The 57486-nt window shown below is 72.6% G+C and carries 47 protein-coding genes (1 of these 47 only partly in view); 17 read left to right on the forward strand and 30 right to left on the reverse strand.

Annotated features, from left to right (window positions below):
- Nucleotides 1-91 precede the first annotated feature (91 nt).
- From ACZ68P_RS22380 to ACZ68P_RS22395, 4 genes are all read right to left on the reverse strand, one after another.
- Complete coding sequence (locus ACZ68P_RS22380) at nt 92-955, reverse strand: AfsR/SARP family transcriptional regulator (RefSeq protein WP_471008815.1); 864 nt, start codon at nt 953-955, stop codon at nt 92-94.
- A 329-nt stretch (nt 956-1284) separates the two neighbouring features.
- On the reverse strand, nt 1285-1935 hold the full coding sequence (locus tag ACZ68P_RS22385) for a ScbR family autoregulator-binding transcription factor (RefSeq protein ID WP_471008817.1): 651 nt from the start codon (nt 1933-1935) through the stop codon (nt 1285-1287).
- A gap of 182 nt (nt 1936-2117) precedes the next feature.
- A complete protein-coding gene (locus ACZ68P_RS22390; protein WP_471008820.1) occupies nt 2118-2888 on the reverse strand; it encodes a glucose 1-dehydrogenase in 771 nt (256 codons plus the stop codon).
- A 117-nt stretch (nt 2889-3005) separates the two neighbouring features.
- Nucleotides 3006-3701, reverse strand: a complete 696-nt coding sequence (locus ACZ68P_RS22395; protein ID WP_471008822.1) for an HAD family phosphatase — start codon at nt 3699-3701, stop codon at nt 3006-3008.
- A gap of 395 nt (nt 3702-4096) precedes the next feature.
- Between ACZ68P_RS22395 and ACZ68P_RS22400 the strand changes: the two genes are divergently transcribed.
- Nucleotides 4097-5050: a ScbA/BarX family gamma-butyrolactone biosynthesis protein gene (locus ACZ68P_RS22400; RefSeq protein ID WP_471008825.1), complete on the forward strand. Its 954-nt coding sequence runs from the start codon at nt 4097-4099 to the stop codon at nt 5048-5050.
- 18 nt (nt 5051-5068) lie between these two features.
- Here ACZ68P_RS22400 and ACZ68P_RS22405 read toward each other — a convergent pair whose 3' ends face one another.
- Both ACZ68P_RS22405 and ACZ68P_RS22410 read right to left on the reverse strand, forming a co-directional pair.
- The gene (locus ACZ68P_RS22405) at nt 5069-5536 is read right to left on the reverse strand and encodes an anthrone oxygenase family protein (RefSeq protein WP_471008827.1); all 468 of its coding nucleotides are present in this window, start codon (nt 5534-5536) and stop codon (nt 5069-5071) included.
- Between the two features lie 47 nt (nt 5537-5583).
- Nucleotides 5584-7161 (reverse strand): vWA domain-containing protein, encoded by a 1578-nt coding sequence (locus tag ACZ68P_RS22410; RefSeq protein ID WP_471008829.1) that lies wholly within the window; start codon nt 7159-7161, stop codon nt 5584-5586.
- 217 nt (nt 7162-7378) lie between these two features.
- Here ACZ68P_RS22410 and ACZ68P_RS22415 point away from each other — a divergent pair, with 217 nt between their 5' ends.
- Entirely contained in the window at nt 7379-8089 is a 711-nt protein-coding gene (locus tag ACZ68P_RS22415) for a helix-turn-helix transcriptional regulator (RefSeq protein WP_471008831.1), read from the forward strand.
- Between the two features lie 96 nt (nt 8090-8185).
- On the opposite strand, the gene ACZ68P_RS22420 is transcribed toward ACZ68P_RS22415, so the two are convergent.
- Together ACZ68P_RS22420 and ACZ68P_RS22425 are read right to left on the reverse strand one after the other, a co-directional pair.
- Nucleotides 8186-9052, reverse strand: a complete 867-nt coding sequence (locus ACZ68P_RS22420) for an ABC transporter permease (RefSeq protein WP_471008834.1) — start codon at nt 9050-9052, stop codon at nt 8186-8188.
- Nucleotides 9049-11817 carry an alpha/beta fold hydrolase gene (locus tag ACZ68P_RS22425; protein ID WP_471008836.1) on the reverse strand — a complete coding sequence of 923 codons (2769 nt, stop codon included), beginning with the start codon at nt 11815-11817 and terminating at the stop codon, nt 9049-9051. Before ACZ68P_RS22425 ends, ACZ68P_RS22420 begins: the two co-directional genes overlap by 4 nt.
- A 136-nt stretch (nt 11818-11953) precedes the next feature.
- Here ACZ68P_RS22425 and ACZ68P_RS22430 point away from each other — a divergent pair, with 136 nt between their 5' ends.
- Both ACZ68P_RS22430 and ACZ68P_RS22435 read left to right on the forward strand, forming a co-directional pair.
- Nucleotides 11954-12379: a GNAT family N-acetyltransferase gene (locus tag ACZ68P_RS22430; protein ID WP_471008837.1), complete on the forward strand. Its 426-nt coding sequence runs from the start codon at nt 11954-11956 to the stop codon at nt 12377-12379.
- Between the two features lie 126 nt (nt 12380-12505).
- The gene (locus tag ACZ68P_RS22435) at nt 12506-13693 is read left to right on the forward strand and encodes a S8 family peptidase (protein ID WP_471008839.1); all 1188 of its coding nucleotides are present in this window, start codon (nt 12506-12508) and stop codon (nt 13691-13693) included.
- 107 nt (nt 13694-13800) lie between these two features.
- On the opposite strand, the gene ACZ68P_RS22440 is transcribed toward ACZ68P_RS22435, so the two are convergent.
- The 5 genes from ACZ68P_RS22440 to iolC form a co-directional block, all read right to left on the reverse strand.
- Nucleotides 13801-14421 (reverse strand): DUF4291 domain-containing protein, encoded by a 621-nt coding sequence (locus ACZ68P_RS22440; RefSeq protein WP_471008841.1) that lies wholly within the window; start codon nt 14419-14421, stop codon nt 13801-13803.
- 77 nt (nt 14422-14498) lie between these two features.
- On the reverse strand, nt 14499-16001 hold the full coding sequence (gene mmsA / locus ACZ68P_RS22445) for a CoA-acylating methylmalonate-semialdehyde dehydrogenase (protein ID WP_471008844.1): 1503 nt from the start codon (nt 15999-16001) through the stop codon (nt 14499-14501).
- A gap of 22 nt (nt 16002-16023) precedes the next feature.
- The gene (gene iolD, locus ACZ68P_RS22450; protein ID WP_471008846.1) at nt 16024-17955 is read right to left on the reverse strand and encodes a 3D-(3,5/4)-trihydroxycyclohexane-1,2-dione acylhydrolase (decyclizing); all 1932 of its coding nucleotides are present in this window, start codon (nt 17953-17955) and stop codon (nt 16024-16026) included.
- Entirely contained in the window at nt 17901-18716 is an 816-nt protein-coding gene (gene iolB, locus ACZ68P_RS22455; protein ID WP_471008848.1) for a 5-deoxy-glucuronate isomerase, read from the reverse strand. The genes iolD and iolB overlap by 55 nt, the downstream gene beginning before the upstream one ends.
- Nucleotides 18717-18867: 151 nt before the next feature.
- Nucleotides 18868-19845, reverse strand: coding sequence for a 5-dehydro-2-deoxygluconokinase (iolC, locus tag ACZ68P_RS22460; protein ID WP_471008850.1), 978 nt, complete (start codon nt 19843-19845; stop codon nt 18868-18870).
- A 126-nt stretch (nt 19846-19971) separates the two neighbouring features.
- On the opposite strand from iolC, the gene ACZ68P_RS22465 reads away from it, so the two are divergent.
- Nucleotides 19972-20880, forward strand: a complete 909-nt coding sequence (locus ACZ68P_RS22465; RefSeq protein WP_471008851.1) for a sugar phosphate isomerase/epimerase family protein — start codon at nt 19972-19974, stop codon at nt 20878-20880.
- A 257-nt stretch (nt 20881-21137) separates the two neighbouring features.
- Nucleotides 21138-21335 (forward strand): helix-turn-helix transcriptional regulator, encoded by a 198-nt coding sequence (locus ACZ68P_RS22470; protein WP_471008853.1) that lies wholly within the window; start codon nt 21138-21140, stop codon nt 21333-21335.
- Between the two features lie 111 nt (nt 21336-21446).
- On the opposite strand, the gene ACZ68P_RS22475 is transcribed toward ACZ68P_RS22470, so the two are convergent.
- On the reverse strand, nt 21447-23723 hold the full coding sequence (locus ACZ68P_RS22475) for an MMPL family transporter (RefSeq protein ID WP_471008854.1): 2277 nt from the start codon (nt 23721-23723) through the stop codon (nt 21447-21449).
- Between the two features lie 164 nt (nt 23724-23887).
- Here ACZ68P_RS22475 and ACZ68P_RS22480 point away from each other — a divergent pair, with 164 nt between their 5' ends.
- From ACZ68P_RS22480 to ACZ68P_RS22490, 3 genes are all read left to right on the forward strand, one after another.
- On the forward strand, nt 23888-24580 hold the full coding sequence (locus ACZ68P_RS22480) for a TetR/AcrR family transcriptional regulator (protein ID WP_471008856.1): 693 nt from the start codon (nt 23888-23890) through the stop codon (nt 24578-24580).
- A 121-nt stretch (nt 24581-24701) separates the two neighbouring features.
- Nucleotides 24702-25013, forward strand: coding sequence for a heavy-metal-associated domain-containing protein (locus tag ACZ68P_RS22485; protein WP_471008857.1), 312 nt, complete (start codon nt 24702-24704; stop codon nt 25011-25013).
- Nucleotides 25014-25278: 265 nt separating this feature from the next.
- Nucleotides 25279-27555, forward strand: coding sequence for a heavy metal translocating P-type ATPase (locus ACZ68P_RS22490; RefSeq protein WP_471008859.1), 2277 nt, complete (start codon nt 25279-25281; stop codon nt 27553-27555).
- Nucleotides 27556-27978: 423 nt separating this feature from the next.
- Here ACZ68P_RS22490 and ACZ68P_RS22495 read toward each other — a convergent pair whose 3' ends face one another.
- Together ACZ68P_RS22495 and recD2 are read right to left on the reverse strand one after the other, a co-directional pair.
- Nucleotides 27979-29268: a citrate synthase gene (locus ACZ68P_RS22495; protein WP_471008861.1), complete on the reverse strand. Its 1290-nt coding sequence runs from the start codon at nt 29266-29268 to the stop codon at nt 27979-27981.
- Nucleotides 29269-29485: 217 nt separating this feature from the next.
- Complete coding sequence (recD2, locus tag ACZ68P_RS22500; RefSeq protein ID WP_471008863.1) at nt 29486-31741, reverse strand: SF1B family DNA helicase RecD2; 2256 nt, start codon at nt 31739-31741, stop codon at nt 29486-29488.
- 109 nt (nt 31742-31850) lie between these two features.
- On the opposite strand from recD2, the gene ACZ68P_RS22505 reads away from it, so the two are divergent.
- From ACZ68P_RS22505 to ACZ68P_RS22515, 3 genes are read left to right on the forward strand one after another with little or no spacing between them, the layout of a single operon-like run.
- A complete protein-coding gene (locus ACZ68P_RS22505; protein ID WP_471008865.1) occupies nt 31851-32591 on the forward strand; it encodes a hypothetical protein in 741 nt (246 codons plus the stop codon).
- A gap of 51 nt (nt 32592-32642) precedes the next feature.
- Nucleotides 32643-33101 carry a DUF4279 domain-containing protein gene (locus ACZ68P_RS22510; protein WP_471008868.1) on the forward strand — a complete coding sequence of 153 codons (459 nt, stop codon included), beginning with the start codon at nt 32643-32645 and terminating at the stop codon, nt 33099-33101.
- Nucleotides 33098-33520, forward strand: coding sequence for a hypothetical protein (locus tag ACZ68P_RS22515; RefSeq protein ID WP_471008870.1), 423 nt, complete (start codon nt 33098-33100; stop codon nt 33518-33520). Before ACZ68P_RS22510 ends, ACZ68P_RS22515 begins: the two co-directional genes overlap by 4 nt.
- Nucleotides 33521-33637: 117 nt before the next feature.
- Here the strand turns inward: ACZ68P_RS22515 and ACZ68P_RS22520 are convergent, their stop codons facing one another.
- Genes ACZ68P_RS22520 through ACZ68P_RS22530 form a run of 3 tightly spaced genes read right to left on the reverse strand, consistent with a single transcriptional unit; the run spans nt 33638 to nt 36779 of the window.
- A complete protein-coding gene (locus ACZ68P_RS22520; protein ID WP_471009224.1) occupies nt 33638-34411 on the reverse strand; it encodes a sugar phosphate isomerase/epimerase family protein in 774 nt (257 codons plus the stop codon).
- Between the two features lie 29 nt (nt 34412-34440).
- A complete protein-coding gene (locus tag ACZ68P_RS22525) occupies nt 34441-35631 on the reverse strand; it encodes a dihydrodipicolinate synthase family protein (protein ID WP_471008872.1) in 1191 nt (396 codons plus the stop codon).
- Nucleotides 35628-36779, reverse strand: a complete 1152-nt coding sequence (locus ACZ68P_RS22530; RefSeq protein WP_471008874.1) for a Gfo/Idh/MocA family protein — start codon at nt 36777-36779, stop codon at nt 35628-35630. The genes ACZ68P_RS22525 and ACZ68P_RS22530 overlap by 4 nt, the downstream gene beginning before the upstream one ends.
- A gap of 123 nt (nt 36780-36902) precedes the next feature.
- Here ACZ68P_RS22530 and ACZ68P_RS22535 point away from each other — a divergent pair, with 123 nt between their 5' ends.
- Nucleotides 36903-37949 carry a LacI family DNA-binding transcriptional regulator gene (locus ACZ68P_RS22535; RefSeq protein ID WP_471008876.1) on the forward strand — a complete coding sequence of 349 codons (1047 nt, stop codon included), beginning with the start codon at nt 36903-36905 and terminating at the stop codon, nt 37947-37949.
- A 141-nt stretch (nt 37950-38090) separates the two neighbouring features.
- On the opposite strand, the gene ACZ68P_RS22540 is transcribed toward ACZ68P_RS22535, so the two are convergent.
- The 3 genes from ACZ68P_RS22540 to ACZ68P_RS22550 all read right to left on the reverse strand — a co-directional run bounded on the left by ACZ68P_RS22540 (nt 38091) and on the right by ACZ68P_RS22550 (nt 40547).
- Complete coding sequence (locus ACZ68P_RS22540) at nt 38091-38660, reverse strand: AAA family ATPase (RefSeq protein WP_471008879.1); 570 nt, start codon at nt 38658-38660, stop codon at nt 38091-38093.
- 70 nt (nt 38661-38730) lie between these two features.
- Complete coding sequence (locus ACZ68P_RS22545; RefSeq protein ID WP_471008881.1) at nt 38731-39399, reverse strand: LppU/SCO3897 family protein; 669 nt, start codon at nt 39397-39399, stop codon at nt 38731-38733.
- Nucleotides 39400-39623: 224 nt separating this feature from the next.
- Nucleotides 39624-40547, reverse strand: coding sequence for an EamA family transporter (locus ACZ68P_RS22550; protein ID WP_471008883.1), 924 nt, complete (start codon nt 40545-40547; stop codon nt 39624-39626).
- A 97-nt stretch (nt 40548-40644) separates the two neighbouring features.
- Here ACZ68P_RS22550 and ACZ68P_RS22555 point away from each other — a divergent pair, with 97 nt between their 5' ends.
- Nucleotides 40645-41571 carry a LysR substrate-binding domain-containing protein gene (locus ACZ68P_RS22555; protein ID WP_471008885.1) on the forward strand — a complete coding sequence of 309 codons (927 nt, stop codon included), beginning with the start codon at nt 40645-40647 and terminating at the stop codon, nt 41569-41571.
- A gap of 487 nt (nt 41572-42058) precedes the next feature.
- The gene (locus tag ACZ68P_RS22560; protein ID WP_471008887.1) at nt 42059-43897 is read left to right on the forward strand and encodes a glycoside hydrolase family 3 protein; all 1839 of its coding nucleotides are present in this window, start codon (nt 42059-42061) and stop codon (nt 43895-43897) included.
- Between the two features lie 140 nt (nt 43898-44037).
- Here ACZ68P_RS22560 and ACZ68P_RS22565 read toward each other — a convergent pair whose 3' ends face one another.
- The 7 genes from ACZ68P_RS22565 to speB all read right to left on the reverse strand — a co-directional run bounded on the left by ACZ68P_RS22565 (nt 44038) and on the right by speB (nt 53570).
- Nucleotides 44038-45540, reverse strand: coding sequence for an aminopeptidase (locus ACZ68P_RS22565; RefSeq protein WP_471008890.1), 1503 nt, complete (start codon nt 45538-45540; stop codon nt 44038-44040).
- A gap of 87 nt (nt 45541-45627) precedes the next feature.
- Entirely contained in the window at nt 45628-46035 is a 408-nt protein-coding gene (locus tag ACZ68P_RS22570; RefSeq protein WP_471008892.1) for a hypothetical protein, read from the reverse strand.
- 74 nt (nt 46036-46109) lie between these two features.
- The gene (locus ACZ68P_RS22575; protein WP_471008894.1) at nt 46110-49847 is read right to left on the reverse strand and encodes an ABC transporter ATP-binding protein; all 3738 of its coding nucleotides are present in this window, start codon (nt 49845-49847) and stop codon (nt 46110-46112) included.
- Nucleotides 49848-49971: 124 nt separating this feature from the next.
- Nucleotides 49972-50394, reverse strand: a complete 423-nt coding sequence (locus ACZ68P_RS22580; RefSeq protein WP_471008897.1) for a PIN domain-containing protein — start codon at nt 50392-50394, stop codon at nt 49972-49974.
- Nucleotides 50391-50600, reverse strand: a complete 210-nt coding sequence (locus ACZ68P_RS22585; RefSeq protein ID WP_471008898.1) for a type II toxin-antitoxin system VapB family antitoxin — start codon at nt 50598-50600, stop codon at nt 50391-50393. The genes ACZ68P_RS22580 and ACZ68P_RS22585 overlap by 4 nt, the downstream gene beginning before the upstream one ends.
- A 71-nt stretch (nt 50601-50671) precedes the next feature.
- Nucleotides 50672-52354, reverse strand: a complete 1683-nt coding sequence (locus tag ACZ68P_RS22590; RefSeq protein WP_471008901.1) for a thiamine pyrophosphate-binding protein — start codon at nt 52352-52354, stop codon at nt 50672-50674.
- 238 nt (nt 52355-52592) lie between these two features.
- Entirely contained in the window at nt 52593-53570 is a 978-nt protein-coding gene (gene speB / locus ACZ68P_RS22595; protein WP_365721788.1) for an agmatinase, read from the reverse strand.
- Between the two features lie 227 nt (nt 53571-53797).
- Here speB and ACZ68P_RS22600 point away from each other — a divergent pair, with 227 nt between their 5' ends.
- Nucleotides 53798-55438 carry a PucR family transcriptional regulator ligand-binding domain-containing protein gene (locus tag ACZ68P_RS22600; protein ID WP_471008904.1) on the forward strand — a complete coding sequence of 547 codons (1641 nt, stop codon included), beginning with the start codon at nt 53798-53800 and terminating at the stop codon, nt 55436-55438.
- Between the two features lie 282 nt (nt 55439-55720).
- Here ACZ68P_RS22600 and ACZ68P_RS22605 read toward each other — a convergent pair whose 3' ends face one another.
- Nucleotides 55721-56326: a hypothetical protein gene (locus tag ACZ68P_RS22605; RefSeq protein WP_471008905.1), complete on the reverse strand. Its 606-nt coding sequence runs from the start codon at nt 56324-56326 to the stop codon at nt 55721-55723.
- A gap of 163 nt (nt 56327-56489) precedes the next feature.
- Between ACZ68P_RS22605 and ACZ68P_RS22610 the strand changes: the two genes are divergently transcribed.
- Nucleotides 56490-57486 carry the 5' portion of a helix-turn-helix domain-containing protein gene (locus ACZ68P_RS22610; protein WP_471008908.1) on the forward strand. The gene runs 218 nt beyond the window's last position, so the window shows 997 of its 1215 coding nt (coding positions 1-997); the start codon lies at nt 56490-56492; its stop codon lies off the right edge, out of view.

The following is a 57486-nucleotide window of genomic DNA, read 5'->3' on the forward strand; positions in this document are numbered from 1 at the left end:
ACCCGTGAACGTCTCCACCCACAACGCCTCAGCCCTCAACACCCCGCCCATACAGGGGAAATACCCGAGCCAAAGCCTTCTGCAACACGCTTTAGACGAACGATCCGGCCGGTACGAGACGGGGTCGGGCGGACGTCTGGCGGCCGAAGGCGGGGCGGGCGACGTCCCGTACGGTCAGGATCGAGCGCTGGAGCCTGCGCAGCCGCGCGGAGGGCTCCATGCCGGTCTCCTTCTTCAGGCCGTTGCGGAGCCGCTGGTAGACCTCCAGCGCCTCGTCCTGCCGGCCGCAGCGCAGCAGCGCGACCATGAACTGGCCGTGCAGCGGCTCGTTGGTGCGGTACTGGGCGACGAGTTCGGCGAGGTCGGAGATCATCTCGAAGTGCCGGCCGAGCCGGAGCTGCGCCTCGACCCACTGGTCGAGCGCGCTCAGCCGGGAGGCCTCCAGACGCTCGATCTCCGTGCGCAGGTGGGGGCCGGCCGCGACCCCTGCGTACGGTTCCCCGCGCCAGAGGGCGAGGGCGTCGCCGAGGCGGCGCGCGGCGCGCTGGAGGTCGCCCGCCTCCATGGCGCGGTAGCCGGCGCCCGCCGCCCGTTCGAACTGCCAGGCGTCGTTGGAGCCGCCGCCGGTGTCGAGGCGGTAGCCGCCGGGCAGCGAGACGAGCACGGCCTCGGCGGTCCGCCGTTCCAGCCAGGCGGTGCCGGTTTCCGGTGGCTCGTTGCTGCGCAGCGCGGTCGTGATGAGTGCCCGCAGATCGAGGATATGGGACTGGAGTTCGACACGTGCGCCGCGTGGTGCGCCGGACGGCCAGAGTTCCTCCATCAGCACGGTCACGGGCACGACCTGGTCGGCCTTGGCCGCCAGTAGTGCGAGCAGCTGCCTCGGTGCGGCAGCCGTCGGAGTGATCGACACCCCGTTCTCGCGTACTGACAGTCCCCCCAGGATCCGGACGTCCACTTTGCCCCCTCAGTGTCTGTGCGCGGCTAGGCCCTGCACGATTAGAAAAGAGACCGGGAGGCATGTCAATAAGAAACCGTGGGGTACGGAAACTCGGGCTCGATATTCCGTCAAGTATGCCCGGATTTGTCGGCATGTGACGCCATCGAGAATCCGTGATCCAGCCGAAGAAACGTACCCGCGCGTCCAAGATCTGGACTCACGGGTACGCTTTCCGTGGTTGATTCGTGACGACGTGAAGATGACGAGTTCGTGTCATCCTCAGAAAACCAGCGCGTAGGTATGGTTTGTTGGCACGCATATGCCACACCTCCGCACGGTGGGTGACGCTAGCCCGCGGCCGCCTCGGCCGCCCGCAGCGCGCGGGCGCCCCGGCCGGGCTCCATGTCGAGCATCGCCAGGACGGCGGGCACGGCGATGCTGGGCAGCACGTGGCGGTAGAGCGCCGAGGCCCACCGGTCCATTTCGGACCGGTTGCTCCCCAGCGCCTGGGTCATCAGGTTCAGGCCCGCGTAGGAGCCCACGACGAGCGGGGCCACCTCCTCCGGGTCGGCGTGCGGCAGCAGTTCGCCGCGCTGCTTGGCCTCCTCGAGCACCCGCAGGTTCAGATCGGTCCACTCCCGGTAGGGGCCGCTGCGGTTGAGCTCGTGGCCGCCCTGGTCGAGCGTGAGGCGCACGCTGCCGCGCAACAGACCGTCATGGGTGAGCCGGTGGGCGAACACCATGCCGATGTCGACGAACTCCTGCAGCTTGGACACCTGCGGCATGGGCATCGGAGCCGCCGACACCTGGGCGTCGATGACGGCGTGCGCGAGGTCTTCCTTGGAGTCGAAGTGGAAGTACAGCGCACCCTTGGTGACCTGGGCGAGCTGGAGGATGTCGGAGAGCTTCGCGGCCTCGTAACCACGCTCGTCGAAGACGGTGGCGGCCGCTTCCAAGATCGCCTGGCGCGTCCGAATCGCGCGATCCTGCTTCGCCATCGGGGTTCACGTCCCTCTCATAGCCCGGAGCCCCTCGGGGCGCTCGCGCTCGCTCCGTGCCTGCACGCACTTCACAGTTGAAAACAGCAAGTATGGACGGATACGTGCAGGGGGCACAAGCCGTCCCGGGCGGACCGTCCGGCCGCGGGCGGAACCCGTCGGAGCACGGGTCGTCATCACGGTCACACCATCGTGAAGCCGCCGTCCACCGGCATGGTGACACCGGTGACGAACGACGCTCGGTCACTGCAGAGCCAGGCCGCCGCCTCGGCGATCTCCTCGGGCCCGGCGGTGCGTGCCTGGGGCGTGGCGGCGTGCAGGGCCACCTCGATTCCGGGCACGGCGTCGAACCACGCGCTCACCACTTCGGTCCGCGTGGTCCCGGGAGCCACCGCGTTGACCCGGATGCCCTGGGCCGCGTACTCGGCCGCGGCCGCCTTGGTCAGCCCGACGACGGCGTGCTTGGCGGCGACGTAGGGGGCGGCGACCGGAGTCGCGAGCAGACCGCCCACGCTGCTGTTGTTGACGATCGCGCCGCCGCCGGTGGGCAGCATGGCCGCTATCTCGTCCCGCAGGCAGTTCCAGGTCCCGCGCACGTTGACGTCCATGATGCTGTCGTAGAGGTCGTCGTCCATCTCGTGCAGGGGCTCGCGCGGGGTGCCCCAGCCGGCGTTGTTGAAGGCCAGGTCGAGCCGCCCGTAGGTCCGCACGGCGTGGGCCACGGCGGCCCGGGTGTCCTCGCGGCGGGTGATGTCCGCGACCACGTACTCGGCCTCGGCGCCCTCGTCGCGCAGCGCGGCCACCAGGGTCTTGAGTCTGTCCTCCCGGCGGGCGGCGAGCACGACCCGGGCGCCCTCCCGGGCGAAGACCCGGGCGGCGGCCGCTCCGATTCCGCTGCTCGCTCCGGTGATCAGGGCGACTTTGTCGGTCAACAGGCGATGGTCTGCGGTCATGGGACGGTGGTCTCCCTCGGCAGGTGGAGGGGAGGCGGCTGCCGGCGGGGCGCCGGACCCGCCGTCGGCAGCACGCCGACCCTCCAGGGGGCTTCGTGTACATACGCCACGGAGGCCTCAGCGGTTCCAGAGGCGACCGGCGGCGGCCTCGTCGTCGAGGGTCCGCAGCAAGGGCTCGTCGATCTCGTCGAGCGAGCGCACCAGGTGCCGGACGCCCGCCGCGCGCATCAGTTCTCCCTGGAAACCGTGCGCGAAGTCGCTGGGGTGGCCGACGAAGGGGACACCCAGCTCCTTGGCGGTCTCCGCGACGCGCGCGACGTCGTCGATGAACAGGGCCTGGTCGTGGCGGAGTCCGAAGACCTCCGTCGTGATCTCGTGCAGCCCGGGGCGGAAGTCGTTGGTGCAGACGTAGCCGGGGCCGTCGAAGAGGTGCGCCCACTCGCCCAGGTGCCGGTCGAAGTGGCTCTTGTCGAGTCCGCCGTAGCAGACCGTCAGGAGCCCCGCGCCGCGCAGCCGCAGCAGCAGGTCGACGGCTCCGTCGAGCAGCCGCAGCGGGTGCGCCGCCAGGTGGTCTGCGCGCTCCTCGAAGTAGGCGGTCAGCACCGTCTCGGGACTCGCGTCGAGTCCGGCGGCGGCGCCGAGGGCCTTGGCCGCGGTGAGCTGGGGCTGGGAGAAGATCTCCCGCTCCACGTCGGCGTCGTAACGCCCGCCGCGGCTGGTGACGAAGTGGTGGATGACCGGGCTGAAGGTGTCGTTCAGCAGGACACCGTCGATGTTGACGGCGGCAAGGCGTATCTGGCGCAGAGGTTCCACGGTGGTCTCCCAGGGACAGCCGATCGGCGAGCCGGTCTTACCGGGGCGAATCGCTCGGATCGTGACGCACCCACTCGAACCGGTGTCTCGGAGGCCCGAGAAACAAACCTGGCGGTACAGATTTCCGGCAGCCTGGAAGATACCCGAAGCAACCTCCTTCGTGAACCCTGGGGTCTCACGAGGCGGACACCTGCCGCTCTGACAGGCGCCGTTGACGCCTGACGTCCTCCCCGGCGCGCTTCCCGGACGCCGCGCGGATTCCATACCGGTCGTGCACCGACCTGACAGAACCGTACCGACATGGTTGCCAAACCGACCCACGAGTTCGTAACTTCCGCCTGCTGATCGCCCGAATCCTCTTAATAGGCCCCTAATCGAGGGATCTCATGCTGCAGATGCCCGCTGCGACCGACATCGTGGACCCCGAAGCCATGCCCCGGCTCACCACGACGGCTCCCCGTGAGTACGTCCACCGGGCCGCGCTCGCGGAGGTCTTCCTGGCCGCCGACTGGTCCCGTCTGGACGAGGCGCACTTCACCCTGAGCGCCCAGTGGCCGCGCGCCCACTCCTTCTTCGGCCCCCTCGGCGGAACGCACTACGACCCGATGATGGCCGCGGAAACGATCCGCCAGGTCGGTGCCCTGCTCGCCCACGCCGGCTTCGGCGTGCCGCTCGGCCACCAGTTCCTCATGTGGGAGCTCAACTACCGCGTGGTGCCCGGCATGATGGCCGTCGGCGGCGCGCCCGCCGACCTGCGCCTCGACGTGACCTGCTCGGACATCCGCCACCGCGCCGGACGCCTGACCGGGCTCGCCTACGAGGTCGTGATCAGCGAGAACGGCCGCACCCTCGCCACCGGCAACGCCCGCTACACCTGCACCAGCCCCGAGGTCTACCGCCGGCTGCGCGCCGACCGCGTCGACGCGCCGCTCGACGTGGCCGTGCCGCCCACCCCGCCCGTGGAGCCGGGCACGGTGGGCCGCCGCGACGACTTCGACGTGGTGCTCACCCCGGCCGACCGCGCCGACCGGTGGCGGCTGCGCGTCGACACCCGCCACCCGGTCCTCTTCGACCACCCGGGCGACCACATACCCGGCATGGTCCTGCTGGAGGCGGCCCGTCAGGCGGTGCACTCGCTCGCCCCCGAAGGCCAGGTCGTGATGCCGATGGCGATGGACTCGACCTTCCACCGGTACGCGGAGTTCGGCAGCCCCTGCTGGATCGAGACCGAGCCGGCCGTGGACTACCCCGGCACCAGCGAGCGTCTGCTCCGGGTCGTCGGGCGCCAGGACGACGCGGTCCTCTTCACGGCGATCACCACGGTCGCGAACCTGCCCGCGCACTCCTGACCCCGGGCAGCGCGGCGGTCAGCCGACCGCCGCGGCGGTCAGCAGCCCGAACGCCGCGGTGACCAGGACCGTACGCATCAGATGGAAGCCGTTCCACCGCTTCTCGAAGGCCGCCCGGACGGCAGCCGGCGCCTCGCCGGCGCTCTCCGAGGCGGCCAGCGCCGTGTTGAGCGGGATGTTGCCGCCGATCGTGACCAGGTGGTTGAGCACGGCGCACACCACTCCGGCGAGGACCAGCCACTTCTGGGTCTCCGTGCGCCCGTCGACGGGGACGAGGAAGGCCGCGACCGGCAGGGCCGCGACCCCCAGGAACACGACGAGGAACAGAGGCCGGGGAACGTACTCGTTGATCCGTCGCATGGCGTCCACGAACGCGGCGTCGTCGAGCCGCGCCAGGGCCGGCATGATCCCCGTACGGAAGATCAGCATGAAACCGGCGTACAGGCCGGTGGCGGCGACGGCGAGGGCGAGCAGCAGGGTGGCCATGGGCCCCATCATGGGGGTACCCACGGCCGGTCCGCAGCCCCTGTGGATCAACCGCTGTACGGATCCCCGGACTCCGGTCGCGCCCCGCCGTCGGGGCCCCTGAGCCGGTCCGCCCGCCGGATCGACTCCGTCAGCTCCCGGACCACAGCGGAGTCCCCCCGCTCGGCGATCGCGCCCGCGTAGGCCGCGAGCCGGGAGAGCGGCGGAGCGCCCGGCAGATCGCCGCCCCGCAGCGCGTCGGCGAAGTACGCCGCCACGGCCGTCAGTTGCAGGCTGTCGTGCCCCGCCGCCCAGACGGACGAGGTGAGCGCGTCCGTCGCCACCGACCCGGACCGCTCGCGCGGGGCGCGGGACGACGGGTCGAGCCAGCGGACCGTCGCCGTCGCCAGCCGGCCCGTCCGGCCGGGCCGGGTCCTGACCACGTACAGCGCCGTGACGGTGTGCCCCGCGCCCACCTCGCCGCCGTCGACCCGGTCGTCGCGGAAGTCCTCGTCGGCGACCTCCCGGTTCTCGTACCCGATCAGCCGGAAGCTCTCCACGGTCGCCGGGTCGAAGGCGACCTGCGCCTTGGCGTCCCGCGCGCGCAGCTCGACATGGGTGGGCAGCTGCTCCACGAAGACCTTGCGGGCCTGTGCGCGGGTGGAGACGTACGTCGTGTGGCCGTCGCCCTTGTCGGCGAGCTGCTCCATGAACGCGTCGCCGTAGTCGCTGCCGACCCCGACCCCGAAGAGGGTGATCCCGTACTCCCGGCGCTCCTCGTCGACCCGGTTCAGGATCGACCGCGCCTCCGTGTCGCCGGAGTTGGCGAGGGCGTCGGAGAGCAGCACCACCCGGTTGGTGGCGCCCTGGCGCCGGCCCTCGACGGCGGCGTCGTACCCGGTGCGCACACCGGCCTCGACGTTGGTGGAGGACGAGGTGGCGAGCTCGGCCACGGCGCTCTTGATCCGCTGCCGGTTCTCGCCCACCCGCGTCATGCCGAGCCGGGTCTCCGCGCGGTCGCTGAAGGTGACCAGCGCGACCGAGTCGTCGTCGCGCAGCTCGTCGGCGAGGAGACCGAGGGACTCCTTGACGAGGTCGAGCCGGCCCGGCTCGGCCATCGAGCCGGAGACGTCCACGACGAAGGTGAGGGCGGCGGGCGGGCGTTCACCCTTGCGGTCGGCCGCCCGGGTGGCGAGACCGACCCGGACGAGCGACCACCCCTCCGCGCCGGTCCGCGCGCCGTCGACCGTCACGCCGAACCCGTCGTCCTTCGGCCGCGGATAGTCGGGCCGGAAGCTGTTGACGAACTCCTCGGGCCGCACGGTCGCCGGGTCCGGCAGACGGCCTTCGGACAGGGTGCGGCGGGCGTATCCGTACGAGGCGGTGTCCACGTCCAGCGCGAAGGTGGACAGCCAGTCGGGGGCCGGCGGGCGCGACCGCTGCTCACCCTCGGCCGCCCCCGCCTCCGGAGTGGCGGGCGCGCCGGGTGCGGCCGGCGAGGGCCGTGCGTCCGGAGCGGCCGGCGCCCGCTCGCCCGCGGCCCTGTCGGCGACCGTCCCGTCCGCGCCGGACCCGCCCGCGCACCCGGTCGCCCACAGTCCGGCGGCCAGGATCCCCGCGGCGATCCGCATCCGTCGTCGCTGCATCTCATCTCCCCCTTGTGACTCGGCACTTGTGTATGGGACGTCCGAGAGGGCCGGGAGGAGCAGTCGAGGGGGTTGCGGATGGATCTCGATGCGGCAACGGCGCACGGGTGAGGATGCCTATGGCATGGAGTCGCCATCCTTTTCAACAGGGGTTGTCACCGTGTGCAGTCGCATGCGTACATGGAGTGGCACACCGATCGGGCGGGGGTGGTGAGCGGTGTCAGAGACAGCGGGCTCCTTGATGCTCGCCCGGACGGCGATGAGCCGGGCCGCGCCCGAGGCGCAGCGGCCGCCGGGGCGTCCGGTGCGCGGGACGCGCCGGATCAGCGCCGCGCTGGCCGGCCTCGCCGCCTCCGCGCGGCACGAGCTGTTGACCTTCGACGACCCGGCCGCCTCCGCGGGCCGAGCGATCCCCGAGCCGTTCCTGGAGTTGGCGGGAGCGTGCATGCGGGCCGCGGCGGAGCAGGCGCGCGAGGTCAGACGGATCGTGCCGCGCCACGCCCTCTCCCACGTGGCGGGCATGGTCGAGACGCCCGGTCAGGCCCGGCTGACGGACGCGATCCCCTTCAAGATGATCATCGTCGACCGCACGGTCGCGGCCGTCCCCCTCGATCTGGAGCTGCTCCACAACGGCCTGCTCCTGATCCGCGACCCGGTGGTCGTCCAGGCCCTCGTCCGCGCCCACCACCTCAGTTGGGACGGGGGCGAGGAGCTGGTCGGCGCGACCGCCCCCTCGCGTGAGCTGACCCCGCAGCTCCGCCCGGTCCTGGAGGCGCTCCTCTCCGGCCTCACGGACGAGGCCGCCGCCGCCCGCCTCGGCATGTCGCCGCGCACGTACAGCCGCCGGGTGGGCGAGCTGATGCACGCCCTGGGCACGACGAGCCGCTTCCGCGCGGGAGCGGAAGCGGCTCGAAGGGGGTGGCTGTGACCCGTCCACGCGAAGCCGGCCGCGGCGCCGGCCGCCCGGCCGGCTTCTCCACCGGTCTCCTCGGCGCCGCCGGCCCGTCGGGCCTGTCCGGCCCGTCTAGGACACGATGTCCTTGCGGGAGAAGCCCCGGAAGGCCAGGGCGAAGAGGATCAGCGCGTAGGTCACCGAGACCGCCGCCCCCTTCGCCATCCCCGCCCACTCCAGCTGGGGCTGCAGAGCGTCCGCCCAGGCGAACTGCCAGTGCGCCGGGAGGAAGTCGCGCCAGGATCCGAGCGCCGTCACCGCGTCCAGGACGTTGCCGACGATCGTCAGGCCGACCGCGCCGCCGACCGCTCCCAGCGGTGCGTCGGTGCGGGTGGAGAGCCAGAACGCCAGACCGGCCGTGACGAGTTGGGAGACGAAGATGAACGCGACGGCGAGCACGAGCCGGGGCAGGGTCTCCGCGGCCGGCAGCGAGCCGCCGGTGGGCAGACGCAGGGGCCCCCAGCCGTAGGCGACCGTGCCCGCGGTCAGGGCGACGAGCGGCAGCAGGACCATCGAGGCCGCGCTGAACCCCAGGGCCACCGCCAGCTTGGACCACAGCAGCCGGGCCCGGGGCACGGGCGCGGCGAGGAGGTAGCGCAGCGAGGACCAGCCGGCCTCGGAGGCCACCGTGTCCCCGCAGAAGAGCGCGACGGGAATGACGAGGAGGAAGCCCGCCGAGACGAAGAGACAGGTCGCCGCGAAGTTCGCGGCGGACGCCGTCGCCGTGTCCATCAGCGTGATGCGGCCGTTCTCGTTGCCGTCCGGGGTGCCGCCGATCGCGAAGGCGACGATCAGCACGAACGGCAGGGCGGCGAGCACCGCCCCCATGACGAGGGTGCGGCGCCGCTTCAGCTGCCGTACGGCCTCGACGCGCAGCGGCAGGGTGTGGCGCGCCCGGTAGCCGGGGGCGGTCTCCACCAGTTCCGCGGTCCCGCTCATGCGGATCCTCCTCCGATCAGGGTGAGGAACGCGTCCTCGAGGCGCCGGTGCGGTCCCACACCGGTCACGGGCACGTCGAGCCGGACGAGTTCGCCGATCAGCTCGGTGGCGGTGGCGCCGTCGAGCCGGACGAGGAGCCCGTCGTCGGCCCGTACCACGGAGTCGATCCCCGGCAGCGCGGCGATCTTGTCGACCAGCGGCGCGTCGACGGTCCCGCCGAGGCTCACGAGGAGCGTGTCACCGGCACCGATGATCTCGGCGACCGGTCCGGCCTGGACCAGCCGGCCCCGGTCCATGACCACGAGGTGGGTGCAGGACTGCTCGACCTCCGACAGGAGGTGGCTGGAGACGATGACGGTCCGGCCACCGGCCGCGTACCGGATCATCACGTCCCGCATCTCGCGGATCTGCGGCGGGTCGAGTCCGTTCGTCGGCTCGTCCAGGATCAGCAGGTCCGGCAGCCCGAGCATGGCCTGGGCGATGGCGAGCCGCTGTCGCATGCCCTGCGAGTACGTCCGGACGGAGCGGGAGAGCGCGTCGCCGAGACCGGCGATCCGCAGCGCCTCCTCGGTGTGCGCGTCCTCGGCGGGGCGGCCGGTGGCCTTCCAGTAGAGGTCCAGGTTGTCCCGGCCGGACAGGTGCGGCAGGAAGCCCGCACCCTCCACGAAGGCGCCGACCCGGGAGAGGACCGGGGCGCCGGGCCTGATGGCCTGCCCGAAGACCCGGATCTCGCCGTCGTCGGGCGTGATGAGGCCCATGAGCATGCGCAGCGTGGTGGTCTTGCCGGCGCCGTTGGGGCCGAGGAGTCCGAGGACCTGGCCCTGCTCGACCCGGAAGGAGAGGTCCCGTACGGCGTACCGGTCGGAGGACTTGGCGTACTTCTTCGTCAGTCCGGTGATCTGGAGCGGTACGGCGGCCAGTTCGGGGTCCGGGGCGGTGGCCGTGGTCCGGCGGCGGGCGCCGCCCTTGCCGAACGCCAGGGGGGAGGTGAGCAGCAGGGCCGCGGCCACGGCGAGTCCGATGAGCGGCAGGCCCCAGACCCACCAGGGCGTTCCGGCCGCCTGGGTGGCGACGGCGGACGCGGTCGGCACGGTCAGTCCGCTCTCGACCGCGACCGTGTACGTGGCGGGGGCGGCCGGGGAGGCGTAGCCGAGGTCGGTGGCGGCGAGCACGAGCCGCAGCCGGTGGCCTGCCTCCACCTCGTGGTCGATCGCGGGGAGGGTCAGCGTGACGCTCCTGCCCTGGCGGGCGTCGTCCACGCGGACGGGGGCGACGAGCTGGGCGGGCAGCACCTGCTGTCGTCCGTCGGGCCCGACGTCGTACACCTTGCCGAAGAGGACGGCGGAGCCGTCGGCGCTGCCGGAGGTGACCTTCACGCGGACGGTGGGCGATCCGGTGATCCGCAGGGCCGTGGAGCGCGGCGGTGCGTCGAAGGCGGCGAACTGGCCGGGGAAGTCGAGGGAGAGACCGACGCCGAGCGAGGACAGCTGGGACAGACCGCCGCCGAGCCCGGGGACGGCGGAGATCGCGGGCGGGTTGGCTCCCGCCGGGTTGCGGAAGGTCCGCGGCCCGTCGCCGTCGAGCGGCAGGGAGGTGGCGCCGGCCGAGAGCCCCGGATAGGCGGCGGCGGTCGCGCCGCGCAGCAGCGCCCGGCCGTCGGTGGAGTCGACCCCGCCGGTGCGGCTGACGCGGAAGGCGGGGCCGGTGTCGGCGCCCTTGTCGTCCTTCAGATGGCGGTCGAACCAGCTGGTGACCCGTGCCTCGACACGGTCGGCCTCGCGGTTGCCGCCGTCGTGGCCGCCCGCGATCCAGTCGACGGCCACGGGGGCGCCGTTGGCGGCGATCGTCTTCGCCATGGCGTCGGCGTGGGAGAGCGGGAAGAGCGAGTCGGACTGGCCCTGCACGATCAGGGCGGGCACCTTGATGCGGGCGCCGACGGCCGAGGGGCTGCGGGCTTCGAGGAGGGTGCGGGCGGCGGCGTCGGGCTTCCCTGCGACGGCGACGCGTTCGTAGAGGGCGCAGAGCTCGGGGGTGAAGCGCCCGCAGGCGGAGGGCTGCGCGGCCGCGGCGCGGGGGCCGGGCCGGGAGCCTGCCGGCTGCCCGCCCTGCCGGTCGTCCTGGTCCTGGCCCTGCCGCGAACCACCCGGCTGGAGGCCGGCCGGCTGGTTGCCCGACGAGAAGAAGATCCCCGCCCAGAGCTTCTTGAAGACCCCTTCCGGGAAGAGCGCGTCGGCCAGGTTCCAGTAGGTGATCTGCGGGGCGATCGCGTCGACCCGCTGGTCGTGTCCGGCGGCGAGGAGCGCGATCGCGCCGCCGTAGGAGGCGCCGGTGACCCCGACGCGCGGGTCGCCGTCCTTGTCGAGCCGTACCTCGGGCCGCCTCGCGAGCCAGTCGACGAGCCCCCGGACGTCCTGGACCTCGTGGTCGGGGTCGTTGAGACCGATCTGCCCGGTGGAGGCGCCGAATCCGCGCGCGGACCAGGTGAGGACGGCGTATCCGTCGCGGGCGAGCTTCTCGGCCTGGGCCCGGACGTCGTCCTTGGACCCGCCGAAGCCGTGCCCGAGCAGGACCGCCGGCCGGCGCTCCGAGGAGGGCCCGGCGGTGAAGTAGGAGGTGTCGATGCGTGCCCCGGGCACGTCGAGCATCTGGTCCGCGCGGTCCACGGGCGGGGGTTCGTCGGTGGCGACGGCCGTCCATGTGCCGGCGCCCGCGAGCAGGGCGAGGGCCGCGGTGACCGCGGCCCACCGGGGAAGTCGGAGCTTCATGCTGGTGAGCCTAGGCGGGTCCGCCGTGCGGCTCGGCTGCCCGCAGGCGGAATTCGGCGGCCTCCTCGAGTCGTACGCAGTACGGTCGCCGTACACCAGACGCGGTACGCGCGCCGTGGACCCGAGGGGGCCGTGCATGGAGATCCGGCAGGCGACGACGGTGGCCGAGCTGCTGGCGGCGGAGCACCTCTACGACGGTCCGCCCAGGCCGGAATGGGCGGAGCGCTTCCTGGCCGCGCCCGGGCACCTGATGCTGATCGCGTACACGGAGGACGGGTTCCCCGCGGGTCTGGTCTCCGGGATCGAGATGCTGCACCCCGACAAGGGGACGGAGATGTGTCTGTACGAGCTGTCGGTGGACGAGCGGTACCGGCGGCGCGGGATCGGCGGGGCGCTGACGCGGGCGCTGGTGGCGGTGGCTCGGGAGCGGGGCTGTTACGACGCCTGGGTCGGGGTCGACACGGACAACGACCCGGCGCTGGCGACGTACCGGTCGACGGGCGCGGCGGACGACGGCGTGTTCGCCATGTTGACGTGGGAGTTCGCACCGAAGGACCACTGACAGACCCTTGTGCGGCACATGACAACACGAGACCCTGTGGGACGCCTTCGCGTCACGCCCACCCGTACCCCACGTACGGGTGCGCGGCCGCGATCCCCTCCACGAAAGGTCCAGGTGCCCCACCACATGACCTCCATATCCCGCCGCGTCGGAGCGCTCGTCCCGGTCCTCGCGCTCGCGGCCGGCCTCCAGTTCCTCGCCTCCCCCACCGCCCAGGGCGCCCCCACCGCCCCTCTCGGCGATCTCCGGCTCGCCCCCGCCTCCCTGGCCGTCGAGAACAGCTGGATCGTCGTCCTCAAGGACGGCTCGACCCGCGCCGGCGACCTGGGCGTGACGCCCCGCCACGTCTACCGCTCCGTCCTCAAGGGTTTCTCGACCTCGATGTCCCAGGCGCGGGCCGCGGCCCTGGCCGCCGACCCGCGGGTGGCGTACGTCGAGCAGAACCGGACCGTCCGGCTCGCCGACACTCAGACGGGGGCCACCTGGGGCCTGGACCGGATCGACCAGCGGGACCTTCCGCTGTCGACGACGTACACCTACGACACGACCGCGTCCAACGTCACCGCGTACATCATCGACACCGGCATCCGCACCTCGCACAGCGAGTTCGGCGGCCGGGCCACGGTCGGCACCGACACGGTCGGCGGTGGCCAGAACGGGCAGGACTGCCAGGGCCACGGCACGCACGTGGCGGGCACCGTCGGCGGCGCGAAGTACGGCGTTGCCAAGGCCGCGAAGCTGGTGGCGGTACGGGTCCTGGACTGCAACGGCTCCGGCACGACCGCCGGGGTCATCGCGGGCGTGGACTGGGTGACGGCCAACGCCGTCAAGCCGGCGGTCGCGAACATGAGCCTGGGCGGCGGGGCCGCCACCTCGCTGGACGACGCGGTGAAGCGTTCCATCGCCTCGGGCGTCAGCTACGCCGTCGCGGCGGGCAACGGCAACTTCCTCGGTCTGCCGGCGAAGGCGTGCAACTACTCCCCGGCCCGCGTGCCCGAGGCGATCACGGTTGGGGCCACGGACTCCGCCGACAAGCGCGCGTCCTTCTCCAACTACGGCACGTGCGTGGACCTGTTCGCGCCCGGCGTGTCCATCACGTCGGCGTGGAAGGACAGCGACACGGCGACGAACACGATCTCGGGCACTTCCATGGCGGCCCCGCACACGGCGGGTGTCGCGGCCCTCTACCTCTCGGCCCACCCGACGGCGACGCCGGCCCAGGTCCGTGACGCGCTGGTGGCCAACGCCACGAGCGGAAAGGTCCAGGACGCGAGGACCGGCTCCCCGAACAAGCTGCTCCACTCGGTGTTCTAGGGCACCCCGGGCCAGACGGGACTCTCGGAACACGCCCTCGCCGACGCGCACCCGCGCACCGCGCACGCTCACACGGCGCTCACGGCGTTCGCTCGCACCGCGCACGCTCACACGGCGCTTCGGCTCGGCCCCTCCGCGACGAGCCGCCCGAGGAGGTCCGGACCCACCGGGTACGGCCGCTCCTCGGGCAGCTTCGTCCTGGCGTCGTCGAGCCGGCCGTCCCGCACGAGCGCGTGGATCTCGTGCGCCAGCGGCGTGACGTCCCGTACGCCCACGATCCACCGGTCCGCGTAGAGCCGGGTCGCCTCCCCCGCGAGCCCCAGCTGGAGGGAGCGGTATGGCAACGCGGTGAGGCGCAGATCCCGTTCGGGGTCCCACTGGACCCGGGCCGGGGACCGCCGCAGCTCCCGCTTCCAGGCGTCGTGGTCGGAGTGGATCTCCCGGACGTAGTGCGACAGGCAGGCGTGGCGCAGCGCCCATTCGAAGCCCTCGCGGGTGATCTCGACCGCGAGGACGGTCTGCTGCCCCTCCTTGAGCCCCCATCCGCAGCGGTACATCATCCACAGGAACGACGGCTTGATCCACGTCATCCGGTCCCGCTTCCACGCGGCGGGGAAACGCCCGTCACGGGCGGCAGGGAGCCCGATGGAGGGGTCGTACGCCTGATGGACGGTCACCGTGGAGTCGGTGTACCGGGCGCGGATCTGGTACTTCGGCGGCACGGACATGGCCCCCAGAATGCCTCGGGGGCACATCCGGGGGCCACTCCTTAACGGGGTGCGCGGTTCGTACGAGGGTGCGCGGTTCAGTGGTTGCGCGGGAAGCCCAGGTCCACGCCCGCCGGGGCCTCGGACGGGTCCGGCCAGCGGGTGGTGACGACCTTGCCGCGGGTGTAGAAGTGCACGCCGTCGTTGCCGTAGATGTGGTGGTCACCGAAGAGCGAGTCCTTCCAGCCACCGAAGGAGTGGTAGCCCACCGGCACCGGGATCGGCACGTTCACGCCGACCATGCCCGCCTGGATCTCCATCTGGAAGCGGCGGGCGGCGCCGCCGTCACGGGTGAAGATCGCCGTGCCGTTGCCGAACGGCGAGGCGTTGATGAGCGCGACACCGTCCTCGTACGTCTCGGTGCGCAGCACGCACAGCACCGGGCCGAAGATCTCGTCCTGGTACGCCTTCGCCGTCGTGGGCACCTTGTCCAGGAGCGAGAGGCCGATCCAGTGGCCGTCCTCGTACCCCTCGACCGTGTGGCCCGTGCCGTCCAGGACGACCTCGCAGCCCTCGGCCGCCGCGCCGTGGACGTAGGAGGCGACCTTGTCGCGGTGGACGGCCGTGATGAGCGGGCCCATCTCGGAGGTCGGGTCGCCGCCGGGGCCGATCTTGATCTTCTCGGCGCGCTCGCGGATCTTCTCGACCAGTTCGTCCGCGATGGCGCCGACCGCGACGACCGCGGAGATCGCCATGCAGCGCTCGCCGGCGGAGCCGTAGGCCGCCGAGACAGCCGCGTCCGCCGCCGCGTCGAGGTCCGCGTCCGGCAGCACCAGCATGTGGTTCTTCGCGCCGCCGAGCGCCTGGACGCGCTTGCCGTTGGCCGAGGCGGTGGTGTGGATGTGGCGGGCGATCGGCGTCGAGCCGACGAAGGAGACCGCCGACACGTCGGGGTGCTCCAGGAGCCGGTCCACCGCGACCTTGTCGCCGTGCACGACGTTGAAGACACCCTCCGGCAGCCCCGCCTCGGCGAGCAGCTCGGCGATCTTCAGGGACGGGGAGGGGTCCTTCTCGCTCGGCTTGAGGATGAAGGTGTTGCCGCACGCGATGGCGATCGGGAACATCCACATCGGCACCATGGCCGGGAAGTTGAACGGGGTGATGCCGGCGACCACGCCGACCGGCTGCCGGATCGAGGCCACGTCCACCCGGTTCGACACCTGGGTGGACAGCTCGCCCTTCAGCTGGGTGGTGATGCCGCAGGCCAGGTCGACGATCTCCAGGCCGCGGGCGACCTCGCCGAGCGCGTCGGAGTGCACCTTGCCGTGCTCGGCGACGATCAGCTCGGCGATCGCGTCACGGTTGGCGTCGAGCAGCGCCCGGAACCGGAACAGGATCGTGGTGCGCTGCGCCAGGGAGGCGGTGCCCCAGCTCTCGAACGCGGTCTTCGCGGCGGCGACGGCCGCGTCGACCTCCTCGACGGAGGCCAGGGCCACCTGTGTGGTCACGGCACCGGTGGCCGGGTCGGTGACCGGGCCCCAGTTGCCCGACGTGCCCTCGACGGTCTTGCCACCGATCCAGTGGTTGACGGTCTTCGTCATGACGGAATGCTCCTTCTGGCTGTTACAGGTGGCGGCGGCGGGCGGTGACGTGCCGGTCGTACTCCTCCCGTGCCCGGACCGCCGACGAGCGGGTCGCGGTCTCGGCCACGGGGACATCCCACCACGCCTGGGCGGGAGGCGGGCCCGACACTGTGTCGGGCGTTTCGGTCTCCGTGTAGACACATGTGGGAACGGTCGACGCCCGGGCGTCGGCGAGGGCTTCTCGCAGGTCACGTACGGTGCGGGCGCGCAGCACCCGCATGCCGAGGGAGGCCGCGTTGGCGGCGAGGTCGACGGGGAGCGGCGCGCCGGTGAAGCTTCCGTCGGGGGCCCGGTGGCGGTAGGCGGTGCCGTATCCCTCGCCGCCGACCGCTGTGGAGAGCCCGCCGATGGAGGCGTAGCCGTGGTTCTGCAGGATGACCACCGTGATGGGCAGCCCTTCCTGCACCGCGGTGACGATTTCGGTGGGGTTCATCAGATACGTCCCGTCGCCGACGAGGGCCCAGACGGGCCGCCTCGGCGCGGCGAGCGCGACGCCGATCGCGGCGGGGATCTCGTAGCCCATGCAGGAATAGCCGTATTCGACGTGGTACTGGTCCGAGGAACGGGCCCGCCACAGCTTGTGCAGATCGCCGGGGAGCGAGCCGGCCGCATTGATCAGGATGTCGTCCTCGGTGACCAGAGTGTCGAGGACGCCGAGGACCTGGGCCTGGGTGGGGCGGGCGTCCTCGTCCGGCACGGCGTAGGCGGCGTCGACGCGCCGCTCCCAGGCGGCCTTGGCGGCGGCCCACGAGGTGTCGGCGCCGGGACGCGCGCCGGGACCGGGAACGTCGGGGGCGTGGCGGCCGAGTGCCCCGGTGAGGGCGGTGAGACCCTCGCGGGCGTCGGCGACGAGCGGCAGCGCGCCGAGTTTGTGGGCGTCGAACCCGGCGATGTTGAGGTTCACGAACCGCACGCCCGGCCGGGCGAAGAGAGTGGAGGAGGCGGTGGTGAAGTCGGTATAGCGGGTGCCGACGCCGATGACGAGGTCGCCGGCCGCGGCGAGCTCGTCGGCGGTGGCGGTGCCCGTGTGGCCGATGCCGCCGACGTCGCAGGGGTGGTCGTACGCCAGGACGCCCTTGCCCGCCTGGGTCGTGGCGACGGGGATCCTGGTCTGTTCGGCGAAGGCGCGCAGCGCGTCCTCGGCGCCGCTGTGCTTCACCCCGCCGCCGGCCACGACGAGCGGGCGGGAGGCGCCCCGGATCGCCCGCGCCGCCGCGTCGAGCTCGTCCTCGTCGGGGCGTGGGCGGCGCACCCTCCAGATCCGTTCGGTGAAGAACTCCTCCGGCCAGTCGTACGCCTCCGCCTGCACGTCCTGCGGGAGCGCGAGCGTCACGGCGCCGGTCTCGACGGGGTCGGAGAGGACCCGCGCGGCGGCGAGCGCGGCCGGGATCAGCGCTTCCGGGCGGGTGATCCGGTCGAAGTACTTCGAGACCGGCCGCAGACAGTCGTTCACGGACACGTCCCCGGCGTAGGGGACTTCGAGCTGCTGGAGGACGGGGTCGGCGGGGCGGGTGGCGAAGACGTCACCGGGCAGCAGCAGGACCGGCAGGTGGTTGACGGTGGCGAGGGCGGCGCCGGTGACGAGGTTGGTGGCGCCGGGGCCGATGGAGGTGGTGACCGCGTGGGCGGAGAGCCGGTTGGACTGACGGGCGTAGCCGACGGCCGCGTGCACCATCGCCTGTTCGTTGCGCCCCTGGTGGTACGGCATGACATCGGCGTACTCCAGCAGGGCCTGGCCGACACCGGCGACGTTGCCGTGGCCGAAGATGCCCCACGTCGCGGAGACCAACCGGCGCCGCACACCGTCGCGTTCGGTGTACTGGGCGGCGAGGAAGCGCACCAGCGCCTGGGCGACGGTCAGAGCACGCACGTGTATCCCTCCGTGTGGTCGGGGTGGAAGCTGATCTTCCATTCCCGCTCGGCGCCCGGCCCCGCCATGACGTTGAGGTAGTACATGTCGTGCCCGGGCTGGGCGATCGACGGGCCGTGCCAGCCGTCCGGTACGAGGACGGCGTCACCGCCGGCGACCTCGGCGAGGAGGTCGGCGCCGCCGGGGCGGGAGGGGGAGATCCGCTGGTAGCCGAGGCCGCCGTGCCGGATCTCGTAGTAGTAGATCTCCTCCAGCTCGGACTCCGTGCCGGGGCGGTGCTCGTCGTGCTTGTGCGGCGGGTAGGAGGACCAGTTGCCGCCCGGGGTGATCACTTCGACGGCGATCAGCCGGTCGCAGGGGAAGGCCCCGGCCGCGGCGAAGTTCCGCACCTGCCGGGCCTGGGAGCCGCTGCCGCGCGCCTCGACGGGAACCTCCGGCGCGGGGCCGTAGCGAGCGGGGAGTCGTCGCTCGCACTTCGCTCCTGCCAAAGCGAAGCGGCCTCCCGCGCCGGAGGCGATCTGGGCCCGGGTGTCGCGGGGCACGTAGACGAAGTCGGAGACTCCGTCGAACACGCTCTCGCGGCCGTGCACCGAGAAGGTCTCGTCGTCGAGCCGCACCGTACAGCCGCCGGTGAGCGGAAGCACGATCCATTCACTGTCCCCAGTGTCCAGGAGATGGGTCTGTCCGGGGCGGAGTTCGAGAACGCGCAGCGAGGAATACCGCCAGTCGGCCCGTGCGGGGTCGACGTCGACGGCGTAGGGGCCGCGAGAGGCGGTCCCGGCGGGCAGATGCAGGGAGTTCATGGTCCTGTGCCTACCCCTTCCACCGGCGGACTCGCCGCCGCGCCGACGGCTTCCGCCGGGCGGGGCGGGCGGGTCGCCGGGGACAGGGGGCGGGACGGGGCGGGTTGGGCGGGTGCGCCGGCGTGGGGGGCGGCCCCCGCGGGTACGGCCGTCATGGAGTGCGCTCCGGGATCGAGCCGGTGCCGGCGGTGAGGGCGCGGGCGATCTCGTCGTCGTACGGCATGGCGGACGAGCAGGCGAGCCGGCCGGCGACGATCGCCCCGGCGGCGTTGGCGTAGCGGATCACGCGGTCCAGGTCCCATCCGGCCAGCAGGCCGTGGGCGAGCGCCCCGCCGAACGCGTCGCCGGCGCCGAGGCCGTTGACGACGTCGACCGGCAGCGGCTCGGCCTCGGTGCTCTCACCGTCGGCGGTCATCGCGAGGACGCCCTTGGGGCCCTGTTTGACGACCGCGACCCGGACTCCGGCGTCCAGCAGGGCGCGGGCGGCGGCATGGGGCTCGCGCTCCCCGGTGGCGACCTCGCACTCGTCGAGGTTGCCGACGGCGACCGTCGCCGTGCTCAGGGCGGCGCGGTAGAGGGCGGGCGCCTCGTCGGGGTCCTTCCAGAGCGCCGGGCGCCAGTCCAGGTCGAGGACGGTCACGTCCCGGCGGCCCCGCTCCCGCAGCGCGCCAAGGGTCGACGCCCGGCTCGGCTCGGCACTCAGGCCCGTCCCCGTCACCCAGAACGCGCGGGCGGAGCGGATCGCCGTGAGGTCCAGTTCGGACGGGTGGATCTCCAGGTCCGGCGCCTTGGGCTGCCGGTAGAAGTGGAGGGGGAAGTCGTCGGGCGGGAAGATCTCGCAGAAGGTGACCGGCGTCGGATACGCCTCGACGGAGGTCACCCACCGGTCGTCGACGCCGAACCCCCGCAGCGCGAGGTGCAGATACTCGCCGAAGGGGTCGGCACCCGTCCGGGTGATGAGCGCCGTGCGCCTCCCGAGCCGCGCCGCCGCGACCGCCACGTTCGAGGGCGAGCCGCCGAGGAACTTGCCGAACCGCTCCACACGGGCGAGCGGTACCCCGATCTGCAGCGGATACAGGTCCACGCCGATGCGCCCCATCGTGATCAGGTCGTACGGCTCCGTCCGCATGCGTCACCTCTCGCCTCGGCCCCGCACCCAGGTCTAGCCGCCTGCCCGGAGCCATGTCAACGCTATGTCCTGACATTCGGACGACCGTCTTGACGCGTCTTCGCGAACCCGGCCAAGGTGACGTTCATGACGAAGCCGTCGCCACTGTCCCGTATCCGTATCGGCTCCGCCCCGGACTCCTGGGGCGTCTGGTTCCCCGACGATCCCCGGCAGGTGCCCTGGCAGCGCTTCCTCGACGAGGTCGCCGGGGCCGGCTACGAGTGGATCGAGCTGGGGCCCTACGGCTACCTGCCCACCGATCCGGCGATCCTGGCCGACGAGACCGGCCGCCGGGGCCTGAAGGTCTCCGCCGGGACCGTCTTCACCGGGCTGCACCACGGTCCGGCGGTCTGGGAGAGGACCTGGGCGCACGTCGCCGACAACGCGGCTCTCGCCCAGGCCGTGGGAGCGGAGCACCTGGTCGTCATCCCCTCCTTCTGGCGGGACGACAAGACCGGCGAGGTCCTGGAGGACCGCACCCTGACCGCCGAGCAGTGGCGGCAGCTGACCGGCCTGACCGAACGCCTCGGCCACGAGGTCCGGGAGCGCTACGGCCTGCGGATCGTCGTCCATCCGCACGCGGACACCCATGTCGACAGCGAGGAGAACGTGGCGCGTTTCCTCGACGCCACCGACCCCGACCTGGTCTCGCTCTGTCTGGACACCGGCCACTACGCCTACTGCGGCGGCGACAGCGTCAAGCTGATCGAGACCTACGGCGAGCGGATCGGCTACCTCCACCTCAAGCAGGTCGACCCGGAGATCCTGGCGGGGGTCGTCGCGGACGGGGTCCCCTTCGGGCCGGCCGTGGCCCGGGGCGTGATGTGCGAGCCGCCCTCCGGAGTGCCCGCCCTGGAACCGGTCCTGACGGCGGCCCAGGCCCTCGACGTGGACCTCTTCGCCATCGTGGAGCAGGACATGTACCCGTGCGAACCGGACAGGCCCTACCCGATCGCGGTCCGCACCCGGCGCTTCCTGCGCTCCTGCGGGGCCTGAGGGCGTTCACGGAGCCGAGCGGAAAGCCCGTCGCCACGCCGATCGGATCGTGCGCCACTTACGTCACAGCCGTCCCCCTGTCGTCACACATATCTCCATTACGCGGGCTTTCCGTCACAGCCGCACGACAGCCGCTCTCCTCCCGTCCGAGGGGGTCGTTCAAGGGGCACAGGCTCAGTGATCGCCAGCGCCGGCCCCGCAGCTCCCCCGAACGGCACCCCCGCCGCCGCTGCGAGGCGCGCAGGGAGGTGCCACACATGACGGACAGAAGGCTCTGGTCCTACAAGGACATCGCCGCGCACATCAAGGTGCAGCCGGACACGGTCCGTTCCTACCGGAAGCACGGTCTGCTGCCGCCACCCGACCATGTGGAGTCGGGAAGGCCCTACTGGTACGCGGACACCATCCGCGCCTGGGTCGCCAACCGCCCCGGCAACCGGAGCCGCCGGGACTGACCCCCGCGGCACCTGCCCCGACCGAACGAGACGGCCCCGCCCCCCGATCCGATGCGGGGCCGTCCGCGTGTCCGGAGAAAGTCCCGGCCGGACGGGACTTTCGAAACAGGCCTACCGTCCCGCGGGTTCCATGGCCCGCTCGGGCTCGGCACGGGGAGCCGGTGCCGGTGTGCCGCCCTCGCTGATACCGAACCGGTCGTGGAAGCGGCGCAGCGGTCCCGGGGCCCACCAGGTGAGGCGTCCGGTCAGTTTCATGACCGCCGGGACCAGCAGGCTGCGCACGACCATCGCGTCCATGAGGACGGCGAGGGCGACACCGAGGCCCAGCATCTTGGTGTTGGTGACCCGGGAGGTGCCGATGGCGACCATCACGACGGCCAGGATGACGGCGGCCGCCGTGATCAGTCCGCCGGTGTGCCGCAGGCCGAACCGCACGGAGTGCTCGTGGTCGCCGGTCGCGTCGTACTCCTCCTTGATCCGGGAGAGGAGGAAGACGCCGTAGTCCATGGAGAGTCCGAAGGCGACGCAGAACATCAGCACCGGCAGGGTCGTCTCTATGTCGCCGGTGGCGGTGAATCCGAGCAGCCCGGACAGGTGCCCCTCCTGGAAGACCCAGACCACCGCTCCGAACATCGCCGTCAGGCTGAGGGCGTTGAGGACGACGGCCTGGAGGGGTATGAGCACGCTTCCGGTGAGCAGGAAGACCAGGAGCAGCGTGACCACCACGATGATCGCGAGGGCCCACGGGAGGCGGTCGGCTATGGCGTCCTTGGAGTCGACCAGGACCGCCGCCGCACCGGTCACGGAGGTGTCGAACGGCGCTTCGCGCTCCCGCAGTTCGCCGACCACCCGCTGGGCGTTCTCGCCGACGTTCTCTCCTTCGGGCAGCACGGTGAAGGCGGCGTAGGACTTCTCCCCGGTCCCGGAGGTCACCGGGCCCTCCACCCGTGCGACGCCGTCGAGTGCCCCGATCCGCTCGCGGTACTCGGCGTACTGCGCGGGGGTGGCCCGGCCCTCGGCGAGCACCGTGAGACCGCCGCCAGGGCTCCCGGGGAAACCGTCCCGCAGCCAGTCCTGGACGACGCGGGACTCGGCGGTGGCCGGCAGCTGGCGGTCGTCGGCCGTGCCGAAGCGGACGCCCAGGAAGGGGAGTCCGAGGAGGAGGAGCCCGACGGTGGTGACCACGGCGAAGACCGGGGCGCGCCGCATTACCAGCGCGGCGGTCCTGCCCCACCCCGCCCCGGGGCCGCGCCGGGCGCCGGCCTGCCCGCCCGGGTCCCCGTCCGTCGGCGCCGCGGCGCCGGCCCGCTCGGGCGCGCCGCGCCGGAACAGGCGCCGAAGGTCCAGGGCGTTGACCCGCTCGCCGAGCAGCATCAGGGCGGCGGGAAGCAGGATCAGCGCCGCCGCGGCGGCGAGCAGCACCACCGCGATCCCGGCGTAGGCGAAGGAGCGCAGGAAGTACTGCGGGAAGACGAGCATGGCGGCGAGCGAGACGGCGACGGTCAGCGCGGAGAAGAGCACGGTCCGCCCGGCGGTGCGCAGTGTGGTGCCCACGGCGGTGCGCGGGTCGGCCCCGGTGGCCAGTTCCTCGCGGAATCGGCGGACCACGAACAAGGCGTAGTCGATGGCGAGCCCGAGGCCGAGCGCCGTGGTGAGGTTCTGGGCGAAGACGGACACGTCGGTGAGTTCGGTGATCCCTCGCAGCACGGCGTTGGTGCCCAGGATGGCGACGATGCCGATCCCCAGCGGCAGCAGGGCGGCGACCGCGCTGCCGAAGACCATGACCAGCAGGACGAGCGTCACGGGCAGCGCGATCAACTCGGCGCGCAGCAGGTCCTCCTGGATGGTGGACTGCATCTCGTGGCGCACGGCCAGGGGCCCGCCCACGGACACCTCGACCGGGCCGCGCTCGCCCCGGTACTCGGGGGCGATCCGCTGGAGGATCTCGCCGGCCGCCTTCTCGTCGCCGTCGATGCGGGCGACGATCACCGCCTGGCGGCCGTCCTCGGAGCGCAGGGCCGGGGAGCCGGTCCTCCAATAGGAACCGACGCCGCTCACGCCCGGCTCGGCGTCGAGCCGTTCGTCCATCCTCCGGGCCTCCGCGGCGACGGCGGGGGCGTCGACCCCTGCCGCGCCCGCGTCGAGGAGCAGCAGCACATTCGCCTGGGACGCGGGGAACTCCCGCTCCAGGACCTCCGTGGCATACGTGGACTCGGCGTCCGGGTCCTCCCAGCCGCCGCTGCCCATCCGGTCGGCGACGCCGCTGCCCGCGAAGACCGCGAGGGCGGTGATCACCAGGGCGGCCAGGAGGGATAGGCGTGGCCGGGCCGTGACGAACCGCGTCCACCCCCCGCCTCGGACGGGTGCTGCTTTCTTGACTTCGGCCATGACGCGGTGTCCCCTTCACCGTGACCCATGCGCTCGCTTCCCGGCAGGCCGCATGGGTCGCCCTTTGCCATAGACTGGCAAACACGAGTCATCGCTCGCGTTTCCCAAGAATGCGAGCGACCACTCGTATTTGTCAAACAGGTCCACGAAAGCTGGGGACAGCCATGTCCGAGAGCCCGCAGAGAAGCGGCACGTCCGAGGAGTCCGGCGAACCCAGGCCGCGCCGCCGCCAGGCACGCGGCGAGCGCCGCATCGCGCAGCTCCTCCAGGCCGCCGCGAACGTCTTCTGCGCGAACGGCTACACGGCGACCAGCACCAACGCGATCGCCCGCGAGGCGAGCGTCTCGCCCGGCACGCTCTACCAGTACTTCCCCAACAAGGAGGCGATCGCCGTCGAGCTCGGCGACCGCCTGCTGCACCAGATGCGCGAGGCGCACGGCCAGGCGTTCACCCCGGAGAACTTCGAGCTGCCCCTGCCCGAGCTGCTCGACGCGGTCGTCGACCCGCTGATCGAGTTCAACTGCCAGAACCCGGTCTTCCTCGCCCTGATGCACGGTTCGGAGATCCCCGGCCGCATCGCCGAGGAGCACGACGCCCTGCACGCCTCGCTGCTCGCCCGGATCGGGGACCTGCTCGGCTACTACCTCCCGGACCTGCCGGCCGCGGAGGCCGCCCGGATCGCCGACATGACCTTCGCCATCTTCAAGGGCGGCCTCGCCCTGGTCCTCGCCGCCCCCGAGGGCCCCGAGCGGGACGCCGTGATCGACGAGTTGAAGCGGGTCCTGCTGCGCTATCTCGACCCGGTCATCGGCGACGCGAACCTGCCGTGCCTGCCCGCCCCCGCGCCGACCTCCTGACCAGCCCCCGCGGCACTTTGCCCGGCAGCGGAGCGCGAGGCGGAATCGATACCCCCTAGGGGTAGGTATAAGGTAGACGCGTGTACGGCCCAGTACCGCCACGCTCGCAGAGGAGAACGCCATGACCGCCGAGACGAAGACCGAACTCCCCCAGGTCACCAGCGGCTGCTGCTCGTCGACCGGCTCGTGTCACGACGGCGCCGCCGAGACGCCCACGGGCGCCGTCACCACCGTCTACGACGTCAAGGGCATGACCTGCGGCCACTGCGAAGGCGCGGTCTCCAGCGAGATCTCCGAGATCGCCGGTGTATCTTCCGTCACGGCCGTCGCCGCGACCGGCAAGGTCACCGTGGTCTCCGAGGCCCCGCTCGACGAGGCCGCCGTCCGCGCCGCCGTCGACGAGGCGGGCTACGAACTGCTCGGCCAGGCCTGACCGCCGGCCCCACCCCCGCGAAGGGGCACGCGAAGACCCCACCACCGGCCTCCGAGGGCCCCGGCGCCACCGGCCTCCCGTACGGATCCTCCGACGGCTTCCCGACGCCTTCCGTACGACGCCCCACCACCGCCGGCCCGCGACCGCACCGCCGCCGGCCCGCGACCGCACCACCGCCGGCCCGCGACCGCACCGGCCGCCCCCGCATGTCCGAGCAGGGCCGTACTGTGAGAACGGTACGGCCCTGCTCCCCTTGGAAACGCGCATGCCTCCCAGCACCGCCAGTCCGTCCACCGCCGCCCTCCGCAGCACCGAGCTGACCATCGGCGGGATGACCTGCGCCTCCTGCGCGGCCCGCGTGGAGAAGAAGCTCAACCGCATGGACGGGGTCACCGCGACCGTCAACTACACGACGGAGAAGGCACGGATCGAGCACGCGGCCGAGGTGGCCGTCGCCGATCTGATCGCGACGGTCGTGAAGACCGGCTACAGCGCCGAGGAACCCCCGCCGCCCCGGCCCGAGCCGCCATCGCTGCCGACGGCGGACCCGGAGACCGGGCCGTCCCCCCGTGCAAGCGCGACGGACCCCGACCTCTCCGCGTCACGCACGCGTCTGACCGTCTCGGCGGTCCTCGCCGCCCCGGTGATCCTGCTCGCCATGATCCCGGCCCTCCAGTTCGACAACTGGCAGTGGCTGTCGCTCACCGTCGCCGCCCCCGTCGTCGTCTGGGGCGGTCTCCCCTTCCACCGGGCCGCCTGGACCAACCTCCGCCACGGCGCCGCCACCATGGACACCCTCGTCTCGGTCGGCACGCTCGCCGCCTTCGGCTGGTCGCTCTGGGCGCTCTTCCTCGGCACCGCGGGCATGCCCGGCATGCGCCACGGCTTCGACCTCGTCGCCGGCCGCACCGACGGGGCCGCCACCATCTATCTGGAGGTCGCGGCCGGAGTCGTCACGTTCATCCTGCTCGGCCGCCATCTGGAGGCCCGCGCCAAACGGAAGGCCGGCTCCGCGCTCCGCGCGCTGATGGAGCTGGGAGCCAAGGACGTCAGCCTCCTGCGGGACGGCGCGGAGGTACGCGTCCCGGTGGCCGCGCTGCGGGTGGGCGACCGATTCGTCGTACGGCCCGGCGAGAAGATCGCCACCGACGGCACCGTCACCGACGGCGTCTCCGCCGTCGACGCCTCCCTGCTCACCGGTGAGTCCCTGCCGGTCGACGTGACGGCCGGGGACGCCGTGACGGGCGGCTGCGTCAACACCTCGGGCCGGCTGGTCGTCGAGGCCACGCGGGTCGGCGCGGACACCCAGCTGGCCCGGATGGCGAAGCTGGTGGAGGACGCGCAGAACGGCAAGGCTCAGGTCCAGCGTCTGGCCGACCGGATCTCCGCCGTCTTCGTGCCCGTGGTGCTGCTCATCGCGGTCGGCACCCTGGCCGGCTGGCTGGGGGCGACCGGTGACACCACGGCGGCCTTCACGGCGGCGGTCGCCGTCCTGATCATCGCCTGCCCCTGCGCCCTGGGCCTCGCCACCCCGACCGCCCTGATGGTCGGCACCGGCCGCGGGGCGCAGCTCGGCATCCTCATCAAGGGCCCGGAGGTCCTGGAGTCCACCCGCCGCGTCGACACCGTCGTCCTGGACAAGACCGGCACGGTCACCACCGGCCGGATGACGCTGAGCAAGGTGTACGCGTACGAGGGGGAGGACGAGACCGAGCTGCTGCGCCTCGCGGGCGCCGTCGAGCACGCCTCCGAGCATCCGGTCGCCCGGGCCGTCGCGGCAGGCGCCGCCGGCCGGCCGGCGCTGACGACGGCCGGGCTGCCGGTGCCGGAGGCGTTCGAGAACGTCCCCGGTCTCGGCGTGCGCGGCTCGGTCGACGGCCACCGGGTCCTCGTGGGCCGCGCCGCCCTCCTGGAGGCGGAGGGGATCGCGGTGCCCGGACCCACGGCTCCCGGGGTGGTGCACGTCGCCTGGGACGGCCGGGCCCGCGGGATCCTGACGGTCGCCGACGAGGTCAAGGCGACCAGCGCCGAGGCGGTGGCCCGGCTGCGCGCCCTGGGCCTCTCACCGGTCCTGCTGACCGGTGACAGCCTCGCGGTGGCCGAGACGGTGGCGGCGGAGGTCGGGATTCCGGCGGACCGGGTCCACGCCGAGGTGCTGCCGCAGGACAAGGTCGACGTGATCCGCCGCCTGCAGAGCGAGGGCCGGACGGTCGCCATGGTCGGCGACGGGGTGAACGACGCCGCCGCGCTCGCCGTGGCCGATCTGGGCCTCGCCCTGGGCACGGGCACGGACGCGGCCATCGAGGCCGCCGATCTGACGCTGGTCCGTGGCGACCTGCGGGTCGCGGCGGACGCCATCCGCCTCGCGCGGCGGACCCTGGCCACGATCAGGGGCAACCTGGTCTGGGCCTTCGGCTACAACGTGGCGGCTCTGCCCCTGGCGGCCGCGGGGCTGCTCAACCCCATGATCGCCGGCCTCGCGATGGCGTTTTCCTCCGTTTTCGTCGTCACCAACAGCCTCCGACTCCGAAGGTTCACGTGAATTCACCTACACGTGACCGCACAGGACCTTCACAAAGAGACCTAGATCACAGATATTTAGGGGTAACCATTCGGGCCGTTCGCGAGTCTAAGTGGGCGATGCCGAGAACGTCTTGGGGGACGTTCATGGGATGTCTTGGGGGACGTCCCAGGCAAGCGTTGGCCGGGGCACGTGCACCGGGGAGCTTTGAGCGGCCCTCCCGTACGTACCCCGGCAGACCGCGCAGACCCGCGTAGCTTCTGTCGAACCGGCAGACGCCCGGCCCGGATCCCGTGGGGGGAATCCGCACCGGGGATATGGAAAGCGCCCCGCGCACCGACCCGTGGGGGGATCGGTGGCGGGGCGCTTTTCCTTCGGCGGCCCGAAGGCCGGGCCGGGGGCCGGAAGCCATGGCCCCCGGCCCTCTCGGCGGTGTCCCTGAGGTCAGCGGCCCTCGACGGGGACGAAGTCGCGCAGGACCTCGCCGGTGTAGATCTGACGCGGGCGGCCGATGCGGGATCCCGGCTCCTTGATCATCTCGTGCCACTGGGCGATCCAGCCCGGAAGGCGGCCGAGCGCGAAGAGCACGGTGAACATCTCGGTCGGGAAGCCCATCGCGCGGTAGATCAGACCCGTGTAGAAGTCCACGTTGGGGTAGAGGTTGCGCGAGACGAAGTAGTCGTCGGAGAGCGCGTGCTCCTCCAGCTTGAGCGCGATGTCCAGCAGCTCGTCGGACTTGCCGAGGGCCGAGAGGACGTCGTGCGCCGCCGCCTTGATGATCTTGGCGCGCGGGTCGAAGGACTTGTACACCCGGTGGCCGAAGCCCATCAGGCGGACGCCGTCCTCCTTGTTCTTCACCTTGTTGATGAAGGAGTCGACATCGCCACCGTTGGCCTGGATGCCCTCGAGCATCTCCAGGACCGACTGGTTGGCGCCACCGTGCAGGGGGCCCCACAGGGCCGAGATGCCGGCGGAGATCGAGGCGAACATGTTCGCCTGCGAGGAGCCGACCAGCCGCACGGTGGAGGTCGAGCAGTTCTGCTCGTGGTCCGCGTGCAGGATCAGCAGCTTGTCGAGCGCGGAGACCACGACCGGGTCCAGCTCGTACTCCTGGGCCGGGACCGAGAAGGTCATGCGCAGGAAGTTCTCGACGTACCCGAGGTCGTTGCGCGGGTAGACGAAGGGGTGGCCGATCGACTTCTTGTACGCGTACGCCGCGATCGTCGGCAGCTTGGCGAGCAGCCGGATCGTGGAGAGGTGGCGCTGCTTCTCGTCGAACGGGTTGTGGCTGTCCTGGTAGAACGTGGACAGCGCCGAGACCACCGAGGACAGCATCGCCATCGGGTGCGCGTCACGCGGGAAGCCGTCGAAGAAGCGCTTGACGTCCTCGTGCAGCAGCGTGTGCTGGGTGACCTCGTTCTTGAAGGTCGCGAGCTCGTCGACCTTGGGAAGCTCACCGTTGATCAGCAGGTACGCCACCTCGAGGAAGGTGGAGCGCTCGGCCAGCTGCTCGATGGGGTAGCCGCGGTACCGCAGGATCCCCTGCTCACCGTCGAGGTAGGTGATCGCGGATTTATAGGCGGCGGTGTTGCCGTATCCGCTGTCCAGGGTCACCAGACCGGTCTGGGCTCGAAGCTTCCCGATGTCGAAGCCCTTGTCGCCGACGGTGCTCTCGACCACCGGGTAGGTGTATTCACCGTCCGCGTACCGCAGTACTACAGAGTTGTCGCTCACGTCATCCCTCACCGACGTAGTGCCTCTTCTTCGAGGTGCCCTGACTGTCTCTACCATCCCCCATTTGGCTCAGGAGAGTGCACTCGGGGTCGACCATTGGGCCGTTCGGCGGCACTCAGTGCCGCCCAACCTGCTCATCTTGCCCCCTTCGCCCCGCTTGGGGAAGTCGGGGGTGGTCTTTCACACGACCGGAGGCCCGGCGCTGGGCCCGTCGGCGTCACGCACGCGGGGCGGGCGACCCGGCGAGCCGATGGGCGAGCCCGGTGAAGCGCCTGCCTGCGGAAACGGTACGCACCGCCTGGCCGATCGCCTTGCGCGAGCCCACCAGGACCACCAGTTTCCTGGCCCTCGTGACGGCCGTGTAGAGCAGATTCCGCTGGAGCATCATCCAGGCGCTGGTGGTGACAGGGATCACCACCGCCGGATACTCGCTGCCCTGCGAACGGTGGATCGTGACGGCGTACGCGTGGACCAGCTCGTCCAGCTCGTCGAAGTCGTACGGCACCTCCTCGTCCTCGTCCGTGCGCACCGTCAGGCGCTGCTCCACGGTGTCGAGCGAGGTCACGACGCCGACCGTGCCGTTGAAGACGCCGTTGGCGCCCTTCTCGTAGTTGTTGCGGATCTGGGTGACCTTGTCCCCGACCCGGAAGACGCGGCCGCCGAAGCGCTTCTCGGGCAGGTCCGGGCGGGCCGGGGTGACGGCCTGCTGCAGCAGGCCGTTGAGCGTGCCGGCCCCGGCAGGACCGCGGTGCATGGGGGCGAGAACCTGCACGTCACGGCGGGGATCGAGACCGAACTTCGCGGGAATGCGGCGCGCCGCCACCTCGACGGCCACGCGCGCCGCGTCCTCCGTCTCGTCCTCGACGAAGAGGAAGAAGTCCGGCAGGCCGTTCGTCACGGGCGGAAGCCCGGCGTTGATCCGGTGGGCGTTGGTCACCACTCCCGACTGCTGGGCCTGCCGGAAGATCCGGGTCAGCCGGACCGCCGGCACCGGGCTGTGCGGAGCCAGCAGATCACCCAGGACCTCCCCCGCGCCGACCGACGGCAGCTGGTCCACGTCCCCCACCAGCAGCAGGTGCGCACCGGGTGCCACGGCCTTCACGAGCTTGTTGGCCAGCAGCAGATCGAGCATGGACGCCTCGTCCACCACGACCAGATCGGCGTCCAGGGGGCGGTCGCGGTCGAACGCCGCGTCGCCGCCCGGCTTGAGCTCCAGGAGCCGGTGGACGGTCGAGGCCTCGGCGCCGGTCAGTTCGGCCAGCCGCTTCGCGGCCCGGCCGGTGGGCGCCGCAAGGACCACCTTGGCCCGCTTCGCGCGGGCCAGCTCCACGATCGACCGGACGGTGAACGACTTCCCGCACCCCGGCCCGCCGGTCAGCACCGCCACCTTGCGGGTCAGCGCGAGCCGCACGGCCTCCTCCTGCTCGGGCGCCAGGGACGCCCCCGTGCGGTCGGCCAGCCACGCCAGGGCCTTGTCCCACGCCACGTCCCGGAAGGCCGGCATCCGGTCCTCGTCCGTACGCAGGAGGCGGGCGATCTGGGCGGACAACGAGATCTCGGCGCGATGGAACGGCACCAGATACACGGCGGTGACCGGCTGCCCGTCGGGGCCCGGCACCGGCTCCCGCACGACCCCCTCGGGGTCCGCCGCGAGCGCGGCGAGGCACTCGATGACCAGACCGGTGTCGACCTGGAGCAGCTTCACCGCGTCGGAGATCAACTGCTCCTCGGGCAGGAAGCAGTGCCCCTGGTCCGTGGACTGCGACAGCGCGTACTGCAGACCCGCCTTGACCCGGTCCGGGCTGTCGTGCGGGATGCCGACGGCCTGGGCGATCCTGTCGGCGGTCAGGAAGCCGATGCCCCAGACGTCGGCGGCGAGCCGGTAGGGCTGGTTGCGCACGACGGAGATCGAGGCGTCCCCGTACTTCTTGTAGATCCGCACGGCGATGGAGGTGGAGACGCCGACGCCCTGGAGGAAGACCATCACCTCCTTGATCGCCTTCTGCTCCTCCCAGGCCGCCCCGATCAGCCGCGTCCGCTTGGGACCGAGGCCGGGCACCTCGATGAGCCTCTTCGGCTCCCGCTCGATGACGTCGAGGGTGTCGGTGCCGAAGTGCTCGACGATCCGCTCGGCGATCCTCGGACCGATGCCCTTGATGAGACCGGAGCCGAGGTAGCGGCGTATGCCCTGGATGGTGGCGGGCAGGACGGTCGTGTAGTTCTCGACCGTGAACTGCTTGCCGTACTGCGGGTGCGAGCCCCAACGCCCCTCCATCCGCAGCGACTCGCCCGGCTGGGCCCCGAGCAGCGCGCCGACGACCGTGAGCAGATCCCCGCCACCGCGACCGGTGTCGACGCGGGCGACGGTGTACCCGCTCTCCTCGTTGGCGTACGTGATCCGCTCCAGCACACCGGTCACTTCACAAACACCCTGGCGGCTGCCTTGCTGCGACTCAACTCCCCTACCGGGCATGCCCCACCTGGCTTCCTGCGTCTCCGATACCAGGGAGGCTATCGCCCGCCACCGACAGAGCGGTCGACTCGTCGTTTCTCACAAACGCAGGTGTGATGGGATCCCCGGTATGACAGATTGGCCGCAACTCAGCCACGCCTACGGCTCCGCCGAAGACATACCCGCCCTGCTGGCACGCATCGCGGCCGACCCCGAGCCGGAGCTCTGGAACGACCTGTGGTCCGCACTCTGCCATCAGGGCAGCGTGTACTCGGCCAGCTTCGCGGCGCTGCCCTGGCTGGCCGACATGGCTGACGACGAAGACCGACGTCAAGCCGTGAACGCCCTCAATCTGGCAGGCGCCATCATGGCCGGCGCCGAGCAGCCGCATGGAGCCGGCGACGTCCGCGTACGGCATTCGGCGGAGATCGCGACCCTGCTGGCATCGGTGAACCGCCATCTCCGGACCGCGACCCACCGCGCCGAGTACATCGATCTCCTGGAGTCCATGCTCGGCTTCGAGGGCGTCGCGGGGTGGAGCGAGGACCTGGCCTGGGGGCTCGGTAACGAGGAGTTCGAAATCTCCTGTCCCGGTTGTGAAACCTACCTGTTCATCGTTCTGGGTGAAGGCGGGCTCTTCTGCACCAGCGAGGACTACACGCTGCCACCGGACGACAACAACGAGACGCGACCGCTTCGGCCCACGAGCCCCGCAGGTCTGGAAGGCCTCGGTCGACGTCTCCACGACATCGCGCTCACCGACGGTCGACACGACGTCGCACACATGCTGACCTTCGTCTTCGGGAGCGCGACCTGCCCGGACTGCGAAACCGACTTCTCCGTGGCCGAGCAGGTCACGACCCGGCCATGACGTCAGCCACGGCCGGGCCCGCGCCTCGACGAGCCGCGAGGACACGTCACGATGAAGACAAGTGACGACGAAAGCGGAACGGACGGAACAGTGAAGGCGGATGACCGGCAAGGTGCCACATGGGCGCTGCCCGATGTGTCTCTCGTCGTCAGGGGTCCCGAGCTCGACCCGGACGAAGTGACCAGGAGGCTCACCATCCAGCCGACAGGCACCAGGGACCCGGGCCCCAGCCGGTGGGGACCACCAGGCGATGTCGACGGGGAGTGGCGACTGCAGTGCGACGAGCGCTCCACGCGGGTGTTCTCGGAACAGCTCGACACCATCCTGACGGCAGTAGAACCGCACTCCGGCGCCGTGGGCGAACTCCTGGCACGCGGAATCTCCGTGACGCTCACCATCAGGGGATATGTGAACAACGACTCGCAGATCCCTCTCACCCCCGAGCAGATGCGCCGAGTGGCCCGCCTCGGTGTTCCGCTGATCCTCGCCCCCAGCACGAGCGAACGGTGAGCGCCATGTGGACCTCGATCACCACCTCCCTGGCCCTCACCGGCAGCGGTCTGGACCCCTCGGTCGTCGACCGCTCCCTCGGCCTCACCCGGCTCGCCGAGCAGCAGACCGGCGCGTCGGTCCATCAGGGGCCGGGCTGGGGGGCCTACACCCTCGACGAGCGCTTCTCCCCCGATCCGGACGAGCAGGTCGAGGCGCTGACCTCCCAGGTCAGGCCGCTCCTCGACGCGATCAAGGCGCTGTCCGCCGGCGGATGCCTCGCCCAGGTGTCGATCGCGGGCACGGTGCCGGCGGACGAGCGGCTGACGCTCTCGCCCCGGTCCGCCGACCGCCTCGCCGCCCTCGGGCTGCCGGTCTCCTTCACAACGCTCCTGGAGGGCAACACCGCTTCGGAGGACCCGCTGGACTGGCTCGACTGAGGCTCCACCGCCCGGGGGGACTCGGTCGAGCGGACCAAGGGGTTCAGCCGCGTGGGCCGGGGCACCCGCACATGTGCCCCGGTCCGGTCCTCGGTCCGCCTTGGGGTGTTCGCCGGGTCAGACCGCCAGGAACCTCCTCGCCGTCTCCTCCAGGACCTCCACGCCGTCCCGCGCCCACAGCGCGTCGTTGAAGAGCTCCACCTCGACCGGGCCGGTGTAGCCGGCCTCGTCCACCCGGTCCCACCAGGCCCTCAGGTCGATGGAGCCGTCGCCCAGCTGGCCCCGGCCGTTGAGGACGCCCTCGGGGAGGGGGGTCGTCCAGTCGGCGAGCTGGAAGGTGTGGATGCGGCCCGCCGCGCCCGCGCGGGCCACCGCCGCCGGGGCGCGGTCGTCCCACCAGATGTGGTACGTGTCGACGGTCACCCCGACCTGCTCCGCCGGGAAGCGCTCGGCGATCTCCAGCGCCTGGTCCAGGGTGGAGACCGCGCAGCGGTCCGACGCGAACATCGGGTGCAGGGGTTCGATGGCGAGGCGGACGCCCCGCTCCCCCGCGTACGGGGCGAGTTCGGCGATCGCGTCGCCGATCCGGGCCCGGGCGGCGGCCAGGTCGCGGCTGCCCGGGGGGAGGCCGCCCGAGACCAGGACGAGGGTGTCCGTGCCGAGGGCCGCCGCCTCGTCGATCGCGGCGCGGTTGTCGTCCAGCGAGTCGGCGGTGGTGAAGAAACCGCCCCGGCACAGGGTGGTGACGGCGAGTCCGGCGTCCCGTACGAGCTTGGCCGTGGCCTCCAGACCGTACGCGTGCACGGGCTCGCGCCACAGCCCGACGCCCGGGATGCCGAGCCGTACGCACTGGTCGACCAGCTCGGGCAGGGACAGCTGCTTCACGGTCATCTGGTTGATGCTGAAGCGGGCGAGAGGGTTCACCGCGGGACTCCGTGGACCGTGAGCAGGGACCTCATGCGGGACTCCGCGCGTTCCGGGTCGGGGAACAGGCCGAGGCCGTCCGCCAGTTCGTAGGCACGGGCGAGGTGAGGGAGGGAACGGGCCGACTGCAGGCCGCCGACCATGGTGAAGTGGTCCTGGTGGCCCGCGAGCCAGGCGAGCAGGACCACACCCGTCTTGTAGAAGCGGGTCGGGGTCTGGAAGAGGTGCCGGGAGAGTTCGACCGTCGGGTCGAGGATCTCGCGGAATCCCTTGACGTCCCCGGTGTCCAGGACCCGTACGGCCCGAGCCGCCATCGGGCCCAGCGGGTCGAAGATGCCGAGCAGGGCGTGGCTGAACCCCTCCTCGTCCCCGGCGATCAGCTCCGGGTAGTTGAAGTCGTCGCCCGTGTAGCAGCGGACGCCCTCCGGGAGGCGGCGGCGCAGGTCGATCTCGCGCTGGGCGTCGAGAAGGGAGACCTTGATGCCGTCGACCTTGTCCGGGTGGGCCGCGATGACCTCCAGGAAGGTATCGGTCGCGGTGTCGAGGTCGGCCGAGCCCCAGTAGCCGTCGAGCGCCGGGTCGAACATCGGGCCGAGCCAGTGCAGGATCACCGGCTCGGACGCCTGGCGCAGGAGGTGCGCGTACGTCTCCAGGTAGTCGTCCGGGGACGCGGCGGCGGCCGCGAGGGCGCGCGAGGCCATCAGGATGGCCTGCGACCCGGTCTCCTCGACGAGGGCGAGCTGCTCCTCGTACGCCGCGCGGACCGTCGCGAGGCCGGCCGCCGGGCCGGTGAGCTGGTCGGTGCCGACGCCGCAGGCGATGCGCCCGCCGACGGCCCTGGCCTCGGCCGCCGAGCGGCGGATCAGCTGGGCGGCGCCGGACCAGTCCAGGCCCATCCCGCGCTGGGCGGTGTCCATCGCCTCCGCCACGCCCAGACCGTGCGACCACAGGTGGCGGCGGAAGGCGAGGGTGGCGTCCCAGTCGACGGCGGCGGCCGAGTCGGGGCTGGTGTCGGCGTACGGATCGGCGACGACGTGCGCCGCGGAGAAGACGGTGCGGGAGGTCAGGGCGCCGGCTCCGGCGAGCCCGGCTCCGGCGGCCGAGTCCGGGGCCGCGGGTGCGGGCGCGGGCGCGGGGCGCGGGGTGTACTCCCGTACGCCTCCGTCCGCCTGGGGCAGGCGGATCACAGCGTGATCTCCGGGACGTCCAGGCGGCGGCCCTCGGCCGCCGAGCGCAGGCCCAGCTCCGCGAGCTGCACGCCACGGGCACCCGCCAGCAGGTCCCAGTGGTACGGCTCCCCCAGCGCCACGTGCCGCAGGAACAGCTCCCACTGCGCCTTGAAGCCGTTGTCGAACTCGGCGTTGTCCGGGACCTCCTGCCACTGGTCGCGGAAGGACTCGGTGACGGGGATGTCGGGGTTCCACACCGGCTTAGGGGTGGCCGAGCGGTGCTGGACGCGGCAGTTGCGCAGGCCGGCGACGGCCGAGCCGTGCGTGCCGTCGACCTGGAACTCGACCAGCTCGTCGCGGTTGACGCGGACCGTCCAGGAGGAGTTGATCTGGGCGACCGCGCCGCCCTCCAGCTGGAAGATGCCGTAGGCCGCGTCGTCGGCGGTCGCCTCGTACGGCTTGCCGCGCTCGTCCCAGCGCCGCGGGACGTGGGTGGCGACGTGCGCGGTGACGCTCGTGACCCGGCCGAACAGCTCGTGCAGGACGTACTCCCAGTGCGGGAACATGTCGACGACGATGCCGCCGCCGTCCTGCGCGCGGTAGTTCCAGCTCGGGCGCTGGGCCTCCTGCCAGTCGCCCTCGAAGACCCAGTAGCCGAACTCGCCGCGCACGGACAGGATCTCGCCGAAGAACCCGCCGTCGATGAGCCGCTTCAGCTTCAGCAGGCCGGGGAGGAAGATCTTGTCCTGGACGACCCCGTGCCGGACGCCCGCGTCCCGGGCGAGGCGGGCGAGTTCCAGCGCGCCTTCGACGTCCGTCGCCGTGGGCTTCTCGGTGTAGACGTGCTTGCCCGCGGCGATCGCCTTCTTGATCGCCTCGACCCGCGCCGAGGTGACCTGGGCGTCGAAGTAGAGGTCGACGGAGTCGTCGGCGAGCACGCCGTCGAGGTCGGTGGACCACTCGGTGAGGCCGTGGCGCTCGGCGAGGGCGCGCAGGGCGTGCTCGCGGCGGCCGACGAGCACGGGCTCGGGCCAGAGGGTCTCGCCGTTGCCGAGGTCGATGCCGCCCTGCTCGCGCAGGGCGAGGATCGAGCGGACGAGGTGCTGGCGATAGCCCATCCGGCCGGTGACGCCGTTCATGGCGATCCGGACTGTCCTGCGTGTCACGAAGATTCCCCTCCACACCAGAATGGATCAGCGCGATAGAAAGCGCTTTCTACTGGAGATGACGCTAGCCTGCCGACATCACGCCGGACAAGGGGTCGGCCCACGTCACCTCGGAGGTACGCGATGACCGTCACGCTCGCGGATGTTGCCGCGCGGGCCCAGGTGTCCCCCGCGACCGTCTCCCGCGTCCTGAACGGCAACTACCCGGTCGCCGCGTCGACCCGGGAGCGGGTGCTGCGGGCGGTGGACGAGCTGGACTACGTCCTGAACGGGCCGGCGAGCTCCCTCGCCGCCGCCACCTCCGACCTCGTCGGCATCCTCGTCAACGACATCGCCGACCCCTTCTTCGGGATCATGGCGGGCGCGGCGCAGAGCGCGATCGGGGAGGGCGCGTCGGGGCGGGGCGGCGGCGAGAAGCTGGCCGTCGTCTGCAACACGGGCGGCTCCCCGGAGCGCGAACTGACCTATCTCACGCTGCTGCAGCGGCAGCGGGCCGCGGCCGTCATCCTGACCGGCGGCTCGCTGGAGGTGCCCGAGCACATGGCGGCGGTGGCGGCGAAGCTGGCCAAGCTGGCGGACGCGGGGACCCGGGTCGTGCTGTGCGGGCGGCCCCCGGTGGCGGGGGACGCGAGCGTGGCGGCGCTGACCTTCGACAACCGCGCGGGGGCGCGGCGGCTGGCCGAGCACCTGCTCGCGCTCGGCCACCGGCGGATCGGTTACGTCGCGGGGCCGGCGGACCGGACGACGACCCGGGACCGGCTGGAGGGGCACCGGGAGGCGATGGCCGCGGCGGAGGTGGCGGAGGGGCCCACGGTCCACGGTTCGTACGACCGGCGTTCCGGGTATGACGCGACCCTGGAGCTGCTGCGCCGGGATCCGACGCTCACGGCGGTCGTCGCGGCGAACGACACGGTGGCGCTGGGCGCGTGCGCGGCGCTGCGGGACCGGGGGTCGAGCATCCCGGGCGACGTGTCGGTGGCGGGCTTCGACGACCTGCCCTTCTCGCTCGACGCGGTGCCCGCGCTGACGACCGTACGGCTGCCGCTGCACGAGGCGGGCGCCCGGGCGGGGCGCCTGGCCATGGGGACGGAGTCGACCCCTCCGGGCGGCATCGCGAGAATCGCGGCGGAGCTGATGGTCCGCGACTCGACGGCCCCGCCGCGCACCTGACGGGCCGCCGGTGGTCGCTCGAGGTCCGGTGAGGCCGCCGCGTTCGTGGGCCGCGACTCCCTTCTGCCGGTGCGCCCCCTCCCGGGCCCGTCCGGGCCGCGGCCGAGGCCGCCGGTCGCCCGGCCGACGACCTCGGTGCGGCTACGCCGAGTACGTCGCGAACGTCGCCGGGAGCGTGTCCAGGACCGCGTCGACCGTCTGGTCCGCCGAGAGGGCGGCGGTGTCGATCCACGTGCCCTCGGCCGACAGTTCGGTCCGCATCGCCTCGTCCAGGAAGGCCCAGTCCGTCGTCAGGCGCTTGTCCCGGGCGTTGTTGCGCTGCCGGGCGACCTCGGGGCCCGGAGCGAGGAAGACGACGTGCAGCGGGCCCGCTCCCACGGTGGCGCGGTAGAAGTCGAGGTGGGTGCGGCGCACGACGACGTCGTCGATGACCGGGACGAAGCCGGCCGTCCTGAAGCTGTCCGCCAGCAGGCAGGCGTTGCGGGCGCGGAGGAAGATCTGACGGTCCGCCTCGGGGTCGTGTTCGGGGGTGGGCCATTGGCCGCCCTTCACGATGAGCGTCTGGAGCTCGTCGACCTCGATGTGGGCGGATCGCGCGAAGCGCGCCGCCAGGGCGGCGGCGACCGTCGACTTGCCGCTGCCGGGGATGCCGCTCAGGAGGACGGTTCCGGGCGCGGGTTCGCGGTCGACCGGCACGAGATCGAGGGACATGCGGAGGGCCTTCGGGTCGATGCGGGTGGAGGGGCGGCGCGGACGTGGTCCGGCGTCGGGCGGAACCCGCCTAGACGGGGGTGACGCAGGAGCCCGGCTTCGGGGAGTCGATCACGTACTCCGCGTGCAGCAGGTAGTCGCTGGGGCCGCAGGACGCCTTGTCCACCACCCGGTACTCCGCCAGCGGGGACCCGCAGCCCACCTTCTCCAGCTGCTGTTCGGGCCACTCGGCTTCGTTGCGTACGCAATCGCCCACCGACAGCGCGACGGGTTCTCCGCCGCCCGAGAGCAGGCCCACGACCACCAGCGTCGGGATCGCCAGGGCGACCAGCGCGATCGGAGTGAGGATCAGCATCGCGGGGCCGCGGCGCAGGACGCGCCTGCCCGGGTCGAGGGGCTGCCGGACGGCGCCGTACGGCTCGGGCAGCCTGAGCAGGGCGGCTCGGGCGCCGAGGACGTTCGCCAGGACCACGAACGGCGTGACGAAGAGGGAGAAGAGGCCCCACCAACCGGTGATCAGGGTGTCGGAGGTCATCTGCCGGTAGCGGGCGAGCCCGCACGTACGGCAGAAGACGCCGCGCCGCGTGACCGTGCGCATGATGACGACCATGCCCTGGTGGGCGCGGACGGTCACGGCGGCGGCGGGCTGCGCCCCGCAGACCTCGCAGCCGGTCGTCGGCGGCCCGGTCGGCCCCGACTGGCCGGGGAATCCGTACGGTTGCGGCGGCGGCCCCTGCACAGGGCCGTATCCGCCCGGTTGGGGCTGCGGCTGTCCGTATGCGCCCGGCTGCCACTGCCCCTGCGGCTGCCCGTACCCGCCCGGCTGCGGCTGCCCGTACCCGCCCGGCTGCGGCTGTCCCTGCGGCGCATGAGGCGACGGATGCGCCGGCGGAGGCGGACCCTGCTGGGGGAACTGCTGCGCGGGCTGCTGCGGTTGCTGTTGCGCATGCGGATACGGAGACGTCATGGCGCCGGTTCCCCCTTGCTCGTCGGAACCAGCACCCTAGCGGTCGTCTCGCCATGCTCACGTCCGGGCCGCCGCCCGTACGAGGTCAGCGCCACTCCCCCGACCAGCAGCGCCGCCGCGCACCAGCGCAGCGCGCTGACGCTCTCGCCCAGGATCAGGGCCGCCGAGGACATGCCGAAGACCGGCACGAGGAGCGAGAAGGGGGCCACGGACGAGGCGGGGTAGCGGCGCAGGAGCAGGCCCCAGGCGCCGAAGCCGAAGATCGTGGTCACCCAGGCGACGTAGACGATGGCGCCGACGCCGGTCCAGTCCAGCGCCGCGAGCGCGTCGAGGTCCCGCCGGGGCCCTTCGAGTACGAGGGAGAGGGCGAGGAGCGGCAGGACGGGGACGGTACTCACCCACACCATGAAGTTGAGGGCGTCGGGCGGGGACGCCTTGCGGGTCAGGACGTTGGAGACGCCCCAGCAGGCCGCCGCCGCGACACAGAGCGCGAAACCGGCGAGCGGACCCGAGGCACCCTCGTCGACCGCCGCGACCCCGATGCCCGCCAGCGCGACCGCCATGCCGACGAGCTTGAGCGGGCCCGGCCGTTCGCCGAGCGCGACGAAGGCGAACAGGGCCGTGAAGACCGCCTGGACCTGGAGGACCAGGGAGGAGAGCCCGGCGGGGGCGCCGAGGTCCATCCCGGTGAAGAGCAGGCCGAACTTGGCGACGCCCAGCACGAGACCGACGGCCACGATCCACTTCCAGGCCACCGTGGGGCGGCCGACGAGGAAGACCGCGGGCAGGGCGGCGGCGACGAAGCGGAGGGCGGAGAAGAGCAGGGGCGGGAAATGGTCGAGGCCGATCTCGATGACGACGAAGTTGACTCCCCAGACCGCGGCGACGAGAGCGGCGAGGGCGATGTGTGCGGGGCGCATGGAACCGAGCATCACCGCCCGCGACCGTGTAGCACCAGCACGGATTCCTGCATGATGAGATGAAGCGTTGCTTCATCTTCCCGAGAAGGGGTTTCCCGTGCTGGATCTCGGACGCCTGCGCGCCCTCCACGCCGTCGCCGTCCACGGGACGGTCGCGGCCGCCGCCGCCGCGCTCGGCTACACCCCCTCCGCCGTCTCCCAGCAGATCGCCAAGCTGGAGCGGGAGACCCGCACCACGCTGCTCGAACGCCAGGGCCGCGGGGTCCGCCTCACCGACGAGGCGCACCGGCTCGCCTCGACCGCGGAGCGGCTGCTGTCGATCGTCGAGGAGGCGGAGGTACGTCTGGAGGAGCGGCGCGGGCTGCCGACCGGGCGGCTCGCGATCGGCTGCTTCGCGAGCGCGGCTCGCGGCCTCATGCCCCGGGTGCTCGCCGATCTGGCCCGTCGGCACCCGTCCCTGGACGCCCGGCTGACCGAGGTCGACCCGCACCTCTCCATCGAGCTGGTGGCGCGGGGCGTGCTCGACCTCGCCGTGGCGCACGACTGGGACATCGCTCCGATGCCGACCCCTCCGGGGGTGGAGCAGGCCGTGATCGGCGACGACCTGTGCGACATCCTCGTACCCCGCGACCATCCGCTGGCGTCGCGGGCGTCGGTGCGGCGGGAGGAGCTGTCGGAGGAGCGGTGGATCTCGCAGCCGCCGGGGACGGTGTGCCACGACTGGCTGACGCGGACGCTGCGGGCGACCGGGTACGAGCCGCGCATCGTCCACCAGGCGGAGGAGAACCACACCCAGGTCGCCCTCGTCGCGGCCGGTCTCGGGATCGCGCTCGTGCCGCGCCTGGGCCGTGGGGCGTTGCCGCCGGAGGTGACCCCGGTGCGGCTCGACCCGGTGCCGACCCGGTGGCTGCGGGCGCTGTGGCGGGCGGGCGTGGCCCGCCGCCCGGCGATCACGGAGACCGTCCGCACCCTCCAGGAGCTGTGGCCCACGGTGTCGGCACCCGGCGCCGCCGAAGCCGGCTGACCGACCGCCCGGCTGAGCGACCGCCCGGCTGAGCGACCGCCCGGCTGAAGACTCCCGGCGCCAGGCGGAACCGCCACGTCACGCCCCCGCCCGGCGCCGCCGAAGCCGGCTGACCGACCGCCCGGCTGAGCGACCGCCCGGCTGAAGACTCCCGGCGCCAGGCGGAACCGCCACGCCACGCCCCCGCCCGGCGCCGCCGAAGCCGGCTGACCGACCGCCCGGCTGAGCGACCGCCCGGCTGAAGACTCCCGGCGCCAGGCGGAACCGCCACGCCACGCCCCCGCCCGGCGCCGCCGAAGCCGGCTGACCGGCATGCCACCCGCGCCCGGACCGGCGCCACCGCCCGCCTCGCCGTCGGCTGACGTGCGCTCAGCAGGGCCCGGCCACCACGCGGATCCTGCGTAGATGCTTGACCTGGCAGTTACTTTCGGGCTATCCGTGACTCCTTGGAAGTTTCCTTCAACTTGCACGGCCGGAAGGAGCATCAGTGCACCACCGCGCCACCTCCAGACGCACCCTCCTCACCGTCACCGCCGCCGCCGCGGCCGCCGCCGTCACCGGAGTGACCGGACCGCCCGCCCACGCCGGGACGGACGACCGCGACCGGGACCGGGACCACGACCGCGGTCTTCGACGGCTCATCTCCCGCATGTCGCTGGAGGAGAAGGTCGGCCAGCTCTTCGTCATGCGGGTGTACGGCCACTCCGCCACCGCCCCCGACCAGGCCGACATCGACGCCAACCTCCAGGAGATCGGCGTCCGCACCGCCGCCGAGCTGGTGGAGAAGTACCACGTCGGCGGCGTCATCTACTTCACGTGGGCCCACAACACCCGGGACCCGCACCAGATCGCCGAGCTCTCCAACGGCATCCAGAAGGCCGGTCTCGCCCAGCCGACGCCCCTTCCGCTGCTCATCTCCACCGACCAGGAGCACGGCATCGTCTGCCGGGTCGGCCGGCCCGCCACCCTGGTCCCGGGGGCGATGGCACTCGGCGCCGGAGGCTCCCGCTCCGATGCCCGCGAGGCCGCCCGGATCGCGGGCGCCGAGCTGGCCGCCGTCGGCATCCGGCAGAACTACGCGCCGGTGGCGGACGTCAACGTCAACCCGGCCAACCCGGTCATCGGCGTGCGCTCCTTCGGATCGGACCCGCAGGCCGTCGCCGGGCTCGTCGCCGCCCAGGTCAAGGGCTACCAGGGGGCCGGGGTGGCGGCCACCTCGAAGCACTTCCCCGGCCACGGCGACACCGCCGTGGACAGCCACTACGGCCTGCCGACCATCACGCACACCCGGGAGCAGTGGGCCGAGCTGGACGCCCCGCCGTTCCGCTCGGCGATCGCCGCCGGGATCGACTCGATCATGACCGCGCACATCGTGGTGCCCGCGCTCGACCCGAGCGAGGACCCGGCGACCCTCTCCCGCCCCATCCTGACCGGCATCCTGCGCGAGCAGCTCGGTTACGACGGGGTGGTGGTGACGGACTCGCTCGGCATGGAGGGTGTCCGGACGAAGTACGGCGACGCGCGCGTGCCCGTCCTCGCGCTGAAGGCCGGAGTCGACCAGCTGCTCAACCCGCCGAAGCTGGACATCGCGTGGAACGCCGTCCTCCAGGCCGTCAAGGACGGCGAGCTGACCGAGGCCCGGCTCGATGAATCGATCCTGCGGATTCTGCGCCTCAAGGCGAAGCTGGGCCTGTTCCGGCAGCCGTACGTCGACCGCGCCGGCGTGGACCGCACGGTCGGCACCCCCGCCCATCTTGCGCGCGCGGACCGGATCGCCGAGGAGACCACCACCCTGCTCCTCAACGAGGGCGCCTTCCTGCCGATCAGCCGGCGCGGCCACGGAAACGTCCTGGTCGTCGGCGCCGACCCGGCCTCGCCGTCCGGGACGACGGGGCCCCCGACCTCGACCCTGGCCCGGGCCTTCACCGAGCTGGGCTTCACGGCGACGGCGCTGTCCACCGGGATCACCCCGACCGCGGCGAAGATCGAGGAGGCGGTGGCCGCGGCCGCGGGCAAGGACGTTGTCGTCGTCGGCACGTACAACGTGACGGGGACCAGCCCGCAACGGACGCTCGTCGCCCGGCTGGTGGCGACCGGTGTGCCGGTCGTGACGGTCGCGATCCGCAATCCGTACGACATCGCCCAGCTGACGGGGCAGCGGGCGACCGTCGCCGCCTACTCCTGGACCGACGTCGAACTGCGGGCCGCGGTGCGGGTCATCGCGGGCGCGGCGCGCCCGAGGGGCCGGCTGCCCGTCCCCGTACAGCGGGCGGACGATCCGGCGCGGGAGCTGTACCCGGTCGGCCACGGCCTGACGTACCGCTGAGGCAGGACCGCGCCCGACAGCGCCCGACAGCACACGCAGGCGCAGGCGCAGGCCGGCGCCGCACGGCGCGGGAACGGCGCGGGAACGGCGACGGGCCGCGCCCGGGGTCCTGGAACCCCGGGCGCGGCCCGTCGTCCGCGTCACGGACGCAGACCGTGCTCCCGGTTCAGCTCCTCGTCGGCCGGCTTGTCGAGCCGCGCGTCGAAGCGGGCCAGCGGCCGCGCGGCCTGCGCCGAGGGGGCGTCGACCCCGGCCCAGGTGAGGATGCGGGCCGTGGCCTTGGCCCGCTCGTCCTCCACGAGCCCGTCGATGTTCGCCCCGTGGTTCGCGCCGGGGGCGGTGAGGACGTAGCTGTCCCGGGCGCCCTTGCCGAGGCGGAACCGCTCGGAGCCCCAGGGGTCGTTGCCGCCGTACACGAACATCATGTGCTGGGCGTTCTTGCGCACCCAGTCGTCGACGTCCCGCATGACCCACGGCTTGAAGGTCGTCGGGATCTCACGCGGCACGAAGTTCCGGGCGGGCTGGTACCCGTAGCGCGAGAGGCCCTTGAGGTGCGGCTGCCGGATGGAGGGCGAGCCGAGTTCCGTCGCCGCCTGGTAGTAGTACGGGGTGTACGGCTCCAGGCCCTGGTCGGTGTAGAAGGACCAGCCGGAGTAGGCGTCGATCGTCTCGTAGATCTCGTCGTCGCTCGCCGTGCGCGCGTCCGGGACGGACCCGCAGACGTCCTCGCCGTAGTACTGCCAGAAGCCCCAGACGAAGTCGAGGACGACGGCCTCGTACGCCCGGTCCAGCGAGCCGACGGTGGTGAAGGTGGCACCCTCGGACTCGGCCCAGGCCCGGTACTTCGCCTGGAGCGGGGCGCGGCGGACGAGTGCCTCGCGCTGGACGGCGTTGAGGCGGTCGCGGCACTCCTTCGTGCCGACGGTCTCGAAGAACCGGTCGTACGCCGAGTCCTCCTTGTCGACCACGTCGTTGGGGGCCACGTAGGCGACGACGCCGTCCATGTCGCGCGGGTAGAAGCGCTCGTAGTAGGTGGCCGTCATGCCGCCCTTCGAGGCGCCGGTGGAGAGCCACTTCCGGTCGTAGATCCGCTTCAGGGCGGTGAAGATGCGGTGCTGGTCGCTCGCGGCCTGCCAGATGTCCAGCTTGGACCAGTCGGCGGGCTGCGGGCGGGACGGCGTGAAGTACCGGTACTCCATGGAGACCTGGTTGCCGTCGATGATGCGGGTGGGCTCGCGCCGGCTCGGGGTGGTGCTCAGGCCGTAGCCGCTGGTGTGGAAGACGGTGGGGCGGCTCGTGTCCTTGTGGAGGAGGGAGAGCCGCTGCTTGAACGTGCCCGCCCAGGGCCGTCGGTGGTCGACCGGCTGGGTGTACTCCAGGACGAAGTAGCGGTAGCCGGCGTACGGCTTCTCCTCGATCAGGCTCATCCCGGGGATGGCCAGGACGCGGTACTTGATGTCCGCGCCGTACGATTCGTCGGCGCTGTGCAGACGGCCCGCGCCGTCCGCGGTGGCGGACGTACGGCCGGCGGTCGTCCCGCCGGTGGTGCCGATGGCCGGCTCCGCGGCGGTAGCCGCGCCGGTCGCACCGACGGTGCCTATGAGCACCGTGAGCGACAGCAGCCATCCGAGCGACTTACGCATTCACCCTCCCCTTGGTTCACAACGGTGTCGCGAACCTAGCGGGGGCAACAGACGTACCGCCAGACCCTCTTGACCCTTTCCTCTGTATCAGCACAGGATCCAGCCGGTGGATCCGCTCCGGCCGGCGACGGTCCCCGAGGCGCGGACGCAGCGGTTGAGGGCGTGGACGGTGACGGGGCCCGCCTGGCGGGTGAAGCGGCCGCTGCTGACGGCCGCGCGGCCGCCCCTGGGCTGGAGCGAGACCGACATCGCGCGGCGCGGGCCGGGGCTCTTGGCGACGGTGAGGGCGCACACGTACTGACGGCTCTTGTAGAGGCGCAGCTCGCCGGTGGCGAAGGGGATCGTCTTGGTGGGGCGCCCGCCGCAGAGGGAGAGGGCGGCGGCGGACGCGGTGCCGGGGCCCGCCAGGGCGAGCGCGCCGGCGGTGAGCAGCGTCGCCAGGAGATACGCGAGCAGCCTCGTACGGTGTGCTCTGCCTGTCGCCCCACGGAACATGCGCTTCCCCTCCCGCCTCGGTGCCGTACATGCGTACGACGCAGAGGAGGCCTCCGCGGTTGCCTTCCGCGCGCTCAGACCCTCTCGGGCTCCTCCTCGCCGATGAAGGTCCGCCACAGCGCCGCGTACCGGCCGCCCAAGGCCAGCAGCTCGTCGTGGGTGCCGTCCTCCGCGACCCGGCCGCCGTCCATGACGATCACGCGGTCCGCGCGGGCGGCGGTGGTGAGGCGGTGGGCGACGACCAGGGTCGTGCGGCGGCCCGCGAGGCGGTCGGTGGCCTGGTTGACCTGGGCCTCGGTCGCCAGGTCGAGCGCGGCCGTCGCCTCGTCGAGGAGCAGGACGTCCGGGTCGACGAGCTCCGCGCGGGCCAGTGCGATCAGCTGGCGCTGGCCCGCGGAGAGGTTGCGTCCGCGCTCGGCGACCTCGTGGAGGTAGCCGCCGTCCAGGGTCGCGATCATGTCGTGGGCGCCGACCGCGCGGGCGGCCGCCTCGACCTCGGCGTCGGTCGCGTCGGGGCGGCCGTACGCGATGGCGTCGCGGACGGTCCCCGGGAAGAGGTACGCCTCCTGCGGCACGACGCCGAGCCGGTGGCGGTAGGCGGTGAGGTCCAGGTCCCGCAGGTCGGTGCCGTCGGCCGTGACCCGGCCGCCCGTCGGGTCGTAGAACCGCGCGACCAGCTTGACCAGCGTCGACTTGCCCGCGCCCGTCTCGCCGACGAAGGCGACCGTCTGACCGGCCGGGATGCGCAGGTCGATCCCGGTGAGGGCGGCCTCTTCCTTGCCGTAGGCGAAGGAGACGTCCTCGAAGGCGATCTCTCCGCGCAGCGACGGCACGTCCCGGGGACGGTCGGCGGCGGCGGTCGACGTCGGCTCCTGGAGGAGTTCCTGCATCCGCTTCAGCGAGACGGCGGCCTGCTGGTAGCCGTCGAAGACCTGCGACAGCTGCTGTACGGGGGCGAAGAAGAGGTCGATGTAGAGGAGGTACGCGACGAGCGCGCCGGTGGTAAGGGAGCCGGCCTCGATGCGGTTCGCGCCGACGATCATGACGGCCGCGGCGGCGACGGAGGACAGCAGGGTGACGAAGGGGAAGTAGATCGAGATCAGCCACTGTCCGCGGACGCGGGCCTCGCGGTAGGAGTCGCTGCGCTCCGCGAACCGGGCCGCTCCCGCGCCCTCGCGCCGGAACGCCTGGACGATCCGCAGCCCGGAGACCGACTCCTGGAGGTCGGCGTTGACGACGCTGATCCGGTCACGGGCCAGTTCGTAGGCCTTCACGCTGGAGCGGCGGAAGAAGTACGTGCCGACGGCGAGGACGGGCAGCGTCGCGAAGACGACGAGGGCGAGCTGGAGGTCGAGGAAGAGCAGCGCGACCATGATGCCGAAGAAGGTCACCACGGAGACGAAGGCGGTGACCAGGCCCGTCTGGAGGAACGTGGACAGGGCGTCCACGTCCGTCGTCATCCGGGTCATGATCCGGCCGGTCAGCTCGCGCTCGTAGTAGTCGAGGCCGAGCCGCTGGAGCTGGGCGAAGATCTTCAGGCGCAGGGCGTAGAGCACCCGCTCGCCGGTGCGGCCGGTCATCCGGATCTCGGCGGTCTGCGCGATCCACTGCACGAGCACCGTGAGCAGGGCGAGCGCCGAGGCGGCCCAGACGGCGCCCAGGGCGAGCCGGTTGACGCCGTCGTCGATGCCGTGGCGGATCAGGACGGGCAGGAGCAGGCCCATGCCGGCGTCGACGGCGACCAGGCCGAGGCTGATGAGGAGCGGGACGCCGAAGCCGCGCAGCAGACGGCGCAGGCCGTAGGTGGCCTCGGGGGTGACGGCGGAGGCCTCGTCGATGTCGGGGGCGTCGGTGGCGGGCGGCAGCGCCTCGACGGCGGCCAGGAGTTCCGGGGTGGCTCCCGCCTGGGCGTCGGTGCGGCCCGCCGGCCCCGCGGAATCCTCCGGGCCGGCCTCGTCCCGTACCCACAGGGCGGGGGTGATCCCGCGTTCGGCGTCGAACTCGGCGTCGAGCTCGGCCCGCAGCGAGCGGTCCTCGGGCAGGTCGACGGGGGTGGTGTGGCCCGGCGAGACACCGCCCAGTTCGTCGGGGTCCGTCAGGAGCTTGCGGTAGAGGGCCGACCGTCGCTCCAGCTCCTCGTGGGTGCCGATGTCGGAGAGCCGGCCGTCGTCGAGGACGGCGATCCGGTCGGCGAGGCCGAGGGTGGAGCGGCGGTGCGCGATCAGGAGGGTGGTGCGGCCGGCCATCACGGAGGCGAGGGCCTCGTGGATCTCGTGCTCCACGCGGGCGTCGACGGCGGAGGTGGCGTCGTCCAGGAGGAGGAGCCGGGGGTCGGTGAGGATCGCCCGGGCGAGCGCGATCCGCTGGCGCTGACCGCCGGAGAGGGTGAGGCCGTGCTCGCCGACCGTGGTGTCGTAGCCCTCGGGAAGGTCGGCGATGAAACGGTCCGCCTGGGCGGCCCGGGCGGCGGCCTCGATCTGCTCCTGGGTGGCGTCGGGGTGGCCGTAGGCGATGTTGGCGCGGACGGTGTCGGAGAAGAGGAAGCTGTCTTCCGGTACGAGTCCGATGGCGGCGCGCAGCGAGTCGAGGGTGAGCTCGCGGACGTCGTGCCCGCCGACGAGGACGGCGCCGTGGCTCACGTCGTAGAAGCGGGGCAGCAGGAGCGAGACGGTGGACTTGCCGCTGCCGGAGGCGCCCACGACGGCGACGGTCTCGCCGGAGCGGATCTCCAGGGAGAAGCCGTCGAGGACGGGACGGCCGTCCTCGTAGGCGAAGCGCACGTCGTCGAACTCGACGGTGGCGTCGGCGTCGGCCGGCAGCTCCTTCGTGCCGTCCTGGATCACCGGCTCGGTGTCGATCAGCTCCAGGACGCGGTCGACGCCCGCGCGGGCCTGCTGGCCGACGGTGAGGACCATGGCGAGCATGCGGACGGGCCCGACCAGGGAGGCGAGGTAGGCGGAGAAGGCGACGAAGGTGCCGAGGGTGATCTGGCCGCGGGTGGCGAGCCAGCCGCCGAGCGCGAGGACGGCGACCTGGCCGAGGGCGGGAACGGCCTGGAGGGCCGGGGTGTAGCGGGAGTTCAGCCGGATGGTCCGCATCCGGCCCGCGAAGAGCCGGCGGCTCGCGGCCCGGATCTTGCCGGTCTCCTGGTCCTCCTGCCCGAACCCCTTGACGACCCGGACGCCGGTGACGGCCCCGTCGACGACTCCCGCGACGGCGGCGGCCTGCGACTGGGCGTACCAGGTGGCCGGGTGCAGACAGGTGCGGCTGCGCTTGGCGATGTACCAGAGGGCGGGGGCGACGGCGAGGGCGACCAGGGTGAGCGGGAGCGACAGCCAGGCCATGACGACCAGGGAGATCAGGAAGAGCAGGATGTTCCCGATGGTCATCGGGAGCATGAAGAGCAGGCCCTGGATGAGCTGGAGGTCGCTGGTGGCGCGTCCGACGACCTGACCGGTGGACAGCTCGTCCTGCCGACGTCCGTCGAGCCGGGTGATGGTGCCGAACATCTCGGTACGCAGGTCGTGCTGGACGTCGAGGGCGAGCCGGCCGCCGTAGTAGCGGCGGACGTAGGTCAGGGCGTAGACGACGACGGCGGCGCCGATGAGGAGACCGGTCCAGACGGTGAGGGACCGGGTGCCCGCTCCGATGACGTCGTCGATGATCACCTTGGTGATGAGCGGGACGAGGGCGAGGAGGGCCATCCCCAGGAGGGAGGACCCGAGCGCGAGCACCACGTTCGTCCGGTACCGCCACGCGTAGCCGGCCAGCCTGCGCGCCCACCCCTGTTGTTCCTGCCCAGCCGCGGCCACGTGGTGCCTCCCGTCGTCCTGCTCTACCGGAAGGCCCAACGCGGCTGAGGTGCGATTTCATCCCGCCGTTACAAAACCGGGGGCAGGACGGGCCGATGGTCCCGGGGCGGGTGGGCCGGAGGACTTAGGCCGTCCCCGGCGGGGCCACCCATCGGGTCGGCTGGCCGGTGACGCGGGCGACGGTCTCGAAGTCCTTGTCGTAGTGGAGGAGCGTGAGACCGGAGAGCTCGGCGGTCGCGGCGACCAGGAGGTCGACGGGGCCGGCACTGCGATGCTCGCCCCGGTCGGTGAGCATCTGCTGGACGCGGCGGGCGCGTGAGTAGACGCCGTCGGGCACGGCGGTCCAGTTGAAGAGCATGCCCAGCAGCCCCTCCTTGGCGAGCCGGTCGTCAGCGGACCGGGCCGAGTAGAGGATCTCCAGCTCGGTGATGTCACACATGGCGAGGACACCTTCGGTGGTGAAGTTCCGCCACTCGTCCTGCACGTGCTTCCTGGCGATGATCCGCACGGCGGCGGAGGTGTCGACCAGATACGTCACCGTACTCATCGGCGGTAGTCGGCCTTGTCCATGAGGATGTCGAAGTCGCCTCGGTCGGCCATCTCCGTGAGCTGCTCCAGCGCCCGCAGCCGCTCATGCCGCCTCGCCACCTCGCGCAGCGCGGCGTTGACCGTGTCCTTCTTCGTCTTCGTGCCCAGTATTTCCGCCGCCTCCGCGAGAGCCAGGTCATCGACTTCCACGTACAGGTTCGACATGACACATCCTCCCTATGCACTGGACACGAGAAGCATATGCCGCCCAGGTCAGACCGGCAAACGACGTCCCCTCACAGGTGCGTCGGTTCGAACATGCGCAGGAGGGCCGGGAGGACCACGACCGACGGGCCCGGGGTGGCGAGGGCCTTCGCGAGGTCGGTGGTCAGGGTCTCCGGGGTGGTGCGCGCCGCCGGGACGCCGAAGGACTCCGCGAGGGCGACGAAGTCGGGGCGGGCCAGTTCGGTCGCCGTGGCCTCGCCGAAGGTGTCGGTCATGTACTCGCGGAGGATGCCGTAGCCGCCGTCGTCGACGATCAGCCAGGTGACGTCCCAGCCGTACTGCTTCGCCGTCGCCAGCTCGGCGAGGGAGTACATGGCGCCGCCGTCGCCCGAGACGGCGAGGACCGGCCGGGTGGGGTCGGCCGCCGCCGCGCCGAGGGCGGCGGGGAAGGCGTAGCCCAGGCCGCCGGCGCCCTGGGCGGAGTGCATCGTGTTGGGGTGGCGGGCGTCGAAGGCGGACCAGGCCCAGTAGGCGAGGATCGTCATGTCCCAGAAGCTGGGGGACATAGCGGGAAGGGCCTCGCGGACCGAGGCGACGATCCGCTGCTCCAGTCCGAGGTCCTGGGCGGCGATCCGCTCCCGCACCTTGGCCAGAACGGCCTCGACCCGCTCGGGGGCGGTCGGGTCCCGGCGTACCTCCGTCGTCTCCAGGAGGGCCTGGAGGGCGAGGCGGGCGTCGGCGTGGATGCCGAGCGCCGGATGGTTGGACTCCAGCTTCCCGGCGTCGGCCTCGATCTGGATGATCCGGCCGCGCGGGGCGAAGGTGTGGTAGTTCGAGGACAGCTCACCGAGGCCGGACCCGACCACCAGCAGGACGTCGGCGTCCTCCAGGAAGTCGGTGGTGTGCCGGTCCTCCAGCCAGGACTGGAGGGAGAGCGGGTGCTCCCACGGGAAGGCGCCCTTGCCGCCGAAGGTGGTGACGACGGGCGCGTCGAGTCGCTCCGCGAGCGCCCGGAGCTTGCCGGACGCGTCGGAGCGGACGACTCCGCCGCCCGCGATGATCGCGGGCCGGGCCGCCCTGGACAGCAGGTCAGCCGCCACCGCCGTCAGTTCGGGGCGCGGGACGACGTCCTCGGGGGTCGCGTCCATCGCGGTCACCACGGGGAGCGTGGTCTCGGCCAGGAGGACGTCCTGCGGGATCTCCACCCACACGGGTCCGTGCGGGGCGGTCAGCGCCGACTCCCATGCGGCCGCGATCGCCGACGGGATCTGCGACTGCGTACGGACGGTGTGGACGGACTTCACGACGTCCCGGAAGGACGCCCGCTGGTCGCGCAGCTCGTGCAGATAGCCGTGGCGCCCGCCGCCGAGGCCGGCCACCGGGACCTGGCTGCAGAGGGCGAGGACGGGGGCCGAGGCCGCGGCGGCCTCCTGGAGCGCGGCGAGCGACATCAGCGCGCCCGGGCCGGTGGAGAGCAGCAGCGGGGCCGCCTCGCCGGTCATCCGGCCGTACGCGTCGGCGGCGAAGCCGGCGTTGTTCTCGGCCCGCAGCCCGACGTAGGTGAGGGAGGAGCGGCGCAGGGCGTCGAACATGCCGAGCGCGTGCTGTCCGGGCAGACCGAAGACGGTGGTCGCGCCCAGGCCCGAGAGACTCTCGACGACGAGGTCGCCGCCGTTGCGCCCCTTCGGGGGGTTGAGCGCGGCCTCGGTCTGCGCGGCGGTGGGACGCAGCACCAGATCGTGGTCGTGGGTCATGGGTCTTCCCCTCGGGGTGGCTGGGGCGCGGTGCGGATCACCGTACGGCGCGGGCTCGGTGCGGATCACCGTACGGCGCGGGCGGTGACCCGGCGCGGCCCCGCCCGCCTGCCGGACGCGCGTGGCGCGGGGCGGGGCGGGTTGGCCTGCGGCGGGCCGGGCGGGGGGCGGCCTCGGCGGGTCACCGCCCGGTCCCGGCCGGTGGCGGGCCCGTCCCGCCCCGGCCGGGGCCCGGGGGCTACTGGGCGGTGCGGCTCGCGGCGATCTGCCGGGACATGATCGTCGTCAGCTCGTACGCGGTGTGCGAGGCGGCGACGGCGGTGATCTCGGCGTGGTCGTAGGCCGGGGCGACCTCGACGACGTCGGCGGAGACGAGGTTGCACGAGGACAGGCCGCGCAGGATCTCCAGGAGCTCGCGGGAGGTCATGCCGCCCGCCTCGGGGGTGCCGGTGCCGGGTGCGTGCGCCGGGTCGAGGCAGTCGATGTCGATGGAGATGTACAGCGGGCGGTCGCCGATGCGCTGGCGGAGCTGGTCGGCGACCTCGTCGGCGCCACGGCGGTAGATGTCGGCCGAGGTGACGATGCCGAAGCCCATCTTCTCGTCGTCGGTGAGGTCCTGCTTGCCGTAGAGGGGGCCGCGCGTGCCGACGTGGGAGAGCGCCTCGGTGTCGAGGATGCCCTCCTCGACGGCGCGGCGGAACGGGGTGCCGTGGGTGTACTCGGCACCGAAGTAGGTGTCCCACGTGTCGAGGTGGGCGTCGAAGTGGAGCAGGGCGACGGGGCCGTGCTTCTTGGCGACGGAACGCAGCAGCGGCAGCGCGACGGTGTGGTCGCCGCCCAGCGTCATCATCCGGGCGCCGGTGGCGAGGAGGTCGTCGGCGGCGGCCTCGATGGTCTCGACGGCCTCGTTGATGTTGAACGGGTTGGCCGCGATGTCACCGGCGTCGGCGACCTGGGCGAGGGCGAACGGCGAGGCGTCCTGCGCCGGGTTGTACGGACGGAGCAGGCGGGACGCCTCGCGGATCGCGTTGCCGCCGAAGCGGGCGCCGGGGCGGTAGGAGACGCCGCTGTCGAAGGGGATGCCGACCACGGCGACGTCGGTGGTGCCGACCTCGTCGAGCCGCGGCAGCCGGGCGAACGTCGCGGGACCGGCGTACCGCGGGACGCGGGACGAGTCGGTCGGGCCGCGGAAGGCGTTCTGGTCGCTGCTGCTCATGGTCGGGTCCTCCTGGGTGTGTCGGGTGTGTCGGGCGTACCGGACGGATCGCGTCCGGTGGCTCGGGGCACGGGCGCTCGGTGGTGGTCGCCGGCTCCCGGCCGCGGGCCGCGGCCCGGGGCGGACCCGGGTACGTCCGCCCGTACCCGCCGCCCCTGGACGGGACGACAGTAGGTGGCCGGAAGACCACACTGAAGTGTACGTTTCCTCCATCTCAGACCCCCTGGATGTACGAAGGGTCCATCGCCATGCCCGCCGCCATGCCCGCGCAGGAGCCCACGCCCACACCCCCCGCACCGCCGGTCCCGCTGACCGCGCTGCTCGGCCGCCGGGACCTCGGGCTGCGGCTGCTCGCCGGACCGGAGGACGTCCACGTCCACTGGGTGCACACCTCGGAGATGGCCGACCCCTTCCCCTACCTCCTCGGCGGTGAGCTGCTGATGACGGCGGGCGTGCAGCTCGCCGACCCGGCGCACTTCGTCGAGCGGGTGGTGGAGGCGGGGGCGGCGGCGCTCGGCTTCGGCGTCACCCCGGTCTTCGACACCGTCCCGGCGGCGCTCGTCGCGGCGTGCGAGCGGTTCGGGCTGCCGCTCCTGGAGGTGCCGCCGGGCACGCCGTTCACGGCGGTGGCCCGGGCGGTCTGGCGGCTGATGGCGGAGGCACGCCACCAGGAGCTGCGGCGGGTGACCGAGGCGCAGCAGTCACTGGCGACGGCGGCGGCCCGGCAGGCGCCCGTCCCGGCGGTGCTCGGCGCGCTGGCGTCCCGCCTCGGCGGACGGGCGGCGCTCTTCGCGGCGGACGGTACGGAGTACGCGGCGGCGGGGCGCGCGATCCCGCCGGAGGCGGCCGGCGCGCTGCGGGAACTGGCGGGGGTGGTGGGCCCGCGCCCGGGCGGGCCGGCTTCGGCGAGCGGCGACGGGGGCGGGCTCCGGCTCGCCGCGTACGCGCTGGGCGGCGGCGAGGGACTGGTCCTGGGAGTGGCGACCGGGCGGAGGGAGACGGCGGACCACACGATCGCCGGGGTGGCGGTCGTCCTGCTGTCCCTGCTGACCGCCCCGCACCGGGGCGCCGACGCCTCGGCCCGTGACGCGGCCCTGGTCCGCCTGCTGCTCGGCGCGACCCCGGCCGAGGCGGCGTCCGCGCTGGGCCCCGGTCCGTGGACCGTGGTCCACGCCCGCGGCGGCGACGGCACGCCGTTCGCGGCGGCGGCACTGGGGGCGGCCCTGGGAGCGACGCTGGTGGACGCGGGCGAGGCCACCGCTCCGGGGACGGGGGCGGCGGCGCCTGCGGGCGCGGGCTCGACAGAAGCGCGGGCGGATGGGCGCGAGGCGGCCGTAACGGAGGCCCGGGTGCGCGGAGCCGCCGACACGGTGCGAGCCGCGAGTGGTGCCACCGGCACGGGGTCGGGGCGGGCCCGGCCGGACGGCACCCCCGTGACCGTCCGGCTCCTGCTCCCGGCCTCCTCCCCCGTCACCGCTCAGCCCGGCTGGTTCCTCGGGGCCGGCCTCCCCGTCGACGCGGGCGATCTCGCCGTCGGCGACGCGCAGGCCGCGCGGGCGCTGCGGAGGGCGGAGGCCACGCGGACAGGGCTCGTGCGGCACCGCGCGACCGGGCTCGGCGGGCTCGTGAACGGCGACGAGGCGGCGGCGTACGCGCGGTCGCTCCTGGCACCGCTGGCCGAGCCGCTCGTCGGGACCCTGCGGACCTGGCTCTCGCTGCACGGCAGCTGGGACCGGACGGCGGTGGCGATGGGCATCCACCGCAACACCGTCCGCCAGCGCGTCGCCCGCTGCGCGTCGCTCCTCGGCCGGGACCTGGACGACGCCGACGTACGCATGGAGCTGTGGTTCGCGCTCAAGACGGTGTAGTCCGGAGCCGGATCCACAATCGGCGGCTAGGCGATGTCGCCCATCCCCATGCGCCGCCCGAGTTCGTCGAGCTCGGCGAGGCCGTCTCCCCCAACCGCCACCGGGTCCGCCCCGCCCGGCATCGGCTCGGCCACACCCCTCCGCACGGTCCACGGCCGGCCGCGCGGAATCCCGGCGGCATGCCGCCCCCTCTGCGCCACCGGAAGGGGCACGACAGCGGCGCGTGCGGATTCGGGCCGCGCCGCTGCGGAGCTGTGGTCAGCCCTTGGAGGAGCCCCCGGGTCAGTGGAGCTTGTTGACGGCGGTCTTCGTCGTCGTGCGGAAGGCGGTCAGCGGGGCGTCCTCGAAGTCACCCATCTGACCCCAGCGGACGAGGGTGACGGTGCGGCCGTCGCGGCCGACGGAGAAGAGGTGGATGTCGGTGATGCCGATCTGCGGGTCGGCGGTGTCCAGGCTGTAGACCCAGGCGCCCTCCTCGACGGCGAGCTTGCCGTGCGAGGCGCTGACGGCGTTCAGGCCCGGGTTCTGCTGCTCGAGCAGGGGCCCGCAGCCGGCGAGGGCCTTGCGGAGGGTGTCGACCAGCTTCACGGCGTCGGCCTCGGTGCGGGCGACGGTGGTGATCTGGACGCCGTTGGTGTCGAGCTCGGTGCTGAACTCGCGGTAGCGGGTGTTCTGCGCCGGGATCTTGTACGGGGCGCAGAGGGCGCCGCCGTTCTCCGGGATGCCGGTGAAGACCTGGGAGGCGGTCCACGGCGTCGACGACGGCGGCATCTGGGAGGCGGCGAGGAAGGCGGGCTGGGCAGCGGCCTGCGCCGGGGCCGTGGCGAGGGCCGCGAGGCCCAGGGCGGCAGCGGCGGCGGCGGCGAGTGCGGCACGGAACTTGTTCATGGTGGTGGATCCCCCGTCGGGTCGTTCGGTCAGTGCTCCACCAGCGTCGGGCCGGCGCCCGCCGCCTGCAACGGTGACGCGCCCACCATCCGTCCCGGAACCATTCCACCCCCGCTGACGTGCAAGGACGTGAAGGCTGGGACGCAGGGTCGAGGGGGATGGAATGCCGAAGGACGCCGCCGTCGAGGAGTTCGCGCGGCTCGTGCGCGCGCTGAAGGCGCGGGACGGGAGGAGTTACGAGGCGCTGGGCCGGCGCCTGAGCGTCAGCGCGTCCACCCTCCACCGCTACTGCTCGGGCGCGACCGTCCCGGAGGAGTTCGCCGTGGTCGACCGCCTCGCCCTGCTGAGCGGGGCGGACGAGGAGGAGCGGCGGGCCCTGGAGGTGGCCTGGAGCCGCGCTGAGCGCACCCGTCGCCCTCCTGTGCCGGAGCCCGGCGCGGAGCCCGTGCCCGGCCCGGAACCGAAGCCGACGCCGGAGCCCGATCCGGAACCGAAGCCTGCGCCGGAGCCCGATCCGGCCCCGGAGCCTGCCTCCGAACCCGACGCCGAACCCGAACCCGAATCCGAACCGGAGACCGAGCTGGACCCCGTGCACGCGCGCGTGCCGGGCCCCCCGTCCCAGCGGCCAAGGCGCCGGTGGGGGTGGTTGGGCCTGGTCGGCGGGGTGCTGGCGGTCGTGGTGACGGTGACGCTCGGAGCCGTACTCCTGCCCGGGAAGACCCGGGAGCGGGCCGCCGAACCACCGGCGCCGCTGACGTGGACGGTCGCCTCGCACATCTACGAGGACGGGTGTGCGCACACGTACCTCGTGGAGCGGACGCCCCCTCCCCCGCCGGGGTCGGCCGACGCGCGGAGCTGGGCGGCGGCGCAGGGGGCCGTGGACGGCGGGGAGACGCTGGTGCGGGTGTCGGTGCAGGGGAAGGGCGCGGCGGCGGTGGTGCTCCAGGCGCTGCACGTGCGGGTGGTGGAGCGGGGCTCGCCGCTGCCGTGGACCGCGTACCGGATGGGCGGCGGGTGCGGCGGGGCGGTGACGCCGCGCCGTTTCGAGGTGGACCTGGACCGGCCGCGGCCGGTGGCGCGGGCGCTGGACGGGTACGACGCCTCCGGTCAGGAGGGCCGGACGCTCCCGGCGGTCTCCTTCCCGTACGCGGTCAGCGCCG

The sequence above is a fragment of the Streptomyces sp. NPDC036822 genome, assembly GCF_055609145.1.

Coding starts and splice junctions, on each gene's coding strand:
- ACZ68P_RS22405 (WP_471008827.1), bottom strand. CDS start 5,536: ATGGCCACCCTGCTGCTCGCCCTCGCCGTCGCCGCCACCGGCCTGTAC.
- ACZ68P_RS22605 (WP_471008905.1), bottom strand. CDS start 56,326: ATGAACAAGTTCCGTGCCGCACTCGCCGCCGCCGCCGCTGCCGCCCTG.
- ACZ68P_RS22400 (WP_471008825.1), top strand. CDS start 4,097: ATGCCCGCTGCGACCGACATCGTGGACCCCGAAGCCATGCCCCGGCTC.
- recD2 (WP_471008863.1), bottom strand. CDS start 31,741: ATGCCCGGTAGGGGAGTTGAGTCGCAGCAAGGCAGCCGCCAGGGTGTT.
- ACZ68P_RS22480 (WP_471008856.1), top strand. CDS start 23,888: ATGTCCGAGAGCCCGCAGAGAAGCGGCACGTCCGAGGAGTCCGGCGAA.
- ACZ68P_RS22550 (WP_471008883.1), bottom strand. CDS start 40,547: ATGCGCCCCGCACACATCGCCCTCGCCGCTCTCGTCGCCGCGGTCTGG.
- ACZ68P_RS22590 (WP_471008901.1), bottom strand. CDS start 52,354: ATGACCCACGACCACGATCTGGTGCTGCGTCCCACCGCCGCGCAGACC.
- ACZ68P_RS22490 (WP_471008859.1), top strand. CDS start 25,279: ATGCCTCCCAGCACCGCCAGTCCGTCCACCGCCGCCCTCCGCAGCACC.
- speB (WP_365721788.1), bottom strand. CDS start 53,570: ATGAGCAGCAGCGACCAGAACGCCTTCCGCGGCCCGACCGACTCGTCC.
- ACZ68P_RS22430 (WP_471008837.1), top strand. CDS start 11,954: ATGGAGATCCGGCAGGCGACGACGGTGGCCGAGCTGCTGGCGGCGGAG.
- ACZ68P_RS22435 (WP_471008839.1), top strand. CDS start 12,506: ATGACCTCCATATCCCGCCGCGTCGGAGCGCTCGTCCCGGTCCTCGCG.
- ACZ68P_RS22505 (WP_471008865.1), top strand. CDS start 31,851: ATGACAGATTGGCCGCAACTCAGCCACGCCTACGGCTCCGCCGAAGAC.
- ACZ68P_RS22520 (WP_471009224.1), bottom strand. CDS start 34,411: ATGACCGTGAAGCAGCTGTCCCTGCCCGAGCTGGTCGACCAGTGCGTA.
- iolD (WP_471008846.1), bottom strand. CDS start 17,955: ATGGAAGATCAGCTTCCACCCCGACCACACGGAGGGATACACGTGCGT.
- ACZ68P_RS22470 (WP_471008853.1), top strand. CDS start 21,138: ATGACGGACAGAAGGCTCTGGTCCTACAAGGACATCGCCGCGCACATC.
- ACZ68P_RS22540 (WP_471008879.1), bottom strand. CDS start 38,660: ATGTCCCTCGATCTCGTGCCGGTCGACCGCGAACCCGCGCCCGGAACC.
- ACZ68P_RS22585 (WP_471008898.1), bottom strand. CDS start 50,600: ATGTCGAACCTGTACGTGGAAGTCGATGACCTGGCTCTCGCGGAGGCG.
- ACZ68P_RS22485 (WP_471008857.1), top strand. CDS start 24,702: ATGACCGCCGAGACGAAGACCGAACTCCCCCAGGTCACCAGCGGCTGC.
- ACZ68P_RS22465 (WP_471008851.1), top strand. CDS start 19,972: ATGACGAAGCCGTCGCCACTGTCCCGTATCCGTATCGGCTCCGCCCCG.
- mmsA (WP_471008844.1), bottom strand. CDS start 16,001: ATGACGAAGACCGTCAACCACTGGATCGGTGGCAAGACCGTCGAGGGC.
- iolC (WP_471008850.1), bottom strand. CDS start 19,845: ATGCGGACGGAGCCGTACGACCTGATCACGATGGGGCGCATCGGCGTG.
- ACZ68P_RS22570 (WP_471008892.1), bottom strand. CDS start 46,035: ATGTTCCGTGGGGCGACAGGCAGAGCACACCGTACGAGGCTGCTCGCG.
- ACZ68P_RS22410 (WP_471008829.1), bottom strand. CDS start 7,161: ATGCAGCGACGACGGATGCGGATCGCCGCGGGGATCCTGGCCGCCGGA.
- ACZ68P_RS22475 (WP_471008854.1), bottom strand. CDS start 23,723: ATGGCCGAAGTCAAGAAAGCAGCACCCGTCCGAGGCGGGGGGTGGACG.
- ACZ68P_RS22565 (WP_471008890.1), bottom strand. CDS start 45,540: ATGCGTAAGTCGCTCGGATGGCTGCTGTCGCTCACGGTGCTCATAGGC.
- ACZ68P_RS22535 (WP_471008876.1), top strand. CDS start 36,903: ATGACCGTCACGCTCGCGGATGTTGCCGCGCGGGCCCAGGTGTCCCCC.
- ACZ68P_RS22390 (WP_471008820.1), bottom strand. CDS start 2,888: ATGACCGCAGACCATCGCCTGTTGACCGACAAAGTCGCCCTGATCACC.
- ACZ68P_RS22385 (WP_471008817.1), bottom strand. CDS start 1,935: ATGGCGAAGCAGGATCGCGCGATTCGGACGCGCCAGGCGATCTTGGAA.
- iolB (WP_471008848.1), bottom strand. CDS start 18,716: ATGAACTCCCTGCATCTGCCCGCCGGGACCGCCTCTCGCGGCCCCTAC.
- ACZ68P_RS22440 (WP_471008841.1), bottom strand. CDS start 14,421: ATGTCCGTGCCGCCGAAGTACCAGATCCGCGCCCGGTACACCGACTCC.
- ACZ68P_RS22425 (WP_471008836.1), bottom strand. CDS start 11,817: ATGAAGCTCCGACTTCCCCGGTGGGCCGCGGTCACCGCGGCCCTCGCC.
- ACZ68P_RS22600 (WP_471008904.1), top strand. CDS start 53,798: ATGTACGAAGGGTCCATCGCCATGCCCGCCGCCATGCCCGCGCAGGAG.
- ACZ68P_RS22580 (WP_471008897.1), bottom strand. CDS start 50,394: ATGAGTACGGTGACGTATCTGGTCGACACCTCCGCCGCCGTGCGGATC.
- ACZ68P_RS22510 (WP_471008868.1), top strand. CDS start 32,643: ATGAAGACAAGTGACGACGAAAGCGGAACGGACGGAACAGTGAAGGCG.
- ACZ68P_RS22420 (WP_471008834.1), bottom strand. CDS start 9,052: ATGAGCGGGACCGCGGAACTGGTGGAGACCGCCCCCGGCTACCGGGCG.